Annotated in this window: 45 protein-coding genes and 2 tRNA genes (1 of these 47 running past the window's edge); 22 read left to right on the top strand and 25 right to left on the bottom strand. The window is 73.7% G+C overall.

All coding sequences use genetic code 11. The annotated features are described in order from the left end of the window. The 15 genes from KMZ30_RS20915 to KMZ30_RS20845 all read right to left on the bottom strand — a co-directional run. Positions 1–103: the 5' portion of an Ig-like domain-containing protein gene (locus KMZ30_RS20915; protein ID WP_215520187.1), read on the bottom strand. The gene continues 6065 nt to the left of window position 1, outside the view; only the first 103 of its 6168 coding nucleotides appear in the window; its start codon is at positions 101–103; the stop codon falls past the left edge of the window. 157 nt (positions 104–260) lie between these two features. Next, complete coding sequence (locus KMZ30_RS20910; protein ID WP_215514188.1) at positions 261–1790, bottom strand: serine/threonine-protein kinase; 1530 nt, start codon at positions 1788–1790, stop codon at positions 261–263. Continuing rightward, positions 1787–3181 carry an FHA domain-containing protein gene (locus KMZ30_RS20905; RefSeq protein WP_215514187.1) on the bottom strand — a complete coding sequence of 465 codons (1395 nt, stop codon included), beginning with the start codon at positions 3179–3181 and terminating at the stop codon, positions 1787–1789. Before KMZ30_RS20905 ends, KMZ30_RS20910 begins: the two co-directional genes overlap by 4 nt. Further along, on the bottom strand, positions 3178–3954 hold the full coding sequence (locus KMZ30_RS20900; protein WP_215514186.1) for a PP2C family protein-serine/threonine phosphatase: 777 nt from the start codon (positions 3952–3954) through the stop codon (positions 3178–3180). The genes KMZ30_RS20905 and KMZ30_RS20900 overlap by 4 nt, the downstream gene beginning before the upstream one ends. 2 nt (positions 3955–3956) lie before the next feature. Next, a complete protein-coding gene (locus KMZ30_RS20895; RefSeq protein ID WP_215514185.1) occupies positions 3957–4574 on the bottom strand; it encodes an RDD family protein in 618 nt (205 codons plus the stop codon). A 427-nt stretch (positions 4575–5001) separates the two neighbouring features. Next, positions 5002–7545 (bottom strand): transglutaminase TgpA family protein, encoded by a 2544-nt coding sequence (locus KMZ30_RS20890; RefSeq protein WP_215520186.1) that lies wholly within the window; start codon positions 7543–7545, stop codon positions 5002–5004. Continuing rightward, complete coding sequence (locus KMZ30_RS20885) at positions 7542–9128, bottom strand: DUF58 domain-containing protein (protein ID WP_215514183.1); 1587 nt, start codon at positions 9126–9128, stop codon at positions 7542–7544. The genes KMZ30_RS20890 and KMZ30_RS20885 overlap by 4 nt, the downstream gene beginning before the upstream one ends. Continuing rightward, positions 9125–10096 (bottom strand): AAA family ATPase, encoded by a 972-nt coding sequence (locus KMZ30_RS20880; protein ID WP_215514182.1) that lies wholly within the window; start codon positions 10094–10096, stop codon positions 9125–9127. Before KMZ30_RS20880 ends, KMZ30_RS20885 begins: the two co-directional genes overlap by 4 nt. A gap of 52 nt (positions 10097–10148) precedes the next feature. Beyond that, a complete protein-coding gene (locus tag KMZ30_RS20875; protein WP_215514181.1) occupies positions 10149–16505 on the bottom strand; it encodes an Ig-like domain-containing protein in 6357 nt (2118 codons plus the stop codon). 546 nt (positions 16506–17051) lie between these two features. Beyond that, the gene (locus KMZ30_RS20870; RefSeq protein WP_215514180.1) at positions 17052–17768 is read right to left on the bottom strand and encodes an FHA domain-containing protein; all 717 of its coding nucleotides are present in this window, start codon (positions 17766–17768) and stop codon (positions 17052–17054) included. 46 nt (positions 17769–17814) lie between these two features. Then, the gene (locus KMZ30_RS20865; RefSeq protein WP_215514179.1) at positions 17815–19272 is read right to left on the bottom strand and encodes a serine/threonine-protein kinase; all 1458 of its coding nucleotides are present in this window, start codon (positions 19270–19272) and stop codon (positions 17815–17817) included. Then, positions 19269–20720: an FHA domain-containing protein gene (locus tag KMZ30_RS20860; protein ID WP_215514178.1), complete on the bottom strand. Its 1452-nt coding sequence runs from the start codon at positions 20718–20720 to the stop codon at positions 19269–19271. Before KMZ30_RS20860 ends, KMZ30_RS20865 begins: the two co-directional genes overlap by 4 nt. A gap of 12 nt (positions 20721–20732) precedes the next feature. Beyond that, on the bottom strand, positions 20733–21539 hold the full coding sequence (locus tag KMZ30_RS20855; protein WP_226903223.1) for a PP2C family protein-serine/threonine phosphatase: 807 nt from the start codon (positions 21537–21539) through the stop codon (positions 20733–20735). Beyond that, entirely contained in the window at positions 21536–22012 is a 477-nt protein-coding gene (locus tag KMZ30_RS20850; protein ID WP_215514177.1) for a hypothetical protein, read from the bottom strand. Before KMZ30_RS20850 ends, KMZ30_RS20855 begins: the two co-directional genes overlap by 4 nt. Before the next feature lie 104 nt (positions 22013–22116). Beyond that, entirely contained in the window at positions 22117–23595 is a 1479-nt protein-coding gene (locus KMZ30_RS20845) for a CCA tRNA nucleotidyltransferase (protein ID WP_308279874.1), read from the bottom strand. Between the two features lie 115 nt (positions 23596–23710). Between KMZ30_RS20845 and KMZ30_RS20840 the strand changes: the two genes are divergently transcribed. The 7 genes from KMZ30_RS20840 (at position 23711) to trxA (ending at position 30953) form a co-directional block, all read left to right on the top strand. Continuing rightward, positions 23711–24202 carry an NUDIX hydrolase gene (locus KMZ30_RS20840; RefSeq protein ID WP_207022016.1) on the top strand — a complete coding sequence of 164 codons (492 nt, stop codon included), beginning with the start codon at positions 23711–23713 and terminating at the stop codon, positions 24200–24202. Beyond that, entirely contained in the window at positions 24199–25857 is a 1659-nt protein-coding gene (gene murJ / locus KMZ30_RS20835; RefSeq protein ID WP_215514175.1) for a murein biosynthesis integral membrane protein MurJ, read from the top strand. The genes KMZ30_RS20840 and murJ overlap by 4 nt, the downstream gene beginning before the upstream one ends. Positions 25858–25932: 75 nt before the next feature. Beyond that, positions 25933–27981, top strand: a complete 2049-nt coding sequence (locus KMZ30_RS20830; RefSeq protein ID WP_215514174.1) for a protein kinase family protein — start codon at positions 25933–25935, stop codon at positions 27979–27981. A gap of 10 nt (positions 27982–27991) precedes the next feature. After that, positions 27992–28579 carry an RNA polymerase sigma factor SigM gene (gene sigM, locus KMZ30_RS20825; RefSeq protein WP_215514173.1) on the top strand — a complete coding sequence of 196 codons (588 nt, stop codon included), beginning with the start codon at positions 27992–27994 and terminating at the stop codon, positions 28577–28579. Positions 28580–28661: 82 nt separating this feature from the next. Further along, positions 28662–29486, top strand: a complete 825-nt coding sequence (locus KMZ30_RS20820) for an RsmA family anti-sigma factor (RefSeq protein ID WP_215514172.1) — start codon at positions 28662–28664, stop codon at positions 29484–29486. A 117-nt stretch (positions 29487–29603) separates the two neighbouring features. Then, a complete protein-coding gene (gene trxB / locus KMZ30_RS20815) occupies positions 29604–30542 on the top strand; it encodes a thioredoxin-disulfide reductase (protein ID WP_215514171.1) in 939 nt (312 codons plus the stop codon). Positions 30543–30626: 84 nt separating this feature from the next. Next, the gene (gene trxA, locus KMZ30_RS20810) at positions 30627–30953 is read left to right on the top strand and encodes a thioredoxin (protein ID WP_207022012.1); all 327 of its coding nucleotides are present in this window, start codon (positions 30627–30629) and stop codon (positions 30951–30953) included. Positions 30954–31046: 93 nt separating this feature from the next. Here the strand turns inward: trxA and KMZ30_RS20805 are convergent, their stop codons facing one another. The 8 genes from KMZ30_RS20805 to rpmH all read right to left on the bottom strand — a co-directional run bounded on the left by KMZ30_RS20805 (position 31047) and on the right by rpmH (position 38051). Beyond that, positions 31047–32087 (bottom strand): ParB/RepB/Spo0J family partition protein, encoded by a 1041-nt coding sequence (locus KMZ30_RS20805; protein WP_215514169.1) that lies wholly within the window; start codon positions 32085–32087, stop codon positions 31047–31049. Further along, a complete protein-coding gene (locus tag KMZ30_RS20800) occupies positions 32084–33235 on the bottom strand; it encodes a ParA family protein (RefSeq protein WP_308279872.1) in 1152 nt (383 codons plus the stop codon). Before KMZ30_RS20800 ends, KMZ30_RS20805 begins: the two co-directional genes overlap by 4 nt. 1432 nt (positions 33236–34667) lie before the next feature. Continuing rightward, on the bottom strand, positions 34668–35384 hold the full coding sequence (gene rsmG, locus KMZ30_RS20795) for a 16S rRNA (guanine(527)-N(7))-methyltransferase RsmG (protein ID WP_215514168.1): 717 nt from the start codon (positions 35382–35384) through the stop codon (positions 34668–34670). A 17-nt stretch (positions 35385–35401) separates the two neighbouring features. Continuing rightward, complete coding sequence (locus KMZ30_RS20790) at positions 35402–36127, bottom strand: Jag family protein (protein ID WP_226903219.1); 726 nt, start codon at positions 36125–36127, stop codon at positions 35402–35404. Positions 36128–36201: 74 nt separating this feature from the next. Further along, positions 36202–37164 carry a membrane protein insertase YidC gene (gene yidC / locus KMZ30_RS20785; protein WP_215514167.1) on the bottom strand — a complete coding sequence of 321 codons (963 nt, stop codon included), beginning with the start codon at positions 37162–37164 and terminating at the stop codon, positions 36202–36204. Between the two features lie 57 nt (positions 37165–37221). Then, entirely contained in the window at positions 37222–37542 is a 321-nt protein-coding gene (yidD, locus tag KMZ30_RS20780) for a membrane protein insertion efficiency factor YidD (RefSeq protein ID WP_308279871.1), read from the bottom strand. Beyond that, positions 37539–37904 (bottom strand): ribonuclease P protein component, encoded by a 366-nt coding sequence (rnpA, locus tag KMZ30_RS20775; protein WP_215514166.1) that lies wholly within the window; start codon positions 37902–37904, stop codon positions 37539–37541. The genes yidD and rnpA overlap by 4 nt, the downstream gene beginning before the upstream one ends. A gap of 9 nt (positions 37905–37913) precedes the next feature. Then, on the bottom strand, positions 37914–38051 hold the full coding sequence (rpmH, locus tag KMZ30_RS20770) for a 50S ribosomal protein L34 (protein WP_013885212.1): 138 nt from the start codon (positions 38049–38051) through the stop codon (positions 37914–37916). Between the two features lie 399 nt (positions 38052–38450). On the opposite strand from rpmH, the gene dnaA reads away from it, so the two are divergent. The 3 genes from dnaA (at position 38451) to gnd (ending at position 43164) form a co-directional block, all read left to right on the top strand. Next, on the top strand, positions 38451–39962 hold the full coding sequence (dnaA, locus tag KMZ30_RS20765) for a chromosomal replication initiator protein DnaA (RefSeq protein ID WP_215514200.1): 1512 nt from the start codon (positions 38451–38453) through the stop codon (positions 39960–39962). A gap of 960 nt (positions 39963–40922) precedes the next feature. Further along, positions 40923–42056 carry a DNA polymerase III subunit beta gene (gene dnaN, locus KMZ30_RS20760; protein ID WP_215514165.1) on the top strand — a complete coding sequence of 378 codons (1134 nt, stop codon included), beginning with the start codon at positions 40923–40925 and terminating at the stop codon, positions 42054–42056. Between the two features lie 85 nt (positions 42057–42141). Beyond that, entirely contained in the window at positions 42142–43164 is a 1023-nt protein-coding gene (gnd, locus tag KMZ30_RS20755) for a phosphogluconate dehydrogenase (NAD(+)-dependent, decarboxylating) (RefSeq protein WP_215514164.1), read from the top strand. 24 nt (positions 43165–43188) lie between these two features. Here gnd and KMZ30_RS20750 read toward each other — a convergent pair whose 3' ends face one another. After that, positions 43189–43806, bottom strand: a complete 618-nt coding sequence (locus KMZ30_RS20750) for an Hcp family type VI secretion system effector (RefSeq protein ID WP_215514163.1) — start codon at positions 43804–43806, stop codon at positions 43189–43191. Between the two features lie 105 nt (positions 43807–43911). Here KMZ30_RS20750 and recF point away from each other — a divergent pair, with 105 nt between their 5' ends. Together recF and KMZ30_RS20740 are read left to right on the top strand one after the other, a co-directional pair. Next, on the top strand, positions 43912–45171 hold the full coding sequence (recF, locus tag KMZ30_RS20745) for a DNA replication/repair protein RecF (RefSeq protein ID WP_215514162.1): 1260 nt from the start codon (positions 43912–43914) through the stop codon (positions 45169–45171). 139 nt (positions 45172–45310) lie between these two features. Beyond that, a complete protein-coding gene (locus KMZ30_RS20740) occupies positions 45311–45853 on the top strand; it encodes a DciA family protein (RefSeq protein WP_215514161.1) in 543 nt (180 codons plus the stop codon). A gap of 129 nt (positions 45854–45982) precedes the next feature. Here KMZ30_RS20740 and KMZ30_RS20735 read toward each other — a convergent pair whose 3' ends face one another. Then, entirely contained in the window at positions 45983–46729 is a 747-nt protein-coding gene (locus KMZ30_RS20735; protein ID WP_215514160.1) for a TetR/AcrR family transcriptional regulator, read from the bottom strand. A 113-nt stretch (positions 46730–46842) separates the two neighbouring features. Here KMZ30_RS20735 and KMZ30_RS20730 point away from each other — a divergent pair, with 113 nt between their 5' ends. From KMZ30_RS20730 to KMZ30_RS20685, 10 genes are all read left to right on the top strand, one after another. Then, positions 46843–47310: a nitroreductase family deazaflavin-dependent oxidoreductase gene (locus KMZ30_RS20730; RefSeq protein WP_308284339.1), complete on the top strand. Its 468-nt coding sequence runs from the start codon at positions 46843–46845 to the stop codon at positions 47308–47310. A gap of 31 nt (positions 47311–47341) precedes the next feature. After that, a complete protein-coding gene (locus KMZ30_RS20725; RefSeq protein WP_308279870.1) occupies positions 47342–48094 on the top strand; it encodes an enoyl-CoA hydratase-related protein in 753 nt (250 codons plus the stop codon). 56 nt (positions 48095–48150) lie between these two features. Then, positions 48151–49572, top strand: a complete 1422-nt coding sequence (locus tag KMZ30_RS20720; protein ID WP_215514158.1) for a protealysin inhibitor emfourin — start codon at positions 48151–48153, stop codon at positions 49570–49572. A 179-nt stretch (positions 49573–49751) separates the two neighbouring features. Next, positions 49752–51074 (top strand): HSP90 family protein, encoded by a 1323-nt coding sequence (locus KMZ30_RS20715; protein WP_215514157.1) that lies wholly within the window; start codon positions 49752–49754, stop codon positions 51072–51074. A 196-nt stretch (positions 51075–51270) separates the two neighbouring features. Next, positions 51271–53442, top strand: a complete 2172-nt coding sequence (gene gyrB / locus KMZ30_RS20710; protein WP_215514156.1) for a DNA topoisomerase (ATP-hydrolyzing) subunit B — start codon at positions 51271–51273, stop codon at positions 53440–53442. A 52-nt stretch (positions 53443–53494) separates the two neighbouring features. After that, positions 53495–56134 (top strand): DNA gyrase subunit A, encoded by a 2640-nt coding sequence (gene gyrA / locus KMZ30_RS20705; RefSeq protein ID WP_215514155.1) that lies wholly within the window; start codon positions 53495–53497, stop codon positions 56132–56134. Then, positions 56131–56697 (top strand): DUF3566 domain-containing protein, encoded by a 567-nt coding sequence (locus KMZ30_RS20700; protein ID WP_308279869.1) that lies wholly within the window; start codon positions 56131–56133, stop codon positions 56695–56697. The genes gyrA and KMZ30_RS20700 overlap by 4 nt, the downstream gene beginning before the upstream one ends. Before the next feature lie 103 nt (positions 56698–56800). Further along, a tRNA-Ile gene (locus tag KMZ30_RS20695) sits at positions 56801–56877 on the top strand. A 31-nt stretch (positions 56878–56908) separates the two neighbouring features. Next, on the top strand, positions 56909–57031 hold the full coding sequence (locus KMZ30_RS20690; protein WP_211250970.1) for a DLW-39 family protein: 123 nt from the start codon (positions 56909–56911) through the stop codon (positions 57029–57031). Positions 57032–57062: 31 nt separating this feature from the next. Further along, positions 57063–57135: transfer RNA gene (locus KMZ30_RS20685), tRNA-Ala, on the top strand. Positions 57136–57671: the final 536 nt, after the last annotated feature.

Genomic DNA, 57671 nt, shown 5'->3' with positions numbered 1-57671 from the left:
AGCCGGTGGCGAGCACCGCGTAGGCGACGAACGACCCGACACACAGCAGGGCGACGACGACGCTCGCCACCCGACGCACGCGACCGGCCAGTGCGTTCCTCATCGGTCCCCCTCCCGCGACGACCCGTCCACGGGGTCACCGTAGGAAGCCCGGAGGTCTCGCAGGACGACGGCGCTCCCGGTGTCCCCATAACGACGTACCGGGACGAGCGGGTCTCGGGCGTCGATGACCGAGCACCAGTCGAGAAGTCGGATCATGTTCAGCCGCAGGTGGGTTCGGGAAAATCTCGGGTGGCTCCGCTGCCGTCGGACCGGACGACGATGACGCTGAGGCAGACCGTGCCCCGCGTCGGGGCCGGGACGGTGAGCGTCGGCTCGTCACCCGTCGTCTCCGATCCGCCGGGCCCCCCGACCCGGAGGCGGTAGGTGTCGGTGGAGAGCGCGCCGTCGTACCGCCACGTGAACACGACGTCTCCACCCCGCCGGTCGGACGAGACCTTGACCGGCCCGGCCGGACCCTGCAGCGCGTCGACCTGGCCGGGGGCGTCGACCGTGGCACGGGCCGCGGGGACACCCTCCCCGTCCCCGCCGGAGCCCAGGGCCCAGGCCCCGGCAGCGGCAGCCACCACGAGGAGGACACCGGCCCCGACGAGCAGACGCCGGACGCCACCGGTCGCGACCGGGTCGCCACCCTCGTCGATCACGACCGAGCTGGTCCGCGGACGCAGCCGGGTCGGGTCCCCCGTCCCCTCGTCACCGGTGGCGACCCGGCGCGGCCGCAGCGCCGTGCCCACCGAGTCCGACGGCAGGTCGGGGCGCGTGGGCCGGGGAGGCGGGGCCACCCGACGCGGTCGGCGGACCGTCCCGTCGGTTCCGTCGGCGTCCGGCGGCGGGTCGCCCACCGGTCCGCGGGGGTCCCCGGGCCCGGTCGGCTCCAGGACCACGAGCCGGGTCGGGGCCAGCCCGAGGGACTTCTCGACCTGCAGGAGTCCCCGCGCGAGGTCGCCTGCCGAGCGTGGTCGACGCGCCGGGTCCTTGGCGAGCGCCTCGCGGAGCAGGCGGTCGAGCTCCGGGGGGACGTCACCCCGGCCCGTCTCGGGCGGGGGCACCTCCCGCGCCCTGCGCGCGACCGCCCGGTCCGAGTTGTCGCCCCCGATGACCTCGAACGGCGCGCGACCGACGAGGAGGTGCCACAGCGTCGCACCGAGGGAGTACACGTCGGACTGCACGGAACCGTTGCTCGTGGACCACAGGACCTCCGGTGGCGACCAGGGTGGGGAGACGCCGACCGTCTCGTCGTGCGGGTCGTCTGCGGCCGCCGCGGTCCGGGCCGCCCCGCCGAAGTCGGTCAGACCGATGTCGCCCGCGGCGTCGACGAGGATGTTCGCCGGCTTGACGTCGCGGTGGACCAGGCCGGCCCGGTGCGCCGTCTCGAGCGCCCCGGCGACGCCGATCCCCGCCCGCAGGACCTCGGCGAGCGAGAGGCGCCCGCCTCTGGCCCGGTCCTCCATCGTGCCCGCCCCGTAGACCTTCATCGCGAGGTAGGGGCGCCCGTCGACGCAGTGGCCCATGCCGTACACGGGGACCACGCACGGGTGCTCGAGCCCGGCCATCGCCTTGACCTCGGCGAGGAACTGGGCCACCACCTCCGGGGACAGCTCGGACGCCCGCAGCACCTTGACCGCCTCGGAGCGTCCCAGGGCGCGGTTCTCGTAGAGGTGCACGTCCCCGAAGCCGCCCCCACCGAGGGTCCTGACCCAGACGCGGTCCGCGATCACGGGCCCGGTCACGGCGTCGCCTCCACGCGGATCTCGAGGATGTCCGCGAGGACGATCCGCCCACCCGGGTCGACCGGGAGGGGCTCGCCCGGGACGAGCGGTCGGCGGGCCCCCGCCGGGTCCACGAGCACCGTCCCGTTCGTCGAACCGAGGTCCTGGACGGTGATCCACCAGCCGTCGGTCGCGACGAGCGCGTGCTGGCTCGACACCTCGGCGCGCGGGTCCTCGATCCGGACACGGTGCGGCTCCAGGCCGACGTGCCCCGCGGGGACCCGTGGGTCGCGACCGAGGACGAGGGGGCGGTCCAGGGGGAACGCCTCGCCACCGGGGAGGACGAGCCGCCCGAGCACCGGTGGTGGGACCTCGACCTCCTCCTGCGGCGGCACCGCGCCGCCGCACACGCGGCACCGCTCGGACCGGGTCTGCGTCAGGTGGCCGGCGGTGCATCGCTTCGCGAGGACCGTCGTCATGCGGCGGAGGAGCTCGGCGCGGTTGACGGTCCGCGGCTGCAACGGCGACTCCGGTGCGGTGCGGTGCGGTTCTGCCACGGACGCGCCCGCCGGCGGGGTGGTCACCGTCTCCGGGACGGTGCCCTCGGCGGGGAGGGCCCCGGACCGGGCGGGGGAGACCGGGTCGGGGTCGAAGCCGGGAATGGCGCCGACGTCCACGAAGCCCCCGACCGCATCCCGGTCGCCGAGGGGCGGCTCCCCCTCGGGGTCGGCGTGTCCCGTCGGCACCGGGTGCTCGGACGGGGTCACCGGTGTCACCCGTCCGCCGGTCCCGGGGTCCGGCTCGTCGGACGGCGTCTCGGGGACGTCCGACGGTGGCGGCGGCCCGGCATCACCGGTCACCTCCCCCGAGGGGACCGCGTCGCGCATCAGGTCGACGTAGAAACCGATCGCGTCGGTGGCCACCGGGCGCGGCTCCACCGGCCGGTCCGCCGGTTGCTCCGTCGGCTCCTGCTCGGTCACCACTCCCGCGGACGGCTCACCCACCGTCCACTCGGACGCGGGCACCAGGCCGCCGCCGTACGGCACGGGTGGTCCGTCGGCGACCGGACCGACGGCGAGGACCACACGGCCGACGTCAGGCACCGTGCGGTCGGTCCAGAGTCCTGACCCCTCGACCACCTCGTCGTCGCCCAACCGCACGGTGCCGGTGCCCCGGCACATCATCCGCGCCGTGCCGTCCGCGTGCACGGCGAGCAGGGCGAACGAGGGAGTGCGGGTCAGCCCGCCCGCCGCGAGCACCTCGAGCACGGCGTCGACCCCTCCGCCCATGGTGACCGCCTCGAGGAGGAGGAGGGACTGCTCGTCCCCGGCCGTGAGGTCGGCGAGGACGGTGAGACCGTCGTGGTGGACGCCGCTCAGTCGGCCGGCGCGGTAACGGACCGTGGGGCTCATGGACGGCTCCTCGGGTTGGTCGACCCGACCAGGGGACGGTCGGCGGCGGTCGACGCCTCGTCGACGACGACGACGGTGACGTTGTCGTGGCCGCCCTGCTCGAGGGCGCGGCGGACGAGGAGGTCGGCGGTCATCTGCGCGGGGTGGCCGGCCGCCAGCACCGCGGCGAGGTCGGGGTCCGCCAGCTCGTCGGTGAGACCGTCGGTGCACAGCACCCACCGGGTCCCCGTGTCGGCGGGGACGAGCACCAGGTCGACCTCGGGCGCCGGCTCCTCCCCGACCGCTCGCGTGATGACGTGACGTGCCGGGTGCACCCGCGCCTCCTCCTCGGTGATCGATCCGGCGTCGAGCAGCTCCTGGACCTCCGAGTGGTCGGCCGTCACGCGGTGCAGGACGCCCTCCCGGACGGCGTAGACCCGCGAGTCCCCCACGTGGAAGACCGCCCAGTACGACCTCTCGCCGTCGAGCAGCGCGATCCCCGCGACGGTGGTCCCCAGCCCGGCGGCGGCCGGGTGCTCGCGGGCGTGGGCGCAGACCCGGTCGTTCGCCCGCCGCACCGCCTCGCGGACCGACCGGCCGGAGAGGACCCCCGTCTCCAGCTCCGCGAGGACCTCAACCGTGAGGGCACTGGCGACGTCCCCCGCGGCGTGTCCACCCATCCCGTCCGCAACGACGAAGAGTCGCTCCCCGCAGTGCACCGCATCCTCGTTGAGCCGGCGCACGGCGCCGGTGTCGCTCGCGCGGCCGACAGCCACCACCCTGGTGGGAGCCATCGTCACGACCTCAGCGAGCGCAGGACGTCCCGCACCGCCCGCGCGAACGGCACTCGGGGCACCTCGACGACCACGGTCGCGGCGACGCGGTCGTGCAGCGCCCGGTTCCGGCCCGAGGGGTCGGTGAGGAAGGTCAGGAAGCCGAGGTAGCAAGGGAGCGCCATCGCCGCGAGGGTGAGCGTCCGCAGCACTGCCCGGGCCAGGCCGATGGGCGCCGCGGTCCCGGCGTCGACGACGCGAACGCCGAGCATCCGCTGGCCCGGCGTCTGCCCGATCCGGGCGGTGGCGACGAGGAGCACGGCGACGACGGCGAGGACCAGCACGAGGTGGCCGACGGCGACCACGGCGAGGACCACCTCGGCCATCCCGGCCGGCAGACCGGTAGACACCTGCCCGAGGACCAGCGCGAGGACGGGCCAGCCGAGGGACACTCCACCGCCGGCCAGCCCGTCGACGAGGCGGGCGAGGAGCCGGGTCCCCAGGGCCGCCGGACGCCCCGGCTCGGGGCTGCGTCCGGTCCTCCGGTGCTCCGCGGCCACACCGGGCGAGCGGTCGAGCCGCAGCGACGCGTCGTCGGACGGGTCGGGCCGCGAGGCGGATGCAGCCGGATGCACGGCCACCTGCGCCGGTGGACCGTCGCCCCGCGACGGCACGGCCTCCGTCAAGGCCCCCTCGGCGACCGCGCGGAACCCGGGGCGACCGGCGGGTTCCGGGACCGCCGGGTCGGTGAGCGCGGCGCGTCGTACCGTCGCCCCGGAGGCCAGCGGACCGGAGGCCGAGGTCCGGGTCGCGCCGACTCCGCAGGCCGGACAGGGCGTTTCCCCGTCGACCGGCGCGAAGCCACAGCGACGGCACGACGTCATCACGCGCACCACCCCGTCCCGTCGACCCGCACGCGGCGACCGTAGTGTCGCCCGGCCCGACGGCATCGTCGGCGTGGGCTCCTGTCCACGGAAATGGGGACACGGGTGCCGCGGTCGAGGGCGGAGGTGGCTGCCGCGGCGACCACGTCCGCACTCGACTCCGGGAGAGGGGGGTGAGCGGGGGTCAGGCGGGGGTGGGGTCCTCGCCGCGGCGGCGCGGGAGCGAGGGCAGGCGCAGGCGCCGCCACCAGCGCACCCGCGGACCGGTCCGCTCGCGCTGCACCCACAGCGGGCGCGGGTCGGCGTCGGAGCGCAGCCGCGCCCAGCGGCTCAGCCCCGCGCGCATCGTCGTGCGGGCGGCCTCCGCCTGGGCGTGCAGGGCCGTCGTGGCCTCCGGGTCACCGTCACCCGGCCCGAAGACGACCGCGTCGACCGACGCCGCGACCTCGCTGACCGCCACCGCACCCTCCGGCGCGGCGGCGTACGCGGCCGCCTCCCCCGGCTCTGCCTCCGGCACCGAGCGCAGCGCGACGGCGGCGTCGATGCCGTGCGCCTGCTCGCGGCGGGTCACCCCGCGCGGCACGGCGACCCCGAGCGAGCGCGACTCGGCGACGAGGTCGCGCCACACCCAGGCGGCCCGGCCGGGCACCGGCCCGAGCGAGGCGTGCCGACGCCGGCGCCGCGCCTTGAGCAGGCGCAGCACCACGACGTAGAGGGCGACGAGGAGCAGCAGCGCCGCGACCCCGGCGAGGACCTGCAGCCACAGCGGCCAGGCGGTGACGTCGAACGGGTTCTTCTTGCGCTTGGTGACGTCGGTGGCGTTCTGCGCCTGGTCCGGCCCCTGGAGCACCGACGGCGGGCTGACCCCGGCGGGCGGGGGGACCTGGGCGCCGACCTTCTGCTCCTCGGTCTTCAGCTGCTGCTCGCTCGGCGTCTTGTCGCGGCTCGGCACGAAGGAGCGGTAGTCCATCGGGAACCACGTGCCGTCGTCGAGCTGGACCTCGACCCACGCGTGGACGTCCTTGCCCCGGATCTCGCCGCCGGCCTGCGGGATGCCACCCATGACGACGCGGCTGGGGATGCCGAGGCGCTGACCCACGAGCGCGAGCGTCGCGGCGTACTGCTCGTCGTTGCCGGCGAGCTTGCTCGAGCCGGCGAACCGGGTGAGCCGCGAGACCGCGTGCCCGGGCAGGTAGACCTTCTCGAAGCTGTTCGGGGTGCCGCCGTCGGTGTACGTGCCCTCGGTCCGCATCGCCGTCGCGAAGGCGCGCAGCTTCGACCACGGGCCGCCCTCGGCGCGGCTGGTCAGCGCGTCGATCTTCGCGTCGAGGAAGTCGGTGTCGACGGCGCTCGAGGCGCCGGTGCGGACGTCGAGGTCCTCGGGCAGGGTCGTCGCGGGGGTCGGCGGCACGAGGGCCGTCATCCGGTAGGAGTCGCCGCCGAGGAGGCCGGCCGGCACGACGGCGGTGTCGGTGGCGGTGTTGAGCCAGAGGGCGTCGGCGAGGTCGGTCGCGCGCGGCCCCGCGAACTGGATGCGGGTCGGGTCGCCGACGGTCGGCAGCCAGACGGAGCGGTAGCCGCCGTCGGGCACCGTGACGTCGACGTCGACCTCGCGCCCCTCGGCCCCGGTCGGGGCGATGCGCGAGCCGACCTGCTGGAACGGCGTGCCGTCGGCGGTGCGGTCGGCCGCACCCCAGACGAGGCCGTCGTACCGGTCGAGCGTGGCGAAGCGGACAGGCGTGCCGGCCGGCAGCCCGGTGACCCGCAGGACGACCTGGTCGTAGAGCTTCGCGTCGTTGGGCTCGGTGTACTGCCGGTACCCGGGCAGCGGGCTCGCGAACTGCGAGACGTCGAAGGGCGGCACGAGCCGCTCGCGCACGACCTCACGCGTGGCGGCGGCCGACGTGCCGGGCAGCAGCGGCCCGGCGAAGGCGCCGGCGACGAGGGCGATGACCGCGAGGACGCCGGCGGTCGCGAAGCGCACCCCGCGGCCGGCGCCGTTCTGGACCGGCGGGCGGGTGCGGTGCGCGCGGACGACGAGCCACGCGACGAGCACCGCCGCGAAGCCGACGCCCTGGACGAGGAGGGCCGCGGGCTGCGTCGTCCCGAGGGCGATCGAGCCGGCGAGCAGGGCCAGCGGCGCCACCGCGGTGAGCGGCACGTTGGCCCAGCGGCGCGCGAAGCCGAGGATCGTCGCGCCCCCGAGGAGACCGGCGAGCCACGGCAGCGCGAGGACCGGCCCGCGGGCGTCGACGGGCGGCAGCAGCGTGAGCCACTTCTTCCAACCGGTGACCGCCCAGGTCGCGAGGTCGACGAAGGTCTGCCCCGTCGGGACGAACCCGGCGAGGAGGTTGTCGCGCATCGCGAGCGGCCCGCCGAGGAGGAAGTAGATCGCGACGAGGACGGCGAAGGTCGTCAGCGCCATCCAGCGCAGGGTGCCGGCGACGTGCCCGACGACGAGGCCGAGGACGAGCCCGGACCACGCGGCGACGACCCACTCGACACCGAGGAAGCCGGTGCGCATCCCGAGCAGGGCGATGCTGCCGAGGACGAGCGCGAAGGCGAGGTCGACCGAGGCGTCGCGCCCGGGGACGAGGCTGCGCCACACCGACGGTGCGTCGGCGGCGCGGCGGCGGGGGCGCCGCTTCTCGCCGCCGCGCAGGGCGGTCGCCAGGCTGGGCTGCCGGCCGGTGCGGCCGGTGCGGTCGGTGGACGGCTGGTCGGTCATGCGAGCGCTCCGGAGAAGAGGACACGGCGGACGTCGGTCAGCTCACGGACGTGGAGGATGACGATGGACCCGAGGCGGCGGACGCCGACGGGCACGTCGGGGTCGACGACGAGGGCGACCTTGACGACCTCCGGCTCGAACTGGTCGAGGGTCCGCTGCACCTGGATGAACGGCCGCTCGACCCCGGTGACGAGCACCGCGATGCTCGCGTCCGGCGCGAGGGCGGCGGCCTGGCCGACCGAGCCGTAGAGGTCGAGGGGGCCGACCTCGGCCCGGGCCAGCGCGTCGAGGGTCAGCGGCGCCGTCGTGCGGGACGCGGTCTCGCCGTGACAGACGACGGTCGTGTCCTGCTCGTCGAGGATGGACCGCAGCGCCAGCGACGCCGCGCACGAGATCGCGAGCTCGACGTCGTCCTCGTCGTTCGTGTACACCTCCGGCGTCGTGTCGACGACGATCGCGAGGTGGCTGCGGCGGGTGTCGAGGAACTGCCGCACGAGCAGGCGTCCGTGCTTGGCCGAGGAGCGCCAGTGCACGTAGCGGCGGTCGTCACCGGCCTGGTACTCGCGCAGCGCGTGGAAGGCGAGGTCGGACATCGACAGGTCGGGCGTCACCTCGCCCTCGAGGTCGCGCAGCAGGCCGGCGCCGAGGTTGTCGAGCGAGATCGTCCGCGGGTGGACGTAGAGCTCGGAGCGCTCGGTCCACTGCACGGTGCGGCGCACGAGCCCGAACGGGTCGCCGTGGACGGTCGTCGCCGGGCCGACGGGCACGACGCCGCGGCGCGAGGTCGGGACGACGAAGAGCTCCTCGTGGGTGCGCCCGGCGGACAGGGCCGGCAGCGTGAAGCGCGCGGCGGTGCGGCCGACCGGCAGCTCGACGAGCAGTGGGAGCATCCCCCGCTTCGAGGTGTTGGTGACGGCGATGCGGCCGGTCGCGGGGTCGCCGACGGTGACGCGGGCCGGCTCGACGTCGGCGCGGATGCGGACCTTCGCGCGGTCGAGCGCGAGCAGCACGCAGGCGACGACGAGGACGAGGCACGCGGCGGCGACCATCCCGAGCTCCGCCCACGCGAAGCGCGCCGTCATCCACCAGGCGACCAGCCCGACGGCCAGGACCGTCCACCCGAGCGGTGACACCCAGCGCAGCACCTCGACGACCGGGTGCCAGACGCGCCGGGTCTGGTCGGCGATCGGCTTGATGCGCTCACCGGTGAGGACGAGGATGCGCGCGCCGGTGTCGGTGAGGGCGCTCGGCACCTGGACGCGGGGCAGCGTGATGGTCCGGGTGCTGCCGTCGGCCTTCGTCTGCGTGCGGGTGGCGGCGCGCGCCGCGGGGCGGGAGCGGCCGGCGTCGTCCCGGCCGGGGCCGGTCGTGCGCAGGCGGGGCTGCGAGAGGCGGCGGCCGCTGCGGGGCCGCTTGGACCCGCCGGAGGGCCGGCGGGCGGAGCGCGAGGTGGCGCCCCCGTCGGCGTCGTCCACCGGGCGTGCGGCACCGCCCCCGGCGCCGCGCGGCGCGGGGGGAGGCGTGAGGTCCGAGCGACGGACCGTCGACTCGGCGTCCTCGGGCAGCCCGGTGGGGTCGCTCATGCCGGCACGCGCTCCGTGGGCGGCGCCACCTCGGCGAGGATCTGGTCGATGACCTGCTCGACGGTGATGCCGGCGAACTGCGCCTCGGCGGTCACGAGGAGGCGGTGGTTGAGCACCGGCTGGGCGAGGAGCTTGACGTCGTCCGGCACGACGTGGTCGCGGCCCTGGCTGATCGCCCACGTCTTGGCGCAGCGGACGAAGGCGAGGCAGCCACGGACCGAGAGGCCCAGGCGGATGCTCACGTGGCGCCGGGTCTCCTCGGCCAGCCGCGAGACGTAGTCGAGGATCGCGTCGTCGACGTGCACGCCGTCGGCGAGCTCGGCCATGTCGCTGATCACCTGGGCGGTGACGACCGGCTCGAGCGAGCGCGTCCGGTCACGGGTCGCGGCGTCGCGCAGGACCCGGACGGTCGCGTCGTGGTCGGGGTAGCCGAGCGTCGTCTTCATGAGGAAGCGGTCGAGCTGCGCCTCGGGGAGGCGGTAGGTGCCCGCCTGCTCGATGGGGTTCTGGGTCGCGATGACCATGAACGGCTCGCCGACCGAGTGGCGCGTCTTGTCGACGGTGACGTGGCCCTCCTCCATCACCTCGAGGAGCGCCGACTGGGTCTTCGGCGAGGCGCGGTTGATCTCGTCGGCGAGGACGATCGTCGCGAAGATCGGGCCCTCGTGGAACTCGAAGACCTTGCTGTTGGGGTCGTAGATCGTCACGCCGGTGACGTCGCTCGGCAGCAGGTCGGGGGTGAACTGGATGCGCGAGTTCGTCCCCTTGACGGTGCCCGCCATCGCCCGCGCGAGCTGCGTCTTGCCCGTGCCGGGGAAGTCCTCGAGCAGCAGGTGGCCCTCGGAGAGCATGCAGGTGAGCGCCAGCCGGATGACGTGCTCCTTGCCGAGCACCGCCTTGTCGACGTTGGCGACCATGGCGCCGAAGGTCTGGGAGAACCAGGCGGCCTGGTCGGTCGTGACGGTCATGCGGTGGGTGTCCTTCCGTGGGGGGTCGAGGGGGTCGAGGCGGTGCGGGGGGTCACCAGCCGACGTCCGCCGACTGGTGGCAGGTGCCACCGCGGCAGAGCCGGACGTGGAGGGGGCCCTCGCCGTTGGCGATGACGATGCCGGTGCTGCGCCAGTTGGAGGTGTTGCCGGTCTCGCCGGTCGTGCCGGTGCCGTCGCCGCTGGGGAAGAACTGGACGCTCGAGGTGAACAGCTCCTGGCCGTTGCTCTTGACGACGCTGACGGTCCAGCCGCCACCGCCCCCGGGGAAGTTGCGGACGTCGAACGCCACGCGGGGGCAGTTGCCGCTCGTGCAGCTGCCGACCGCGTTCGGCGGGCGGTAGGGCGGACCCTTGTGGACGTTGTAGACCTCGGGGTCCGGCGGCGGCGGGTTCGGCACGGTCACCTGGCGCGAGACGGGCGCCGACCATCCGGCGTCCGAGTGCGCCTCGACCGTGAGGGTGTAGGTGCCGGGGCCCTTGCTGATCGAGTGCGAGGTCTTGCCGCCGCCGAAGGTGCCCGTGTCGGCGCCCGAGAGCCGGACCTGGTCGACCGGCCGGCCGTTGGTCGGCAGGTTCCAGGTCCACGTCGCGCCGGTCGTGCCGTCGTTGCGGCCGGAGAGACCGGACGGCGAGAGCGTCGGGCCGTAGGGGGTCGCGTTGCTCCCGGCCGGGTTCGAGGAGGCTCCGGCGGAGTTCTCGGTGCGGACGGTCACGGCGTAGGCCTGGGTGGGGCTGGTGTCGAGCGGGCCGATGTCGAAGGTGACCTGCGAGCCGGGCGCGCACCCGCACTGGTGGGTGCCGGAGCTCCCGTTGGCCGACCAGCGGATGACCGAGAAGGACGCCGCGCGCGGCTGGCCGACGGTGACGGTGACCTTGATCTTCTGGTCCGCCGCGGGCGTCGCGGTCGTCACCGACGGGTCGGACGGCACCCCGTTCGAGGTGAAGGACGACGAGTTCGTCTTCGGCCCCTCGAGGTCGGCGCCGTTGGTCAGCGTGACCGTGTAGCGGTACTCGCGACCGTCGTAGCGGACGACGACGCTCGTGCTGCGCACGTCCGGGGCGAGGGTCTCGACCGGGGTCCAGCCGCCGCCGCCGACCTGCTGGTAGAGCGTGTAGCCGGTCGTCGGCGGGCCGTTCGGGCTGCCCTGCTCCCACGAGATGGTGAGGGTCGCCGAGTCCTGCGCGGGGCCGGGGCCGCTCGCGGCGATCTTCGGTGCGGGCAGCGCCGGAGGGGTGCCGGCGGACTGCATCGTCACGGCCGGGCCGAACTGGCCCGCGCCGAGCTCGTTCCACGCCTGGACCTGCACGTCCTGCTCGGCCATGTTGTCGAGGCCGGTGACGGTCGCCCGGCGGGTGCCGGCGGCGACGTCCTGGGTCTTGGTCTGCCCGGTCGAGGAGATGAGCCGGACGACGTACTTGCGCAGCGCGCTGCCCTCGTTGACCGGCTGGTCCCACGCGATCGTCAGGGTGCCGTCGCCGCGGTCGACCATCCGGACGCCGGTGACGGCCTCGGGCAGCCGGTCGGGGCGCACGGCGGCGCTCGGCGCGGAGGGCTCGCCCTCGCCGATGCCGTTCACCGCGGCGACGGTGAAGGTGTAGTCCTGGCCGTTGGTCAGTCCCTGGATGGTGCACGGCGACGCCGAGCAGGTCTCCTCGCCGGACGAGCCGCCGCTCCAGCGCACGACGTAGCCGGTGACGACCGAGCCGCCGTCGTACGTGGGCGGCAGCCAGCGGACCCTCGCCTGGCCGCCGGCGTCGCGGTCGGCGACGGCCTGGACCTGGCGCGGCGGGTCGGGGCGGCCGAGCATCGTCACGGTGACGCGGCCCGGGGTCTCGCGGCGCGGGCCGTCGGTGACGACGAGGCCGATCGACGCGGTCGGGGACGGACGGTCGCCCGCGGTGAGGGTGAGCGAGCACCCCGAGAAGGAGGTGGTGATGCCGGATCCGGACTCGACCGTGGCCCGGACGATCGCGCACGTGGGGTCGAAGAGCGGGGAGTCGAGGTAGCCCGACACGTCGACGGTGCGCGTCTGCCCCTCCTCGAGCCCGGTGACGGAGATGGGGCGCAGCCGGGCCGGACCCTGGGCGTCGGCCCCGACCACCCGGACGGTGAGCGTGGACGGCTGCGTCATCCCGCGCGAGGAGATCTCGACCTTGCCGGTGGAGGTCTGCGCGTCGGCGTCCGCGTGGAGGGTGAGGCGGCGGTTGCCCTCGCCGCCGACCTCGAGGTCGGCGTCGGCGGGGGTCTGCCAGCGGGCCTCGAAGTCGACGTCGTCGAGGGTCATCCCGACCGGCAGCCAGGCGTGGCAGACCGTGGGGATGTCGACCGTGCGGTCCAGGCCGCCCGCGGTGACGGTGACCGCGCCGTCGGGGCAGCGCAGCAGCGGCACCAACGGCCCGACCTGCACCGGCACCGACACGTACGCCGTGCCGAAGTCCTTCTGACCGACCGCGTCCTGGTCTGTCACCTCCAGCATCACCGCCGCCGGGCCCACGTACCCGTTGGAGGAGGTCAGCTGCAGGGTGCGGTTGTCGCTCAGGCTGACCGAGAGGTTCTCCGCCGGGGAGGCCGAGACCGTCGAGGCCGTCGTCACCGACACCACCCGCCCGCGCGGGGAGCGCACGTAGTCGCCCAGGTTGACCGTCTTGGACGAGTCGGGGTCCATGGTGACGAGCGAGCCGGCCACGACGAACGGCTGCCCGTTGGCGCCGGTCGGGACGTGGATCAGCGCCATCGCCTCCTCGCCGTCCTCGTCGACGACCACGTACGGCACCGAGTAGGCGTGGTCGAGGATCTTCACGCTGACCCGCCCGTCCGCGGTGACCTGCGCATCCGTCGAGAGGACCTCCTTGATCCGCAGCGTGGCCGGGTCGGAGTCGACGTCGGTGTCGTTGGCCAGCGCGTCGACCACCGTCGAGGTCTCCCCCGGCTTCGGCGCCGCGACGTCGTCGTTGGCCACCGGCGGGTTGGTGTAGCCGACCACCGGTCGGACCAGCACCGTGGCGCGGGAGGGGTCGAAGAGCCCGTCGCTGATGCCGTAGACGAGCTGGTGGAGGGCCGAGGTGTCGTCCGGGACCTTCGTGCGGACCGTGTGGTCGGCGTCGACCTTCCACTTCTTCAGCTCGCCGGCCGGGTTGAGGCCCTCGGTCTGCACCTCGACGACGTCGCCGCGCGCGATGAGGTCGTTGACCAGCGGCTTGACGGTCACCGTCTTGCCCGGCGCGGCGAAGACCTCGTCCGGGACCGCCACGGGCGGCTGGGGGTCGCCGGGCTGGACCACGCCGACCCGGACGAACGCACGGCTCGTCGCGCCGAAGCGGTCACGCACCTCGTACGTGATGACCTCCGTGCCCGCCGCGAGCGGGAACGCCTCGTAGCGGATCGTCGTCGGGCCGGTGCCGACGACGCGGCCGAGGCGCAGGTCGACCGGCCCGCCGTCGCTGCCGACGACCCCGGTGACCGACACCGAGTCGCCGTCGGGGTCGACGCCGAACGTCGGGATGGTCATCGTCAGGGGGTCGCCGGCGGTGACCGTGGCCGTGAAGCTGCGCGCGACCGGGGCCTGGTTCACCTGCTGCGCGGTCGGGAGAGGGTTGACCTGCACCCGGACCCGCGCGGTCTGGGCGCGTTCCTTGCTGCCCTCGGCGTAGGCGGCGTACTCGATCGTCACGAACTTGGGGGCACGGAGGCCGCGGGCCTCGGGCACGTAGCGCACGACGTTGCCGGAGGCGAAGGCGCGCTGGGCGTCCCCCTTGCTCACGACCTTGACCGAGCCGGGGTCCAGCCGCAGCGGGATGCCGTCGGCCATCGTGTCGTTGTCCAGCACCGGGATGCTCACCGTGTCGCCCTCGCGCACCGTCGCCCGGTCGTCCTCGACGAGCGGCAGCGAGTCGGCGAGCGGCCCCTGCTGGAGCACCTCGACCTGGCCGGTCGTGCGCTGGGTACCGTCGCTCACGGTGTAGCGGACCGTGCCGCGCCGTCCTTCGGTGCCCGCCGGCGCGGGGTCGCGGGCCTCGAGCCGGACCCAGCGACCCTGGTAGATCGAGGGCTGGAGCCACTGCGAGTCGTCGGTCGTCTCGACGGCCGCGGTCACGAGGACGTCACCCCGCGGCGAGTAGTCGTTGGCGAGGACGTCGACGATCGCCGGGGCCTGGTCGTGCAGGGTCGCGTTGTCCGGCACCGAGACCGGCGGCGCCCCCTCCGGCGGGGCGGTGAGGTCGACCCGGATGCGACCCGGCGCGGCGCCTGCCCCGGTGACGGCGGAGTAGCTCAGCTCGAACGTGCCCGGCGCGTTGCCGGTGACCGTGACGGTGCCGGTCGCCAGGTCGGTGTCGACCTGCAGCGGCCCGACCGGACGCACCTCCGAGCGCAGCCGCAGCGAGGCATCCGGCTCCCCCGGGTCGGCCCCGGCGATGTCGTTGCCCAGCGGCTCGACCTGCAGGGGCTTGCCGACGACACCGCGCACGGCATCCGGCTGGGTGCGGGGCGCGACGAACTTGCTGTCACCGTTGGTCGACAGGACCCGGGCGTTGACGCTGCCCTTCGTCACGCCCCCGCGTCCGTCGCTGACGACGTACCCGATGGGCCGGCGGCCCTCCTCGCTCGGCGCGGTGACCGTGACCCGGCCGCCGCCGTCGACGACCGCGCCCTCGACGTCGGCGCGGGCGGCGAGCGTGTCGTTCTCGGGGTCGCGCCAGTCGGCGAGCACCGGCACCGAGAGGCGCTTGCCCGCGATCACCGGGTACGGGCGCTGGGCCAGCTCGGCGCCACCGCGGCGGAGCCGGGGAGGGGAGTTGACGTCGTCACCGACGACGCGGACGGTGACCTTGCCCGCGGTCTTCGAGGTCGCCTTGCCGTTGTTGACCTTGTAGGAGAACTCGAGCGTCTGGCCCTGCGTGCCGGCGGGGACGGACAGGTCGATGGCCTGGCCGTCCGAGGAGACGGTCGCGGTCGCGCCCCGCATCGACGGTGCCGTCACGTCCCGCTGGTCGATGGCGAGCACCGACCCGGCGACGTCGGTGTCGTTGTCGAGGACGTGCAGCTTGCTCGTGCGGCCGGGACGGACCATCTCGGCGTCGTCGACGGCCTTCGGCGGCTGCTGGGCGGCGGCCTCGTCGACGAGGTTCTCGTCCTTCTTCTGGTTCTTGTCGTCCTGTCGGGTCGGCGGCGTGAGCGCGTCCCAGTTGTCGATCTTCGTCGGCTTGTCGTCGAGGTCCCAGACCCCACCGTCGTCGAGCTCGTTGAGCACGACGAGGCCGCGGTTGACCCGGAAGGCGACGCCCTCGCGGATCGGGTCCTCGGAGCCGGTGGGCAGGGTCGCGGTCGGCTCGTCGCCGGTGCGCCCGCAGTTGGCGCCGTAGAACACCTGCGTCTGCTCGGCCCAGGCCGCGTGCACGCAGCCGCCGAGGACGACCGGCCGGGTGACGAGCGTGGCCCCGGGGACACGGTTCACCCGCTCGCCGATGACGACGCCACCGGGCGAGAGGCCGCCGTCGAGAGGAACCTGGACGGCCCGCTGCGCCGACTCGACGACGACCGTGTCGGCGTCCGGGCCGGGCACCTGCAGCGCCGCCAGCCGGGCGCCGTCGGTCGTCACCTGCGCGTCGACGCCGTCCGGCGTCCCGGCGGTGAAGACCCGGTCGGTCTCGGGGTCGTACGCGACCCACTCCGCACCGACGGCGGTGATGTCGGGGTGCGGGCTGCGCAGCGCGGAGCGGGTGGTCGTCGGCTTCGCGAAGCCGGTGGGGGTCGGGGCGATGGTCGTCACCGTGCCGTCCACCCCGGAGACCGCGTGGACGACGCCGTCGAGGCCGACCGCGACCGCGGCGTTCCTGCCGACGGTCGCGACCGGCTTGGCGCCGACCGCGACGCCGGGGAGGTCCGTCGTGCCGGTGCGGACGTCGACGCGCTGGGCGTAGAGCTTGCCGCTCGCGGGGTCGAGCAGGGCGAGCGTGCCGCCCCGGAGGTCGACCGGCTGCGGGGTGAATCGCCCGGCCTGCTCGTCGACGGCGGGGACGGTGGCCGCGGGGTCGCCGGCGGTCGAGGTGCGCGGGTCGAGCGGGAAGAGCTCACCGCTCGCGGTCGACAGACCGAAGACGGCCGCCCCGTCCTGGAGGACGTCGAGCCCGCCGCCGGTTCCGCTGTCGGTCGCGACCCCGGTCTCCAGCTGGCCGATCGGGATGTTGGCCTTGGCGAACTTGGCCTGCTGGGCCGAGCTCACCCACACGCCGGCATCATTGAGGTCGGCCTCGTGCACGGTCGTGCCGTCGCTCGCGACCGCGGCGTACCCGAGCCCGGCCGCGACGAGGGAGACGACGACGGCACCGGCGGTGCGCCGGCGCGCGCGACCGCGGGCGTCACGGACCCGCGCGGCACCCACCCGTGTCACGTGCGGCTCCTCGTCGTGTGGTGGTCTGCTCCCCAGGAGCGGTCCCCGTCCACCACCCCGGCCGGTCCAGAGTAACCAGAGAACGCGGGGCATTTGGGTCGGTCCGGAGGGGAGCTCTCCCCGGGCGCTGCGGGCGCATCCGGGCGAGGGTGAGCCGCCGACACCTGCGCGGGTGCCGGTCGACGACGAGTCCGCAGGTCAACCCCCGCGCCGGCCCGTCACTCGCTACACCGCAGTAACCGTCGTCCTGGCGACACGTACTGCGGTGTAGCCCGGTACGCGGGGGCGGCGATCCGGTCGGACGGCCATCCACGCCGGCGCCCCACCCGGACCCCGCACGTGCGGGGTTATCGCTGTCCGAACCCGATCCCGACCACGAAAAGCCCGCACGTGCGGGGTTATCGCTGTCCCAACCCGATCCCGACCACGGAAAGCCCGCACGTGCGGGGTTCGCCCCGACACAGGGGTTCGTCCACGAGACCCCGGCTCGGAGGTCTTGTCCCGTCGACACTTCGGGGTGACCCCGAAAAGGGGAGGCGCGTGGGGTCAGGGGGTGGAGGCGCCTCCGGGCTCGGGGAGGAGGCGCAGGTCGACCTCGGTGACCATCCGGGTCGAGAGCGCGTGCTCGACGAGCCGCGACTTGCGGTTGCTCGCGAGCTTGCCCGGACCCCCGTGCAGGCCGCGCGTCCCGGCGTCGGCCAGCTTCTGGCAGACGTTGTCGAGCTTGCGGTTGAACTTCGTCGTCGTCCAGCCCAGGCGCGCGGCGGCGTCGGCGGACGAGGGGATCTGTCCCCCACCGGCGTACGTCGTCCGCAGGAAGCTCTCGCAGAGCGCGACGACGAGCAGCTTCTGGTCCGGGGTCATCGAGACCCGGCCGACGGTCGTCTGCGCGCCCGAGTCCTCCGGCTCGGGCTCGGCGGCCGTCTCGACCGACACGAACGGGGTGTCGTCGACGAGCACGTCGAAGTCGTAGGTCGTCGGGCCGGCCGTGAACCACACGGTGAACGCCTCGAGCGCCAGCGGGATGCGCGCCCCCGGGCTCAGCCAGGCCTGGAACAGGCCCTTCTTGTCGGCGACCGTCGCGGTGAGCGTGGACCCGACGTTGGTCAGCCACCAGAGCCCGTGCTCGTGGTGCACCTGGAGGAAGACCCGGTGCAGATACGGGTTGTCGTCGACCTCGACGTCGGCGACCCGGCCGATCGTCATCGGGCGGTCCTCAGGCGCCACGTACAGCTCGCCGCAGTAGTCGACGGTCACCCCCATCGGGTCGTCCTCTCTCGCAGGGAGGTCGGCATCGACAGGCTAGGCGTCACGGCGCGGTCTCGCAGCGCACGGGCGAGAGCGGGGACGTCACGCCGGAGCTCCGCGACACCTGCACCTGCGCGCACACCGTCTGGCCGGAGCCCGCCTTCGCGGTGTAGCGCGGACCGTCCTTGACCGTGATGATCTCGGCGTCCGCCACCCCACCTTCGGTGTCCGCCAACCGAATCCGGAAGAAGTCACCAGTCTCGGCGCCGACGTAGTTCCACGTGAAGGTGACGCCGGAGCCGGAGCCCCGGGCGTCGATGGCGGGCTGCTCGGGGTAGTCGACGGCCCGGCTCGGGGCGGCGGTGCGCGTCAGGGTGCCGGCGGCGGTCGGGGTCGGCGCGACCTCGTCGTCACCGCGGCCGAGGGCCCACACCACGACACCGACGGTGACGGCGACGAGCACCGCGAGCACGCCGAGCACCACGCCGCCGCTGACCGTCGCCGGGGCGTCGTCGTCCTCGTCGTCGTCCGGGTGGGCCGCCGTGGGCGCCGGGGCCGCCGGCGCCGGGACGGACACCGCGCGGATGCTCGTGCGGTCGTGGTCGTCGCCGCCGCGGGCGGCCGGCGACTCGGCGACGGTCGTGTTGCCCTGCTCGTCGAGGACGACGACCGCGGTCGGCGCGAGGCGCTGCTCGCGCTCGACGGCCTGCAACCCGCGGGCGAGCTCGATCGCGCTCTGCGGGCGGCCGTCCGGGCTCTTGGCCATCGCGTGCGCGAGCAGCCGCTCGAGCGAGACGGGCACGTCGGCCCGGCCCGTGGCGGGCACCGGCGTCGCACGGATGCGGGGCATCAGTGCGTAGGCGGAGTTGTCGCCGCCCGGCTGCTCGAACGGCGAGCGCCCCACGAGCAGGTGCCACAGGGTCGCGGCCAGCGAGTAGACGTCGCTGCGGGCGTCACCGTTCGACATCCCGTAGAGCACCTCGGGCGCGGACCACGGGACGGAGACTCCCACGTCCTCGTCGACGTCCTCGGCGTGGCCGCCGCGGCCCGCGATGCCGAAGTCGGTGAGCCCCGGCTGCCCGTACTGGCTGACGAGCACGTTGGCCGGCTTGATGTCGCGGTGGACGATGCCGGCGCGGTGCGCGGTCTCGACGGCGCTGGCCAGCTGGATGCCGGTGCGCAGCACCTCCTCGACCGTGAGCCGCTCCGCCTTGGCTCGCTGCGCGAGGTTCGGCGGCGGGTAGTACTTCATGACGAGGTACGCGCCGCCGTCGGCCGTCTGCTCGGACCGGAAGACCTGGACGATGTACGGGTGGTCGGCGAGCTGGGCCATCGTGTTCGCCTCGTCGACGAACTGCCGACGGATGCTCGCCGTCAGGCCCTGGCGCTTGAGCACCTTGACCGCGACGTTCATCCGCGGCGACTGCTGCTCGTAGAGGTAGACGTCGGCGTAGCCGCCCGAGCCGAGCGGGCGCACGAAGGTCAGGCCCGGGATGACCGGGGCGTCGGCTGGGGTCATCCCTCGACCTCGTAGGTCAGCGAGACCTCGTCGGCGAGGGTGATGACGGCCCCGGGCTCGATGCCCTGGTCCTCGGTCGGGCGCAGGCGCACCGGCTCCTCGCCGGGCAGGGCCACGGTCGTGCCGTTGGTCGACCCGAGGTCGCGGACGAGCACGTGCCACCCCTCGAGGACGACCTCGGCGTGGTTGCGGCTGATGTCGCGGTCGACACCGCCGACGCGCACGAGGTGGGGGCGCTGGGCCGCGGGCAGCTCCTCGTTGACGCGCGGCGAGCGACCGAGGAGGACGCCGCGGTCCAGCGGCACCGAGCCGCCGGTCGAGATGCGCAGGACCCCGAGGGTCGGACGCGGGATGGGGGTCGGCTGCTGCGGGGGGATCTCGCGCTGGCAGGTGCGGCACCGGCCGGCGTGCGGCGGCGAGTGGTGACCGGCGGGGCAGAGGACCGCGAGGACGACCGGGCGGTCGAGGTCGTCGTCGTGCCGAGGCAGCGCGGCGCGGGCGGTCGTCACCTCGGGGGCGGCGTCGGGGACGGGGGTCGCGACCGGTGCGGGGACGGGCTCGGGGGTCGGCTCGGGCTCCGGTTCGGGCTCGGCGTGCGGCTCGGGTTCCGGCTCGGGGGCGACGCTGCGCTCGACCGGCGGGGGCGGCGGCACCGCGAGCGGCGGCGGGGCGGCCGCAGCGGCGGCCGCCTCGGTCGGCGCCCCACCCGCGCGGCGCCAGGGCACCGAGTCGATGATCGTCCGGTCCGGCGGCGGGGAGGCGGGCACCCGCTCGGCCGGGGTGCGGCCCGCAGAGTCCTCCGGCGGGGGCAGCGTCAGGTCGGCCGGCGGCACGACGGGCTCGGGTTCCGGCTCCGGCTCGGGCTCGGGCTGGTCAGAAATCGACACATTCGACGATTCCTGCACACCCTCGACCCCGGACCCGACCTCCGGCTCCGGCTCGGGGTGGTCAGAAATCGACACATTCGACGATTCCTGCACGCCCTCGACCTCGCGCGCGACCTCGGACGCCGGCTCCGGCTCGGGGACCGGGACGGCAGCCGCCGCCGCGGCGCCGGCGCGCAGCCGGGCCGGACGGCGCCATCCGCGCGCCACCTCCGGCTCGGGCAGCACCGCGGAGAGCACGACGTCGGACGGAGGCGCCTCGAGCACCACCTCGCGCCACGGCAGCCGGTCCTCGGCACCGACGACGGACCCGTCGGGCAGCGCCGCCGTGGCCGCGCCGCGCAGCAGCACCCGCACCCCCTCGCCGTGCGCGGTGGCCAGCGCGAACGCCGGCATGACGAGCAGCCCGCGCGAGCAGAGCAGGTCCAGCAGGTGGAGCATCCCCTCGGAGGCCGCGTTCTCCAGCGCCTCGCGGTGCCGGTCGGCCACCTCGACGACGGCGACGACGTCGGCACCCCGCACCTCGACGAAGCCGTCCGGCACCGAGGTTCGCACGTCGGTCACGGTCGGCTCCTGTCAGGGTCGGTGCAGGCCGGCCCGCGGTGCGGTGTCCGCGTCGTCGTCGTCCTCTCCGGGGTCGACGGCCACGACCACGACGGACACGTTGTCGCGTCCCCCGGCCCGCACGGCGGCACCGACGAGCTCGTCGGCTGCTGTCTGGGGGTCAGCGTACTGGCGCGCCAGCACCATGATGTCCCGGTCGTCGAGCTCGTTGCTCAACCCGTCGCTGCAGATGACGAACCGCTCACCCGGCGTGGGCGCGAGCACCCAGGTGTCCACGCGGGGCCCGGGATCGGTGCCGAGCGAGCGGGTGATGACGTTGCGCAGCGGATGGGTGGGGATCTCCGACGGGTCGAGGAGCCCGGCGTCGACGAGCTCGCGCACCTCCGAGTGGTCACGCGTCACCTGGTGCATCCGGTGGTCGGCGAGCCGGTAGACCCGCGAGTCGCCGACGTTGAAGACGACCCACTGCTCGCGCCCGCCGGTGTCGACGACGACGACCCCGGTGGCGGTCGTCCCCATGCCGCGCTTGCCCTGGTCGGCGTTCACCGTGTCGAGGATGCGCCGGTTCGCCTCGCGCAGCGCGGCGGTCACGTCGTCGGGGCTCGTCGGGGGGTGCTCCTCGAGCTCGGCGAGCGTCTCGACGACGATGCGGGAGGCGACCTCGCCGGCGGCGTGCCCGCCCATCCCGTCCGCGACCGCGAACACCCGGCTGGCGGCGATGAGGCTGTCCTCGTTGTGCTCGCGCACCCGACCGACGTCGGTCGCCCGCCCGGAGCGCACGAGCATCGAGCTGCCGCGCAGGACGCGCCCGGCCCTCATGCGCCGGCCTGCTCGACGACGACGGTCTCGAGCACCTGCTGGAGCTGGTCGTAGTCGGCGTCGAGGCCGTCACCGGCGACCCGGCCGCGCACGTGGACGGCCGTGACGACGTCGTCGCCGGCACCGACGACCGAGACGAGGTGCACCTCGACGACGTCACCGTCGGCGCCGTCGCGCGCGACGTTGTGGGCGGTCCACTCCCGACCGCCGACCTCGACGACGAAGGCCTCCTCGACCTCGCCGGACGCACCGGCGGCCTCGGCCGCGAGCGCCGCGACGAGGACGTCGGCCGTCGTGCCCGGGGCCTCGACGCGCGGCCGGACCTCGACGACGACCTCGCCGCCGCTGCTGCCCGGACCGACGAGGCGCAGCAACGCGTCACCCGCGGGCGCGACGGCCCAGGCGTCGGGGACCTCGAGCCGCAGCGCGGGCGGCGCCGGCGAGCGCGGGCCGGGGTGCGCGACGACGGGCATGGACGGGTTCCCCCTCCGGGAGACGACGGGTGGTCGACCGAGCCTAGACCGCGCGACCGACCCCCACGATGGGGAGCGCTCCCCACGCGCCGGTCACACCCGCCTCAGGCGTCCCGCCCGGCTTGCGCCTCCGGCTGCTCCGCCCACCAGGCGAGCAGCCGCTCGCGGGCGACCTCCGGACCGACCGGCCCCTCGTCGAGCCGCAGCGCGAGGAGGAACTGGTAGGCCCGCCCGAGCACCGGGCCGGGCCGGATGCCGAGGGTCTGCGCGATCTCGTGGCCGTCGAGCTCGGGCCGGACGGCCTTGAGCTCCTCCTCCTCGAGCAGCCGGGCGATGCGCTCCTCGAGCTCGTCGTAGGCCCGCGACAGGCGCCGCGCCTTCTTGACGTTGCGGGTCGTGCAGTCCGCGCGGGTGAGGCGGTGCAGGCGGGGCAGCAGGTCGCCGGAGTCCGTGACGTAGCGGCGCACCGCCGAGTCGGTCCACGCGCCGTCCCCGTACCCGTGGAAGCGCAGGTGGAGCTCGACGAGCCGGGCCACGGCCTTCGTCGTCTCCTTGTCGAAGCGCAGCGCCCGCATCCGCTTGGCGCTCATCTTCGCGCCGACGACCTCGTGGTGGTGGAAGGAGACCCCGCCGCCGTCCTCGAAGCGCCGGGTCGCCGGCTTGCCGATGTCGTGCAGGAGCGCGGCCAGGCGCAGGACGAGGTCCGGCCCCGGCACCGACTCGGGCGGACCGTCGGCCGGCCCCTCGAGGTCGATGGCCTGCTCGAGCACGGTCATCGAGTGCTCGTAGACGTCCTTGTGCCGGTGGTGCTCGTCGACCTCGAGCTGCAGGGCCGGCAGCTCCGGCAGGACGATCGCCGCGATGCCGCTGCGGACGAGGAGCTCCAGGCCCGCCCGGGGGTGCGCCCCCAGGAGCAGCTTGACGAGCTCGTCGCGCACCCGCTCCGCCGACACGATGTCGATGGAGGAGGCCATGTCGCGCATCGCGGTCAGCACCTCGGGCGCCGGGACGAAGCCCAGCTGTGCGACGAACCGGGCGGCGCGCATCATCCGCAGCGGGTCGTCGCCGAACGAGACCTCGGGGGTGGTCGGGGTCCGCAGCACGCGGGCCTGCAGGTCCTCGAGGCCACCGTGCGGGTCGACGAAGGCGAGGTCGGGCAGCCGCAGGGCCATCGCGTTGCACGCGAAGTCGCGGCGGACGAGGTCGTCCTCGAGGGTGTCGCCGAAGGCCACGACCGGCTTGCGGGTCACGCCGTCGTAGGCGTCGGCGCGGTAGGTCGTCACCTCGACGACGACGTCGCCCCGGCGGGCGCCGATGGTCCCGAACGCGCGACCCATGTCCCACGTGGCGCTGCCCCAGGCCGCGAGGATCGCCTCGGTGTCGTCGGGGCGCGCCGAGGTCGTGAGGTCGAGGTCGTTCGAGGTCCGGCCGAGGAAGGCATCGCGGACCGGGCCGCCGACGAGCGCGAGGTCGTGCCCGGCCGCGGCGAAGCGCTGCCCGAGGTCGGTGAGCACGGGCAGCGCGGGGGCGAGGTGGGCGACGGCCTCGCGGAGCAGCGCGGCCGGGGGCTGGCGGTCGGACACGAGGGTCAAGCCTAGGGGCGCCTCGCCCGCGGGCCGTCCGGAGGACCCTCGGCGGGCACGGCACGGACGCCCCGACGACCCGGCCGCGCGTGGTCCCAGTGGTTACAGTGACCAGATGAGCCACGCAGCAGCCGACCCCGCCGGGTCACCGCCGCGCCGGCTCCCGGCGGTCGAGGAGCGCAGCGCGGGCGGCGTCGTCGTCGACGTCCACGAGGGCCGCGCCCGGATCGCCGTCATCGCCCGCCGCAACCGCGCCGGCCGGGTCGAGTGGTGCCTCCCGAAGGGTCACATCGAGGGCCAGGAGACGCTGCCCGAGACCGCCGTGCGCGAGGTCGAGGAGGAGACCGGCATCGAGGGCCGCGTCCTCATCGAGCTCGGCACCATCGACTACTGGTTCGCGGCCGGCGACCGGCGCATTCACAAGTACGTGCACCACTACCTCCTCGAGGCGACCGGCGGCTACCTCACCATCGAGAAGGACCCCGACCACGAGGCCATCGACGTCGCGTGGCTGCCCCTCGAGGACGCCCACCGGCACCTGACCTTCCCCAACGAGCGGCGGATCGCCCGGCTCGCGTGGCAGCGCCTCGCCGGGGACGCCGGGTGAGCACGACGAACGCGACGGCCCCCAGCGTGGGCCGCTCCGGAGCCGTCATGGCCGCGGGAACCCTCGCGAGCCGCCTGGCGGGGATGCTCCGCGCCCTCCTGCTCACCTCGGTCATCGGCGGCACCGGCCTCGCGGCGGAGGCCTTCACCGTCGCCAACACCCTGCCGAACAGCCTCTACCTCCTGCTCGCGGGCGGGACGCTCAACGCCGTCCTCGTGCCGCAGATCATCCGGGCCCGCACCCGGCCCGACGCGGGCGAGGACTTCGTCAACCGGCTCATCACGGCCGCCATCGCGCTCTTCGTCGTCGCGACCGTCGTCCTCACGGTCGCCTCGCCGTTGCTCGTGCGCCTGTACTTCCGCACGAGCGACGCCCAGGCCCTCCAGCTCGGCACGGTCTTCGCGTTCGTCTGCGTGCCGCAGATCCTCTTCTACGGGCTCTACACGATCTTCGGCCAGGTCCTCAACGCCAACGGCCGCTTCGCCGCCTTCACCTGGGCGCCGCTCGTCGCGAACGTCGTCGCCATCGGCGGCCTCGGCTGGTTCGTCCTCGCCGGACTGCCGGTGCGCGCGGAGCCGGGTGCCTGGACACCCCAGATGATCGCGATCCTCGCCGGCACCTCGACCCTCTCCATCGCCCTGCAGGCCGCCGCCCTCGTGCCGCCGCTGCGGCGGATGGGCTTCCGCTACCGGCCCCGCTGGGGGTTCAGGGGCCACGGCTTCGCGGGCGTCTCGGACGTCGCGAAGTGGAGCTTCGCCTCGATCGTCGTCGTCCAGCTCGGGTTCTGGGTCACGACCCAAGTCCTCACCGACGCCGCTGACAAGGGCAAGGAGCTCGGGCTCCCCGCGGCCGGCATCGCGGCGTTCAGCCCGGCGCAGCTGCTCATGATGCTGCCGCACGGCATCGTCACCGTCTCGCTCGTCACCGCGCTGTACACGCAGCTGTCGGAGGCCGCGAGCCGCGGCGACCACGAGACGGTCATGCGCCACCACGAGCAGGGCCTGCGGATGCCGGCGCCGCTGCTGCTGCCGGTCGTCGCCCTCGTGCTGACGACCGTCCCCGTGGTCACCGCCACCCTGTTCTTCCGCAACCCGCTCTCCGACACGCAGGCCATCGCGGCGGTGCTCGTCGGCCTCTTCGGCGGGATCCTGCCGCTCGGCTGGGTCTACCTCAACGACCGTGTCTTCTACGCGCAGCAGCAGACCTTCTGGTCCTTCCGGACGCAGTGCGTCGTCACCGGCATCTCGATGGCCGTCGCCTGGTTCGCCTCCACGCTGCCGCCGCAGCGGACCGCCACCGTGCTCGCCCTGGGCCAGACCTCGGCCTACGTCGTCGGCGCGGTCGTCGGGTGGCTCGTCCTGCGCCGCCAGCACGGGCGCGTCGGCCTGCGCGGCGCCGCGCGCGTCTACGTCCGGGTCGGCGTCCCCGCGGTCGTCACCGCCGTGCTGCTCGGCCTGGCCATCCGCGCGCTCTTCCCGGACTTCGGCACCGAGCGGGGGCTGTCGACGTTCCTCCTCGGGGCGCTCGTCCTCGGCGTCGCCGGCGTCGTCGAGCTCGCCGTCACGTGGGGTGTCGCGCACGCGCTCGGGGTCGAGGAGGTCGGGCGCCTGCTCGACCCGGTCGCCCGACGGTTGCGGGGCCTGCGCCGTCGCTGAGCCGACCCCCTACGATGGACGGACCCGCCGCACGCCGCGGCGGGCCGCCGTGACCGACGACGGAAGGAGCCCGCGGTGAAGGGTGTGGGACCCGGCACCGTGCTCGGGGGCAGGTACACGGCCAACCGGCGGGTGGCGCAGGAGCGCGGCACCGAGCGCTGGCTCGCCGACGACACCACCCTCGGCCGACGGGTGTCCGTCCTCGTCGTCGCGGCCGACGACCACCGCGCCGCCGCCTTCCTCGACGCCGCCCGGCGGGCCGGGTCGGTGACCCACCCCGTGCTCCTGCGCGTGCTCGACGTCGGGCGCGACGACGAGGTCGCCTGGCTCGTCGAGGAGGAGCTCCCCGACGCCCGTACCCTCGCCGAGCTCGTCGCCGACGGCGGGGTCCCCGGTGACGAGGTCCGCCGGATCACCGGTGAGGTCGCCGCCGCCCTCGAGTCCGCACGCGGGCGCGGGATGCACCACCTCGACCTCACCCCCGACGACGTCCTGCGAACCTCCGATGGCGAGGTCCGCCTGCGGGGGCTCGAGGTCGCCGCCGTGCGGGCCGGCGAGGACGGCCTGGAGCCGGACGACGCCGCCCGCCGTGACGCCGTCGGGGTCGTCGCCCTCGCCTACGCCGGGCTGACCGGGCTCTGGCCGCTCGGGGCCGGCGCGGCCGGCCTCTCGGCCGCCCCCCGGGTGCCCGGCGGCGTCGCCGCACCCTCCGAGATCGCCGCGGGCGTGCCGCGCGACCTCGACGCCATCTGCCGCCTCACCCTCTCCGACGACCAGGGACCGACCTCCCCCGGTGACTACGCCACGCAGGTCGCCCCGTGGCCCTCCCGGCAGGTCGTCGGGCGCCCCGTGCAGCCCGTCCGTCCGGTCCTCGCGCCGGAGCCGACGGGCCCGGAGCCGGTCGACACCGACGACGAGGTCGACGACGGGACGCCGCTCCCCGCGGACGACGTCCGCCGCGACGACGACACGGCCCGGCTACCGGTCGTGCCCGCCGCGGCCGGTGCCGCCGCTGCCGCTGTCGCGGGCGGCCTCCCGGACGACGACACCCCGACGCGCGAGCACCCGGCCGTCACCCCGGCGGCCGAGGCCGGCGACACCGAGCCCGCGGACGAGCCCGCGGACGAGCTCGACGCCGCCCCGGAGGACGACACCGAGGTGACCCGGGTCGTCGAGCGGCCGACCCCGCCCGCGTGGGCCACCGACGAGACCCCGACGTCCGACGCCACCGACGTCGCCCCCGTCCCGTCCGACGACGAGCGCCCGGACGACCCCGACGGCCCAGACGACCCCGACGCCCCCGCCCGTGCGTCCGCCTCCGGCGCCGCCGTGACCGCCGCGATGGCGTCCGTCGGCACCAGCGTGTCCTCCTTCGCCCGCCGCGCCGTCGACAAGGTCACCGAGCTCTCGCCCGACACCCGTCGCGACACCGACGACGAGGACGACCTCCTCGCCCCGCTGGTTCCCGCCGAGCCGCTGACCCGGGACCAGTCCAAGCTGGCCATCGGCATCATCATCACCTTCCTCGTCGTCGCCCTCGTCATCGGGATCGCCGGCATCCGGCGGATCGGCGCGAACACCGACCTCGGGCTCGACGGGCCGATCGCCACGAGCCCCACGGGTGGGGCCTCGCGCAGCCCGTCGGCGAGCGCGAGCACCGACGAGGGCGACACCGAGGACAGCGGCCGGCCGGAGCCGCTCGCCATCCTCAAGGTGCAGGCGTACGACCCGGAGGGCGACGGCGCCGAGAACGACAACCTCACGCCGAAGACCTACGACGGCGACACCTCGACCGGCTGGAACTCCGAGAACTACCGCACCGACGCCTTCGGCGGCCTCAAGAAGGGCCTCGGGCTCGTCGTCGACCTCGGACCCAACAAGAAGCCGCAGAACGTCGAGCTCGTCATCCCGGAGTCCGTCGACTTCGAGGTGTGGGTCGGCCCGGACGCCTCGCTCGACGGCGCGACGAAGATCGGCGAGAAGACGAACGCGAAGGGGACGCTCGAGTTCCCCGTGCCCGAGAAGGTCAACGGGCAGTACATCGTCGTCTGGTACACCGGCCTCCACCCGGACGCCGACGGCAAGCGTCGGGCCTGGCTCGACGAGGTCGTCGTCACCGGGTGAGGGTCCGGACGTGAGCACGCCGGAGACGGCCGACCTCGACGACGCCACGCTGCTCGCGCGGCACGTCGCCGGGGACGGTGAGGCGTTCGGCGAGCTGTTCCGTCGGCACCGCGACCGGATGTACGCCGTCGCCCTGCGCACCACGGGGCAGCGCGAGCTCGCCGCGGACGCGGTGCAGGAGGCGTTCATCTCCGCCTTCCGCCGCGCCGACGCGTACCGGGGTGACGCCGCCGTGACGACCTGGTTGCACCGCATCGTCGTCAACGCCTGCCTCGACCGGCTGCGGCGCGAGAAGGTGGCCGTGCGGCGCGCCGGGGACCTGGGCGAGCTCGACCTCCCGGACCGCCACGACCACCACGCCTCCACCGAGACCGCCCTCGTCGTCCGCGAGGCCCTCGCCCGGCTGCCCGAGGGGCAGCGCAGTGCGCTCGTCCTCGTCGACATGCACGGGATGCCGGTGGCGGAGGCCGCCGTGGTCCTCGGTGTCGCCGAGGGCACCGTCAAGTCCCGCTGCTTCCGGGGCCGCGAGGCGCTGGCCGCGATGTTGCGCCCGTCCTCGGGAAGTGCGGGCACGACGGAACCGCAGGGGGCCACGTGACGTCACAACCCTGGCCCGCATCCTGCGCGCCGTCCCCCCGCCCCACGCGCCGCGTCCCGCACGCCATCGACCGGAGGAGCTCGTGAGCCACCCCCACGACGAGACCGACCCGGTCGAGCACGACCCCACGGGGATGCGTGCGCTCCTCGGTTCCCTGCCCGACCCCGGGCCGATGCCCGCCGACCTCGTGGCCCGGATCGAGGCCGCCCTCGCCGCCGAGGCCCGGGCGCTCGAGGCACCCGGTGCGGACCGGCCGGGCCGTCGCACCCCGGTGCCCACCGACGTCGTCGTCCCGCTGCGCCGGCGGCGCCGCTGGCAGCTCGTCGCCGTCGCGGCGTCGGCCGTCGCCGTCCTCGGCCTCGGCGGGGTGGTCCTGCAGACGATGAACGACGGTGGCGTCAGCGCGAGCCTCGGCCTGGCCGGGGGCTCCTCCGACAGCGCCGGTGCGGAGGCCGATCCCCAGCAGGCCCCCGCGGGCGGCGTGGACCTCCTCGCCGAGGACGACACCCTCGGGGTCGTCGTCCTCGAGAGCGGTCGCTCCTACTCCACCGCGGCCCTGCCGTCCCAGGTCGTCCGCGGCCTCCCGTGGGACCGCACGGGCCGCGACACCTCCGCCGGGCCGTCGGGCTCACCCACCGGCAAGGCGCAGGTCGAGGCCCAGGACGGCGGAGGTGCGGCCTCGACGCTCGGGGTGCTCGCCACCGCGGCCGGGGCACGGGCCTGCGCCGAGGGCCTCGACGTCCCCGACGCCGACACCGTCGTCGTCGACCTGGCCACCGTCGACGGCGCCCCCGCGGCGGTCCTCGTCGCGACGGCCGAGTCCGGCCGACGGACGGTGTGGGCGGTCCAGCGCGACTGCACCCGCTCCGCCGCGCACGTCGTGAGCGGCCCCGTCGTCGTGGACTGACGCCCCGCCCGCTGCCGACCGGCGGGGCGCGGGCGTGTCGGGAACAGCGCGGCCCTAGGATCGGTTCAACGAATCGCACCGCATGTTGCGGTGTCCACCCGCTCGCACCACAAGGGGATGTGTCCCGTGACCTCCGACGTCCGCAACGTCATCATTATCGGCTCCGGCCCGGCCGGCTGGACCGCCGCCGTGTACGCGGCCCGCGCCAACCTCCAGCCGCTCGTCATCGAGGGCTCGGTCACCGCCGGCGGCGCGCTGATGAACACGACCGAGGTCGAGAACTTCCCCGGCTTCCGCGACGGCATCATGGGCCCGGACCTCATGGAGAACATGCGCGCCCAGGCCGAGCGCTTCGGGGCCGAGATCATCACCGACGACGTCGAGCACGTCGAGCTCGAGGGTGACGTCAAGCTCGTCCGCGACGGCATGGGCAACGAGTACCGCGCGAAGGCCGTCATCCTCGCGATGGGCTCGGCCTACCGCGAGCTCGGGCTGCCCGACGAGAAGCGCCTCTCCGGCCACGGCGTCTCGTGGTGCGCCACCTGCGACGGGTTCTTCTTCCGCGACCAGGACATCGCCGTCGTCGGCGGTGGCGACTCGGCGATGGAGGAGGCCACCTTCCTCACGAAGTTCGCCCGCTCGGTCACCGTCGTCGTCCGCCGCGACGAGCTGCGCGCCAGCCGCATCATGGCCGAGCGCGCGACCGCCAACGAGAAGATCCACTTCGCGTGGAACAGCGCGGTCGACGCCATTCACGGCGAGGACAAGGTCAGCGCGATCACCCTGCGCGACACCGTCACCGGCGACACGCGCGAGCTGCCCGTCACGGGCCTGTTCGTCGCCATCGGTCACGACCCGCGCAACGAGCTCGTCAAGGGTCTCGTCGACCTCGACACCGAGGGCTACGTCCTCACCGAGGGCCGCACCTCCAAGACCAACGTCCCCGGCGTCTTCGCCTGCGGCGACCTCGTCGACCACACCTACCGCCAGGCCATCACCGCCGCGGGCTCCGGCTGCGCCGCCGCCCTCGACGCCGAGCGCTTCCTCGCCCACTGACACACGGGTGTCGGACCCGACCGGCACCCTCGAGTCACCACCTCGTCCCGCAGACCCCACCCGCACCACCCGGAAGGAACTCCCATGGGAGCCGTGAGCAGCACCACCGACGCCACCTTCGAGGCCGACGTCCTCAAGAGCGACAAGCCCGTCCTCGTCGACTTCTGGGCCGAGTGGTGCGGGCCGTGCCGCGCCGTCGCCCCGGTCCTCGAGGAGATCGCGCGCGACCACGGCGACAAGGTCGCCGTCGTCAAGCTCAACACCGACGAGAACCCCGGCATCACGGGCCAGCTCGGCATCACGAGCATCCCGACGATGCACGTGTACCAGGGTGGCGAGATCGTCAAGACGATCATCGGCGCCCGCCCGAAGCCCGTCCTGCTCCGCGAGCTGGAGCAGTTCCTCGGCTGACGCGTCCACACCCACGGAGCGGCCCCGGACCATCAGGTCCGGGGCCGCTCCGTCATTCTGAGCAGGGTTCTGGCAGAACCCGATTCGCTGGGCTCAGGCCGGGATCTCACCGCGCAGACGCATCAGCTCGAGGATGCGGTTGAGGTCGTCGACCGACGCGAACTCGACGGTCAGCCGGCCCTTCTTCTGGCCGAGCGCGATACGAACGCGGGTGTCGAGGCGGTCGGAGAGGTCGGCGGCCAGGTCGTCGAGCTGCGGACGCCGGGAGCCGGCCCGAGGCGCGCTGCGCCGGGTCGGGGCCTCCCCCTCGCCGAGCGCGACGAGCTCCTCGACCGTGCGGACCGACAGGCCCTCGGCGACGATGCGCTGGGCGAGGCGCTCCATGGCGGCGGCGTCGGGGAGGCCGAGCAGGGCCCGGGCGTGGCCGGCGCTCAGCACCCCGGCCGCCACCCGACGGGCGACGAGCGGGGGCAGGCGCAGGAGGCGGAGCGTGTTGCTGATCTGCGGGCGCGAGCGGCCGATGCGGGTGGCGAGCTCCTCCTGCGTGCAGCCGAAGTCGTCGAGCAGCTGCTGGTAGGCGGCCGCCTCCTCGAGCGCGTTGAGCTGGCTGCGGTGGAGGTTCTCCAGGAGCGCGTCGCGCAGGAGGTCGTCCTCGTCGGTGCTGCGCACGATGGCCGGGACGACGTCCTTGCCGGCCTCGCGCGAGGCGCGCCAGCGCCGCTCACCCATGATGAGCTCGAAGCGGATGTCGTCATCGGGCCCGGCGTCCGGGACGGGGCGGACGACGACGGGCTGGAGGACGCCGATCTCACTGATCGAGTGGACCAGCTCGGCGAGCTCGTCCTCGTCGAACACGGTGCGCGGCTGCCGGGGGTTGGGGCGGATGGCGTCGAGCGGGATCTCCGCGAAGCGCGCACCGGGGACGGGGGCCAGGCCGTCGGTCTCGGCGGCGGGGGCCGCCGCGTCGTCCGGGGTGGGCGGCGTCGGCGACGGGTCCGTCGCCTCCGGACGTTCGGCGGTGGTCACGCCACCGTCGCGGTCCTTGAAGAACACGTCGACCGGGCGGTCGGTGGCCGGCTGCGCGGGGATGAGGGCGCCCAGACCTCGCCCGAGGGCGCGACGCTTCTCGCTCATGCGGATTCCTCCGTCGTCGGGGCGGGGGCGCCGCGCTCGGCGAGCTCCACGGCCGCCTCGAGGTAGGACAGCGCACCGCTGCTGTTGGGGTCGTAGGTGATGACGGTCTGGCCGTGGCTCGGCGCCTCGCTGATCCGGACCGACCGCGGCACGGTGGCGCGCAGGGTCTGTTCGCCGAAGTGGGCGCGCACCTCGTCGGCGACCTGCGCCGACAGCCGGGTCCGCCCGTCGTACATCGTCAGGAGGATCGTCGACACGTGGAGAGCCGGGTTGAGGTGGTTGCGGATCAGCTCGATGTTCTTGAGCAGCTGGCTCAGCCCCTCGAGTGCGTAGTACTCGCACTGGATCGGGATGAACACCTCGTTGGCCGCCACGAAGGCGTTGACCGTCAGCAGGCCCAGGCTCGGCGGGCAGTCGACGAGCACGTAGTCGAGGCGGTCCCCTGCGGCCTCGCGCTCCTCGACGTAGGCGGCGACGGCCTTCTGCAGGCGCGTCTCGCGCGCCACGAGCGAGACGAGCTCGATCTCGGCGCCCGCGAGGTCGATCGTCGCCGGCGCGCAGGTGAGCCCCTCGATGTCCGGGCAGTGCTGCACGACCCCGCTGATCGGGGCGCCGTCGACGAGCACGTCGTAGATGCTCGGGACCTCCGAGTGGTGGTCGATCCCGAGCGCCGTGCTCGCGTTGCCCTGCGGGTCCAGGTCGATGACGAGCACGGTGCTCCCGGCCTGCGCGAGGGCGGCAGCGATGTTGACGGTCGTCGTCGTCTTGCCCACGCCACCCTTCTGGTTGGCGACGGTCAGGACCCGGGTCTGCGCCGGGCGCGGGACGGGGCGGCCACTGAGAGTGACCCGCTTGCGCTCGTCCGCGGCGACGGCCTGGGCGAGCGGCGTGTTTCCGTCGGCGTCCGGGATGGATGCGGCGATGGCGGCTCGCTCCTCGTGGTCGGGGCTGGCGGGCTCCGCGTCGACGACCGGGGCGGTCGGTTCGGCGGGGTCCGTAGGACTGGGCGGCTGCTCCTGCGGCGGCAACGCCGTTTCACGTGAAACGGCGGGCCACCCGACGCCGACGGACGAGGCGAGGTCCCCGAGGGGGAAGCCCAGTCCGTCGACGACGCGGGATGCGTCCGTGGGGTTGAGCACAGAGCTCACCGGTACCTCCTGCGACATGATCAGCCCCCATCCAACCCCACTCGGGGTCGACACGCCAAAGCGAGCGGGGGCTGTGGACAACACGGTGGAGAACCACCCCATTCAGTGCGTGAAGGGGTGTCCGACCACTCCGAAAAGCCTGTCGTGACGCGGCATAGTGCTCGGAGCCCATCCGGACGACCGTCGTCGACATCGGTGGATAACTTGTGGACAGGATCAAGACTGCCGGCCGGCCGGTGGGATTCCGACGCTGGGTCGGCGCACCCCGCGTGGACGGCCCGTTCTGACGAGCGCACCCCGTGATCCGCGTCGCCGGCGTGTGCTTTGACCGGTGAGCCCAGAACCACGGCACTGGCTATTGCCGCGGCCACGCTGTGTTTCACGTGAAACCACCGACGTCGTACTGCGGGCCTCACCCACCCCATCAACGAGGCGCCGCCCAACCTGCTGCGCCTCCGCGCCACCCGCGCCGGTCATGCCAGTCCGCCGACCATCCCTGGCGACGACCGACGCCCCGCGCCGTTTCACGTGAAACCACACGCGTGTCCCTGTGCAGCTGCTGTCCGGGGGACAGCCCGTACCTGACGCGGGGTCCGGCCAATGCTGCGAGGCCGTCCGCACCCAAGGCGCGGCTGGCGAGGCCTTAGTCATACGATCGGTCGAATCGCTCCGTCTCCTTCGTTTCACGTGAAACACCGTGACCCCCGACAGAGGTGCGGTGACTGGGATGTCGTGCGTGTGCGTCGCCCTCGGACCCCTCGGGCCGACCACGCGCCATCGTCCATCGACGAGCCGCCAACGCACCGGGTCGGTGACTCCCCGACAAGCCACCGCGCGGTGGCCAGGCGCCCATCCTGAGAACCGCTCGACCACTCCGTGGTGGGCCGCCGCGGCCACCGGCATCGCGATGCGGCTGAACATGTCCGTCGAGTTTCACGTGAAACAGAGTGGGCCCGGTGTGGGTGGGCGCACGTAGCCCCGCCCCGTTCGGCTGGGTGACACACGCCGTCGATGGTGAGCGACCCGACGGATCCTCGCCCCTGACGTGCGCACCCGCCACGATGAGGGTCCCCTGCTCCAGGCGAATCCCTCGGCCGCGGCGACGCCGGATGCAGTCCCTGATGTCGGCGGTCGAACCCCATCTCCCGCGACGTGAGGTGTCACCCTGTCCGGCCGCGGTCCTCTTGCCGGCCGCAGACTCCTGTCGCCATCGAGGTTCACGGAGGACGTCGACGCCCGGGAGTCGACGTCGCGTCCGCGGGACGGCGGGTGGCTCAGCTCTGCGGGCTCGGACCGGTGCAGGTCCGGCTGCGCCGTGGTGCCGACCGATCAGTGGCGTCGAGTCGCGCGTCGCCCACCGCTGCAGGGTATAGAGGTTTCACGTGAAACACCGCAGCCGAGCGACACGGGCACGCGGGGGCGCGCCTCTCGGTCAGGCGCGGGGGCGCTTGGCGTTCCGACGACGGGACGCGGCCGTGGGTCGCGCCGTCTTCACGGGCCTCGGCCGGAACTGCAGGTCGACGGTGAGCACCGGCTCGTCGAACACGGCACCCCCGTGCTCGCTCACGCGTGCCGACTCCAGTCCCAGGCGTTGCAGGGCGCGGCGGTCCTCCTCCAGCTCCTCGCCGGCGCTGCGCCCCTTCATCGCGACGAGTGTCCCGCCGTCCGCCAGCAACGGCACGCACCACCGCGCGAGCTTGTCGAGGCGTGCGACCGCCCGCGCCGTCACCCACGGCGCCGAGACGGAGCCGGCCAGCTCCTCCGCACGCCCTCGGTGGACGGTGACGTTCTCCAGCCCGAGCTCCTCGACGACCCCGGCGAGCCAGGTGGTGCGCCGCAGCATCGGCTCGACGAGGTGGACGTCGAGGTCAGGACGCGCCACCGCGAGTGTGACGCCGGGAAGGCCAGCGCCGGAGCCGACGTCGACGAGTGACGCCCCGTGCGGGAACGCGTCCTCGATGACGGCGCAGTTGAGCACGTGCCGCTCCCAGAGCCGCGGCACCTCGCGCGGACCGATCAGCCCGTGGCTGACCCCCGTGTCGGCGAGGATCGCGGTGAACCGCTCGGCGAGGGCGACCCGGTCACCGAACACCGCGGCCGCACCCGTGGGTGCGGCCGGTGGCGTGAGAGGACGCTCGTCCTGCTCCATGGTGGGGTCCTCGTCGGTCAGGACGCCGTGATGACGACGTAGCGGCGGGGCTCGCTGCCCTCGGACTCGCTGTGCAACCCGGCGCTGAGCACCTCGTCGTGGACGACCTTGCGCTCGAAGGCCGACATCGGCTCGAGGGAGGCGGACTCCCCGGAGCTCTGGACCGTCGCGATGGCCTCCTTCGCGATGCGGACGAGCTCCGCGCGGCGCCCGGCGCGGTGACCGGCGACGTCGAGCATGAGGCGGCTGCGCTCACCGGTCTCGGACTGGACGGCGAGGCGGGTCAGCTCCTGGAGGGCCTCGAGCACCTGCCCGTCCTGGCCGACGAGACGGCGCGGCACGCGGCCCTCCTCGCTGTCGACAATGGCCACCGCGGCGCGGTCGCCGTCGATGTCGACGTCGAGGTCACCGTCGAGGTCGCAGATGTCGAGCAGGGTCTCGAGGAAGTCGGCCGCGACCTCGCCCTCGCGCTCGAGCTGCTGACGTCGCGCCGGGCGGCGCTGGCCGGCCGCCGGGGCCGCAGTCCCCTCGCCCGCCTCATCGGCGTCGGCGTCTGCGTCGGCGTCCTCGGCGTCATCCGCCGCGGCGCCCGCGGAGGTCTCCTGCTGGACACCCCCGGGGGTGTCCGTCGTGGCCTCACCCGGCGTCACCGCGCCGGCGGTCTCGGCGGCGCCGAGCTCCGCCGCCAGGGGCGTGCTCTCGTCGGCGGTGGGGGCGGTGCCCTCGGTCGTGTTCTCGCTCATGTGTGTGCCCTCCGTGTGGGACGTCGTACCGGTGCTGTGGGGCGTCGGCGGCACCGAGGTGCCCGACGCGGTGCTCACTTCTTGCCCTTGGACCGCTTCTTGGACTTTGGCTGGACCCGCTGACCGATCGTCGTCTGGTCCTCGACCTCGGCCTCGGCGGCCACCGCCGGGGCGCCGGGGACCGGCTTGCCCTTGCGCGCGAGCCGCGCGTGGTACGCCCGCTCGGCGGCCGAGCCGGGCGCCGGCATCCGGCGGATCACGTAGAACTGCTGGGTCATCGACCAGACGTTGGTCGTGAACCAGTAGACGAGGACACCGATCGGGAAGTTGATGCCGGAGACGGCGAAGATGATCGGGAAGATGTAGAGCAGCATCTTCTGCTGCTTCGCGAACGGGCTGTCCAGCGCGGACTGCGGCATGTTCTTCGTCATCAGCTGGCGCTGGGTGAGGAACGTCGTCGCCGACATGAGGATGATGAGGACGACGGTGACGATCTGCGTCGACAGGTTGTTCGCCCCGAGGAAGGTGTCGGACAGCTGGGCGCCGAAGATGGACGCCTTCTCGGCCTGGGCGGCGACGTCCTTGGTGATCGGGCCGATGCTGGCGGCGCTGCCGGTACCGGCGGCCAGCTCGTCGAGGCCGTTGAGGACGCGGAAGAGACCGAAGAAGAACGGCGACTGGACGAGGATCGGGAGGCACGAGCTGAAGGGGTTGGTCCCCTCCTTCTTGTACAGCTCCATCGTCTCCTGGGTCATCGCCTGGCGGGACTCCGGGTCGGACTTGCCCTTGTACTTCTTCTGGATCTTCTGCAGCTCGGGCTGGATGAGCTGCATCTTGCGCGATGCCTTGATCTGCTTGACGAACAGCGGGATCATCGCGGCGCGCATGACGAGCACGAGCCCGACGATCGACAGGGCCCACGTCCAGCCGGAGGCCGCGGGCAGCCCGATCGCCGTGAGGGCCTCGTGGAAGCCGTACATGATCCAGGCCACGAGCCACTCGATCGGGGCCAGGATGCTGTTGAACAGGTCGCCCATGATGTCCTTCGCTGGGCCGGCCTCAGCCGGCGTGTGGGGTCACGGTCGTGACGGGGGTCAGGGGTGCGACGGGCTCGCCGGGCCCGTGCTCGGTCGGTACGGCTTGGGTCCGGTCGTGCCGGCCACCGGACGGCCCGTCACCGGGTCGCGGTCCGGCACGTGGTCGACCCCGCCCGGGGTCCACGGGTGGCAGCGACCGATCCGGCGCACGGCCATCCACGACCCGCGCAGCGGGCCGAACCGCTGGAGCGCGGTCACGGCGTACTCCGAGCACGAGGGGTAGTACCGGCAGGTCGGCGGACGCAGCGGGCTGATGAACCGCTGGTAGCCGCGGATCATCCAGACCAGGGGCGTGGCGAGGAGGCGTCCGACGCTCACGAGGCACCTCCGACCCGACCGACCACCTTGTGCACCAACGTGTCGAGCGCACCCCCCAGTTCCGCGGAGGAGGCCCCGGCGGCGGCGGGGTTGGCCCGGACGACGAGGTCGACGCCGGCCGGCACCCCCGCGAGGCGGGCCGCGACGAGGTGGCGCAGGCGCCGCTTGGTGCGGTTGCGCACCACCGCGTTGCCGACGGCCCGTGACACGACGAAACCGACCCGCGGCGGGCATCCCGCGCGCGCGTCGGTCCGGGTGGCGTGCACCACGATCAGCCTCGAGCCGGCCCGGGTGGTCCCCCGGCCGCGGACCGCCGACGCGAAGTCCGCCCGCTCACGCAGACGGTTCGGCGCCGGCAGCACCGGTCGGCCTCAGGCCGAGAGCTCGGAGCGACCCTTGCGACGCCGGGCGGCGAGGATGGCGCGACCCGCACGGGTGCGCATCCGCAGACGGAAGCCGTGCGTCTTGGCGCGACGGCGGTTGTTCGGCTGGAAGGTCCGCTTGCTCACGATGTATCTCTTTCGCGGTGTCGGGCCGGACGGCCCGGGGGCTGGGAAGACGGCCTGGTCGGCCGCAGTCGGAGACCCACGACGTGCTGGGGAGCAGCGTTCGCGGGCATGCGAAAACGGCCGGAACAGGCCCCCCCAAGGTACCCGAGGCGCCGCTCACCGACCAAACCCACGGCCGGGTACCGCCGGACCCGCACCACGCTCTACCATCGCACGGAGCATCGGGCGGGCGCGGCACGACACACGCGGAGGACGACTCCGGCGGCGTCGACCGCACCATGATGTCCCCACAGGCTGTGGACAATCGTGTGGACGACCATCCCTCCCTCGCAGTGCCGACCGGCGCGGCGACCACCACCAGGGCATCGGAAGGACGGGAACCACGTGCCGGACGCGACGATGACCCAGGTGTGGCAGGCCACGCTGGAGGCGCTCGACGAGGACGGGATCCCGGTCCAGCAGCGCGCCTTTCTCTCCCTCGCCCGCCTCGTCGGCCTGCTCGACGACACCGCCCTCATCGCCGTCCCGAACGACTTCACGAAGGACATCGTCGAGACCCGGCTGCGCGAGCGGGTCACGCAGAGCCTCGGCGAGCGCCTCGGGCGCGACGTCCGCCTCGCGGTGACCGTCGACCCGACCCTCGGCGAGGTCGGCGAACCGACATCCACCGGCGTCGGCGACGACGGGCACGAGGCGCGGGCCGCGGACCGCCGCCAGCAGATCGACGACCTCGAGCTCGACGACGACGGCGACGGCACCGACCACTCCGCCGGCCTGGCCACGGCCCACGCCGACCACGACGGCGCCGGCCCCGACCTCGTCGCTGTCCCCGGGATGCGCCGGCCGCGGCCGGGCGCGCAGGTGCCGGAGCAGATCGAGCTGACGCGCCTGAACCCCAAGTACACCTTCGACACCTTCGTCATCGGCGCGAGCAACCGGTTCGCGCACGCCGCGGCCGTCGCGGTCGCCGAGGCGCCGGCCAAGGCGTACAACCCGCTCTTCGTCTACGGCGACTCGGGGCTGGGCAAGACCCACCTGCTGCACGCCATCGGGCACTACGCCCGCAACCTCTTCCCGCACGTCAAGGTGCGGTACGTGAACTCGGAGGAGTTCACGAACGACTTCATCAACAGCATCCGCGACGACAAGGCGGCCAACTTCCAGCGCCGCTACCGCGACGTCGACGTGCTGCTCATCGACGACATCCAGTTCCTCCAGGGCAAGGTGCAGACGCAGGAGGAGTTCTTCCACACGTTCAACACCCTGCACAACGCCGGCAAGCAGGTCGTCATCACCAGCGACGTGCCGCCGAAGCTGCTCACCGGCTTCGAGGCGCGGATGCGCAGCCGCTTCGAGATGGGCCTGCTCACCGACGTGCAGCCGCCCGACCTCGAGACGCGCATCGCCATCCTGCGCAAGAAGGCCATCCAGGAGCGCCTGTCGGTGCCCGAGGACGTGCACGAGTTCATCGCCTCACGGATCTCGACGAACATCCGCGAGCTCGAGGGCGCGCTGATCCGCGTCACGGCCTTCGCGAGCCTCAACCGCCAGCCGGTCGACATGAGCCTCGCCGAGATCGTCCTGCGCGACCTCATCCCCGACGACTCGACGAGCCAGGTCACGCCGGCGACGATCATCGCCCAGACCGCGGCGTACTTCGGGCTGACGATCGAGGACCTCCAGGGCCAGTCGCGTTCGCGCGTGCTCGTGACGGCCCGGCAGATCGCGATGTACCTGTGCCGCGAGCTGACCGAGATGTCGCTGCCGAAGATCGGGCAGCAGTTCGGCGGCCGCGACCACACGACGGTCATGCACGCCGAGAAGAAGATCCGCCAGCTGATGGCCGAGCGCCGCGCCATCTACAACCAGGTCACCGAGCTGACCAACCGGATCAAGCAGCAGTCCCGCTGACGCCCGGCCTCGGGCCTCTCCGACGCCTCCGGGGCCCGGTCGCTCCGTCGCGCCCTGGTGACCCCGCACGTGCGGGCTTATCGCTGTCCGGAACCACTCCCGACCTGCCCAACCCCGCACGTGCGGGCTTATCGCTGTCAGATTCCGGTCCCGACCTGCCCAACCCCGCACGTGCGGGCTTATCGCTGTCCGGAACCACTCCCGACCTCCCCAACCCCGCACGTGCGGGCTTATCGCTGTCCGCCGGCGGTCATCGGGAGCCGGTCGGCCGTCCCCACCCGGTCCACACCTCGTCCCCCGGTCGTCCGCAGGGTTCTCCACAGGTTGTGCACAACCGGTGTACAACCTTCGTCCAAGGCTGGCAGGACGCTGACCCGCAGCGCGCCGCGGAACCCGTCGTTCACCCCCTGTTCGCCCGACCCGGCCCTCCGTCATCCACCGCTGGGTACAAGCCTGTGGACAACTCGGCCCCATCCCCGCCCGCACGCCCCGCACGCCACGGTTTGTCCACAAGGCCTGTGGACGACTGTGGACGACGGCCTCACCTCCGTGGACGACGGATGACGCCTCCGTGGACGCCCTGTGGACGCGATCTCGTCGTCAACACGACGGTTGATCTTCTCCACGGTTGGTCCACGGTCCGTCCACACCACGCGCCGGACGGATGACCTGCGCCGACGCCCCGCCGTCCACAGGATCCACACCTCCGACCACGACGACGAGATCCCTCAATCACCCTGTCCGCCCCGACCAGGTGCTGAGGACGGCGACCCCCGGCCCGACCTCTCGATGATCGGGTCGAGCACCCGTCCGGAGCGGATGGTGCGCTCCGAGGACGTGCACTAGTGTCAGGGACCCCGCCCGCGTGAGGGAGGCGCCGTCGCGCGTCCCGAGCCGGTGCGGTGTGGTCTCCGATGCACGACAGGGGCGGCTGGTCCGCGCCGGACAAGGGTGGTAGCCGTGAAGTTCCGCGTCGAGCGCGACGTCCTCGCCGAGGCGGTCACCTGGGTGGCCCGTGGCCTGCCCGCGCGCCCGCCGGTCCCGGTGCTCGCCGGCATCCTCCTCGAGGCCTCCGACGACGGCACCCTGACCCTCTCGGCGTTCGACTACGAGGTCTCGGCCCGGGTCACCGTCGCGGCCGAGGTCTCCGAGGCCGGCACCGTCCTCGTGCTCGGCCGCCTCCTCGCCGACATCTCGCGCCAGCTGCCGGACCGCCCGATCGACGTCGTCGCCGAGGGCAGCAAGGTCCAGGTCACGTGCGGGGCCTCCCGCTTCAGCCTGCTGATGATGCCCGCCGACGACTACCCGACCCTCCCCAGCTCGCCCGAGCCCACGGGGTCGGTCGACGGCCACCTCTTCACCCAGGCCGTGGCCCAGGTGTCGGTCGCGGCCGACCGCGGCGACACCCTCCCGATCCTCACCGGCGTCCGGGTCGAGGTCGAGGGCGACAAGATGACGCTGCTCGCCACCGACCGCTACCGCCTCGCGATGCGCGAGCTGACCTGGAACCCGACGGCGACCGACGCGAGCCACGTCGTCCTCGTCCCGGCCCGCACCCTGAGCGATACCGCGCGCAGCCTCGGCGCCGCCGGCTCCATCGACGTCGCTCTCGGCGCCACCGCGGGCGGCGACGGCCTCGCCGGCTTCGAGGCCGGCCGGCGCCGCACGACGACGCGCCTGCTCGACGGTGAGTACCCCAAGGTCTCCTCGATCTTCCCGACGAGCTCCGAGACCGACGCGGTCGTCCGCACCGCCGAGCTCGTCGAGGCCGTCAAGCGCGTCGCGCTCGTCGCCGAGCGCAACACCCCTGTGCGCCTGCGCTTCTCGGGCGACCAGGTGGCCATCGAGGCCGGCACCGGTGACGACGCCCAGGCGTCCGAGGCCGTCGAGTGCGCCCTGACCGGCCCCGACATCGAGATCGCCTTCAACCCCCAGTACCTGCTCGACGGCCTCGGCGTCGTCGGCACCGACTGGTCGCGGATCTCCTTCACGCAGGCCTCGCGCCCGGCCGTGCTCAGCGGCCAGGAGAGCGCCGACGGCGAGGCCGACACCTCGTACCGGTACGTCCTCATGCCGGTCCGCTTCGCGTCCTGACCCGCAGCCGCCCCCACCGGGCCGGTGGCGGGCGGCGTAGCCTTCGGGACGGACACCTGCGACACCTCGACGAAGGAGCCTTCGGATGCAGCTCGGACTGGTCGGCCTCGGCAAGATGGGCGGCAACATGCGCGAGCGTCTGCGCCGCGCGGGCCACGAGGTCGTCGGGTACGACCGCAACCGTCAGGTCTCGGACGCCCGCTCGCTCGCCGACATGGTCAAGCAGCTCGAGGGCCCGCGCGTCGTCTGGGTGATGGTCCCCCACGGCGCCCCGACGACCGAGACGATCGAGAAGCTCGCCGACCTCCTCGACAAGGGCGACCTCGTCATCGACGGCGGCAACAGCAAGTTCACCGACGACGCCGTCCACGAGAAGCTGCTCAGGGCCCAGGGCATCGGCTACCTCGACTGCGGCGTCTCCGGCGGCATCTGGGGCCTCGAGAACGGCTACGGCCTCATGGTCGGCGGCACCGCGGCCAACGTGAAGAAGGCGATGCCCGTCTTCGACGCGCTGCGCCCCGAGGGCCCGCGCGACGAGGGCTTCGTCCACGCCGGCAAGGTCGGCGCCGGGCACTACACGAAGATGGTCCACAACGGCATCGAGTACGGACTCATGCAGGCCTACGCCGAGGGCTACGAGCTGCTCGAGAAGAAGGACATCGTCGAGAACGTCCCCGGTGCCTTCAAGGCCTGGAGCCGCGGCACGGTCGTCCGCTCCTGGCTGCTCGACCTCATGGTCGCCGCGCTCGAGGACAACCCGAGCCTCGAGGACGTCTCGGACTACACGGTCGACTCCGGCGAGGGTCGCTGGACGGTCGAGGAGGCCATCGAGCTCGGGGTGCCGATGCCCGTCATCTCGGCCTCGCTCTTCGCCCGGTTCGCCTCGCGCCAGCACACCTCCCCCTCGATGCAGGCCGTCGCGGCGCTGCGCGGCCAGTTCGGCGGCCACCAGGTGATGACCGTCGCCGAGGGCGAGGCCCTGCGCGGTGGCGAGGACGGCTCGAGCTCGCGGGCCAAGCGCGCCGCGGACGCCAAGAAGGCCACGACGAAGGGCACCGCCCGCAAGGCCGCCGCGAAGAAGTCGGCGGCCAAGCGCACCGACCTCTGACGCCTGCCGCCGCCGGGCGCGGGCTCAGGCCACCCGGCCGGAGCGCAGGTCCCAGCTCACGGTCACCGGCGTGCCGGGCGTGCCGTCGGGGTTCTGCGGCGTCCACGTCTCGGTGACCCCGCCCATCGCGAACGACACGACGTCGACCGGCAGGCCGGCGCTCGACATCACCTCGTAGCCGGTGAGCACGACGTCGGTGAAGGCGAGGGTCATCGTCTCGACCGGGCTCTCGCCGGCCCGCACGACGTGGACGACGGCGCTGCGCACCGTCCGGCCGGTCACGAGCCGGCGGAGGAGCTGGGGCGAGGCCGACGACGAGAACGCCGCGAGCCGCACGTCGCCGGCGACCGGCCGGCCGGCGGAGGAGCCGGCGCCGGTGGTGGTGCGCGTGGCCTTGACGCCCCAGTCGAGGGCGAGCAGCTCGACGGCGCCGGGGAAGCGCTCGGCCTGCGAGTCGCCCGTGATGCCGTCCGCGACGAGGTACAGGTCGCAGCCGCCGGAGGCGAGGGCGTCCGGCGGGACGACGAGCCCGGCCGGGGCGGCGGCCTGCGCCGCGGTCGCGAGGCCGAGGGTGCCGAGGGTGCCGAGCCCGAGGGCCCCGACGAGGGTGCGGCGGCTGCTGCCGAGCGAGGGGTGGGTCATCCGGGCCTCCTGGGTGCGGGCACCGGGGCATCCGGTGCGCTCGGCGGGAGGAGGCACGGCACCGGCCCCCTGATACCGCGGCGGGCCGCGCACTAGTCTCGGGGAGTGTTCGTCCGGCACCTCTCCCTCGGGGACTTCCGCAGCTACGAGCGGGCCGAGCTCCCGCTCGGGCCGGGCGTGACGACCCTCGTCGGGCTCAACGGGCAGGGCAAGACCAACCTCGTCGAGGCCGTCGGGTACCTCGCCTCGCTCTCCAGCCACCGCGTGGCGACGGACGCGCCGCTCGTCCGGTTCGGCGCCGAGCGGGCGGTCGTGCGCGGCGCGGTGGTGCGCGACGGGCGCGAGACCATGGTCGAGCTCGAGATCACGCCCGGGCGCGCCAACCGGGCCCGGCTCAACCGCTCGCCGGTCCGTCCGCGCGAGGTGCTCGGCACGCTGCGCACGGTGCTCTTCGCCCCGGAGGACCTCGCACTGGTCAAGGGCGACCCCGGCGAGCGCCGGCGCTTCCTCGACGACCTTCTCGTCGCGCGCCAGCCGCGGTGGGCCGGGGTGCGCCAGGAGTACGACCGCATCGTCAAGCAGCGCTCGGCCCTCCTCAAGTCCGCGCAGCCCTACCTCTCGCGCCGGGCGCGCGGGCGGCGGCCGCGCCCGGGGGCCGAGGCGCTCGACCCGGCGTCGGAGGCGGCGAGCGCGCTGCACACCCTGTCGGTGTGGGACCAGCAGCTCGCCGGGGTCGGCTCGCAGCTGCTCTACGCGCGGTTGCGCCTCCTGCGCGACCTCGGGCCGTACCTGACCAAGGCCTACGACGAGGTGAGCAACGGGCAGTCGGACGCCCGGGTCGCCTACCGCTCCTCGCTGCGCGAGGCGACGGCGGGGCGCATCGCCTCCGGTGAGGTGCCCGAGGTCGCCGAGCTGCACGAGGAGGTGGTCGCGAGCCTGGCCGAGGTGCGCGACCAGGAGGTCGAGCGGGGCGTCTGCCTCGTCGGGCCGCACCGCGACGACGTGCTCCTCACCCTCGGGGAGCTGCCGGCCAAGGGGTACGCGAGCCACGGGGAGTCGTGGTCGTTCGCGCTCGGGCTGCGGCTCGCGGCCTTCCAGCTGCTGCGCACCGACCTCGGCGACGACCCGGTGCTCGTCCTCGACGACGTCTTCGCCGAGCTCGACGCCGGCCGCCGCGAGCGACTCGCCGCGATGGTCGCCGACGCCGAGCAGGTGCTCGTGACGGCCGCGGTCCCCGCCGACGTCCCGGCCTCGCTCGCCGGCGCGACGCGCAGGGTGACGCTCGGCAGTGTCGAGACCGACGAGGAACGAGCGGCACCCGAGGACGACCAGGGCTCGGAGGCTGACGGTGCCGACCCCTCCTGACCCACGCGTATCGGGTGACCCGATACGGCCGCGCTCTCCCCGGGAACCGTTCCCCGGGGAAGCGGCAGGTTCTCGCGCAGAGCCCACCGACCAGGGACCGGATGCCTCGCCGTCCGGTGCGCCGGCGCCGCAGCTCCCGGTGGAGGACGGTGACGACACCACTTCCGGGTTCGCCGCCGACGGGGCGCCCGAGGTCGAGGAGGGGCTCGCGGCGGCCGAGGCGCTGGCCCGCGCCCGCGCCGCCGCCCGCGCAAAGGGCCTGCGCCCGGGTCTCAAGCCGCGCCGACGCGCGAAGGACGTCCCCGGCGGCCGCAAGCGCTCGGGCCGAGACCCGCAGCTGCTGTCGGACCAGATCGACCGGTTCGTCAACGACCGGGGCTGGGGCGCCGACGTCGCCGTCGGCTCGGTCATCGGCCGTTGGCCCGGCATCGTCGGGCCCGACATCTCGGCGCACTGCCAGCCGACGGACTTCGTCGACGGCGTCCTCACCATCCGGGCCGACTCGACCGCCTGGGCCACCCAGCTGCGGCTGCTCGAGAACACGCTGATGACCCGGCTCACCGACGAGGTCGGCGAGGGGACGGTCACCGAGCTGCGCGTCGTCGGCCCGAGCGCGCCGACCTGGTCGCGTGGCCGGCACCGGGTGCAGGACGGCCGCGGCCCCCGCGACACCTACGGCTGACCGACCGGGCGCCCTCACCCCCAGCACCCATCGACTTCTTGCGAGTTCCGCCGCTCGACACGCCTGTGAGCGGCGTGTCGAGCGGCTCAACTCGCAAGAAGTCGGAAAGAACCCGGGGTGGGAGGGGCGTCAGGCGGGGGTGCGCAGGAGGGCGAGGGTGAGGCGCAGCTGGTGCTCGAGGAGGGCGCCGGGGTCGGTCAGGGTGTCGCGCCCGTACTGGCCGAAGACCTCGAGGCTCGTGCCGCCGACGAGAACCGCCCAGAGGAGCAGCGCGCGCCCCATGACGTCCGGGCCACCCGGCAGACCGGTCTCGTCGCAGAGCCGGCGCAGGTCCGCAACCAGCCCACTCGCTCGATCCGGCCCGGCCGTTCCGCCGGATGCCTCCAGCAGCGGCGCGTCGACCGGCACCGCGCCGACCGGCGACACCGCACCCACCTCGACGCCCTCCGCGAGCAGCCGGAGCAGGGCGAACGTCACGCGTGTCCCCGGCTCGACGGTCCGCTCGGCCGGCGCCTCGTACCCGGGCACCGGGCTGCCGTAGAGCAGCGCGTACCGCGAGGGGTCGCCGACCGCCCACGCGCGGAACGCCGCGCCGGCGACGACGACCCGCTCGTCCCACGGGCGGTTATCGGCCGCGGCGACCGCCGCGTCGACGGCGTCGGCCAGCTCGGTGTAGGCGTCGACGACGAGGAGCGTCAGCAGCTCGTCCCGGTTGGCCACGTACCTGTACACGGCCGACGAGACCATCCCCAGCTCGCGCGTCACTGCCCGCAGCGAGAGGCCCGCCGCGCCCTCCGTCGCCAGGTGCCGCCGGCCGACCTCGACGATGCGCGTCTCGAGGTCGCGACGGCGCTCGGCGCGGGAGGTGGGAGGCACGGAACCATCCAACCACAAGAACGAGAGCACTGCTCTTGACAGCGCCCAGGACCTGGGCGCAGACTCCACACATAACGAGAGCACCGCTCTCACTTCCTGAGGAGCCGATGACCGTGACCGCCCACCACCCCTCCGCCGACCGTTACGTCCGCCCCGACACCCGGATGGACGCCGCCTTCAACGCCGCCGTGCGCTGGCTGACCGCCCGCGGCATCAGCCTGCTCGGCTCCCGCGTCCTCACCGTCACCGGCCGGCGCTCCGGCCTGCCCCGCAGCACGCCGGTCAACCTCATGCCGCTGGAGGGCGAGCGCTACCTCGTCGCCCCGCGCGGCGTCACCGAGTGGGTGCGCAACGTGCGCGCGAACCCCGAGGCTGAGCTGCGGCTCGGGCGCCGGACCGAGCGGGTGCACCTGGTCGAGGTCCCGGTCGAGGAGCGCCCCGCCGTCCTGCGCGTCTACCTGCGGCGCTGGGGCTGGGAGGTCGGCCGCTTCGTCGAGGGCCTCTCGAAGGACTCGACCGACGCCGAGCTCGCCGCGGCCGCCCCCGGCTTCCCCGTCTTCCGGGTGACGACCGCCCCCTGAGGCACGGCGTCCGGCGGCTAGGGTCGGCCCCGTGGATGCCGACGTCGCCCCCCTGGTCCGCCGTGACGACGAGGACCGGGTCGCGGTCCTCACCCTGGACTCGCCGGCCAACCGCAACGCCCTCTCGCGCCGACTGCTCGCCGACCTGCGCGACCGGCTGGCCGAGGTCGCGCAGGACGAGTCGGTCCACGCCGTCCTCCTGCGCTCGAGCCATCGCGTCTTCTGCGCCGGCGCCGACCTCAAGGAGGCGGCGACCGTCGACATGACCGAGCAGGCCCGCGCCATCGTCGACGTCCAGCGCCGCATCGCCGCGCTGCCGGTGCCGGTCGTCGCCCGGCTCGACGGCCCGGTGCGCGCCGGCGGCATAGGGCTCGTCGCCTCCGCCGACGTCGTGGTCTGCCGCGACGACGTGGGCTTCGCCCTCACCGAGGTCCGCCTCGGGCTCGCGGCCGCCACCATCTCCATCCCGCTGCGCCACCGCCTCACCCCGCGCTCGGCCGCCGACTGGTTCCTCACCGGCCGCGTCTTCACCGCCACCGAGGCCCGCGACCAGGGCCTCGTCACCCACGTCGCCGACGAGGCCGGGATGGACGCGACGGTCGGCGCCGTGCTCGACGACCTGCGGGCCGGCGCCCGGCAGGGGCTGACCGCCGCCAAGCAGATCCTCAACGCCGACCTCCTCGCCTCCTTCGAGCGCGACGGGGAGGCGATGGCGCGGATGTCGGGCGAGCTGTTCCACTCCGACCTCGCGCAGGAGCGGATGGCCGCGGCGCTGCGCCGCTGACCCACGCCGCCGGCCGTCGGGTCGCGGCTGTCGGTGGGCGGGTCCATCGTGGAGGGATGACGCACTCGCCCGCCCGCTGCTCGATCGTCCCGCCGTACCTGCTCGCCGCGCTCGCGGCCTCCGGCGACGACCACGTCGCGCAGCGCGCCGACGCCACGCTGCGCAGCGACGCCGAGCTCCGGCGTGGTCGGGTCACCGCCGAGGCGCGTCCCGGCGGGACGACGCTGCCCGGCGGGGCGGCCGGAACCGACGCCGGGCCGCAGCGCACCGTCCACGACGCCCAGCAGGGCACGACCCTGCCCGGGGTCAAGGTGCGCGGCGAGGGCGACCCGGCCACCGCCGACACCGCCGTCACCGAGGCCTACGACGGCCTCGGCGCCACGTGGCAGCTGTGGCAGGAGGCGTACGGGCGCAACTCCCTCGACGGCAAGGGCCTGCCGCTCGTCGCCACCGTCCACTACGGGCGCGACTACGACAACGCGTTCTGGGACGGCGCCCAGATGGTCTTCGGCGACGGTGACGGCGAGGTGTTCCTCGGGTTCACCCGCAGCCTCGACGTCATCGGCCACGAGCTCGCGCACGGCGTCACCCAGTACACGGCGGGCCTGAACTACCAGGGCCAGTCCGGCGCGCTCAACGAGTCGGTGTCCGACGTCTTCGGCGTGCTGGTCAAGCAGCACTCGCTCGGCCAGGACGCCGCGGCGGCCGACTGGCTCATCGGTGCCGACCTGCTCGCGCCGGGTGTCAAGGGCGTGGCGCTGCGCTCGATGGCGGCGCCCGGGACCGCCTACGACGACCCGCGCCTGGGCAAGGACCCGCAGCCCGCGCACCTGCGCGACTACGTCGAGACCTCCGAGGACAACGGCGGCGTCCACATCAACTCCGGCATCCCCAACAAGGCCTTCCACGACCTCGCCGTCGCGCTCGGCGGCAACGCCTGGGAGGTCGCCGGGCAGGTCTGGTTCGACACGATCGTCGGCGAGATCCGCGCCGACTGCGACTTCGCGACGTTCGCCGGCTTGACCCTCGCCGCCGCCACCGCGCGCCACGGCGAGGGCTCGCGGGAGGCGGAGGCCGTGCGCGCCGCCTGGAGCGGTGTCGGGGTCGAGATCGGTGCGGATGCCCCCGCGCCCGGCTCCCCCGCCCCGCAGACGCCCGGCACGCCGGTCCCCGACGCGCCGGCGCCCGGCACCGAGCTCGAGGTCCGGCGCACCGGCGGGTTCGCCGGCCGCACCCGCACCCGGACGGTCGTGCTCGGCGAGCTGCCCGAGCCCGACAACCGCGCCTGGCAAGACCTCATCGCCACCGACCGCCTGCGCACGCTGGCCGCCGGCGTCGAGCGCGAGTACCCGGACGCCTACTGCTACGGCGTGCGCTGCGCGGTGCCGGAGGTCGACGTCGTCGTGCCCGAGCCGGTGCTGACCGACGACGTCCGCGACCTGTTCGAGCGCACCCTGCGCCCCCACACGGACGGCTGACCTGCGGGGGGACCGCCGCAGGAGCGGCGGGTCGTTCGTTCGGCCGGACTCCCGGGACGTCGGGGGGAGCCGGGCCGCGAGCGGCAGCGGGTGTCGACGGCGCGCGGGCACCGTGGGAGAAACCTTCGCCCACGGTGACCACCATCCCCCGGTCGCCGCCCATCGGAACGGACTCCGACGTGAACGACCACCCCTCCGGCCGCGACCCCGGCCACCCCGCGCGCGACCCCCACGACCCCGAGGGTGCCCGCTCCGGTGACGGTGGGCCCGGCGGCCGCGGCCCGATGCGCGACCTGCTCGCCAGCGCGCTCGTCGGCATCGAGGCGCGGCGCCGGGTCGACCCCTCGCACGTCGGCCGGGTGCGCGTCACCTCGGCCACCGGCGGTGGGCCGCTCGTCGTCCACGACGACGGGGTGGGCTTCACGCCGCAGGAGGTGCGCTGGCTGAGCGCTGCGCCCGCCACGGCCGAGCACGGCCAGGTCCGCGAGGGCCTGCGCCGGTACGAGACCTCGCTCCTGACGGCCTTCGGCGTCGCCGACGTCGTCGAGCTCGTGACCCGCTCGGCGCTGGTCCCGATGGCCCCGACGATGCGCTGGGTCGGCCTGCCCGACGGCACCGTCCTCGTCACCCTCGCCGACGAGCCGCTCGAGCGGCCCGGCACCCAGATCCGCCTGCACCCGCGGCGCGCCACCCGCACCTGGTGCACCCCCGAGACCGTCCTCGAGCAGGTGCTCGACATCATCGACCAGCTGCCGGTCGCGGTCGAGGTCGACGGCGTCCTCGTCTCCGGCGGCACAACTCTGTGGGAGCGCCCCGCCGCGCAGCAGGCCGAGTGGTGCCGCCAGCGCCTGGGCGTCGACCCGCTCGCGGTGCTGCCGCTGCGCACGACGGTCTCGGGCGTGCGCGCCGTCGCCGCCGTCCTGCCGGTCGAGACCGGGCCCGACCACCACGAGGGCCACCGCCGCTACGTCGGCGGGATGCTCGCCGAGGAGGGCCCGTCCGCCCTCGTCCCGGACTGGCTGACCTTCTGCACCGTGCTCGTCGATGACCGGCGCGACGCCCTGACCGACCCCGCGCACGACGACGCCGCCGTTGCGGAGCGCGTCGGGCGCGCGGTCCTCGCGCAGCTCATCCTCCTGGGAGCGGCCGACCCCGCGCTGTACCGGCAGGTCATCGACCTCCACGGCAGCGCCCTGGCCCGGCACGCCCTCGAGCACCGCGACCTGCTCGACCTCGTCCGCTCGACGGTGCCGCTGCCGACGACGCTCGGCCCCCGCACCCTCGACGAGCTGACCGGCCTCGGCGAGGTGCTCTACACCGACGACCCCGCCGTGCTCGCCGCCGTCACCGCGGCGGCGACCCGCGACGGCCTCGCCGTCGTCGACGCGACCCGGCCGCACCTGGCCACGCTCCTCGACGGGCTGGCCGCGGCGCGGGTCACCGGACCGGCCGTCGTGCGGGTCCGGCCGAGCGTCGCGGACGTGCACGGCGCCGCGTCCTGACCCCCGGCGCGGACGAGCCCGAGGAAGGCCGCTCAGCGCCGCTGGGAGCCCGGGTTGCGTGTGGGGAGTCGTGGACACCCTCGACAATCGGTGAGAACCGGCGCCACGGGCCTCCCAGCGGGTCATCTGTCGGCCCCGAGCGGTAGGATGGGCGGCAACAGCGCGCCCGTGGGTGACCAGCCCGTGGGCGCGCGCCATGAGCACCGGTCGGGCGTGCACGCCCCCCGGAGCCAGCCGACGAAGGAGCCCCGTGGCCGACCAGCCCGACACCCCCGACGTGCCCGCCGAGGACCCCGTGGTCCCGCCGCAGGAGGACCAGGCCACCCCGGTCGCCGGCCCGGCCTACGACGCCTCCGCGATCACCGTGCTCGAGGGGCTCGAGGCCGTCCGCAAGCGCCCGGGCATGTACATCGGCTCCACCGGCGAGCGCGGCCTGCACCACCTCGTCTGGGAGATCGTCGACAACGCGGTCGACGAGGCCCTCGCCGGCTACGCCGACACCATCGACGTCATCCTCATGGAGGACGGCGCGGTCCGGGTCAAGGACAACGGCCGTGGCATCCCCACCGACATGCACCCGACCGAGGGCGTGAGCGCGGTCGAGCTCGTCCTCACCCAGCTGCACGCGGGCGGCAAGTTCGGCGGCGGCGGCTACAAGGTCTCCGGCGGTCTGCACGGCGTCGGCTCCTCGGTCGTCAACGCGCTCTCCACGCGCCTCGACGTCTGCGTGCGCCAGAAGGGCCACGCGCACCGGATGTCCTTCGACCACGGCGTGCCCACCGGCCCCCTCACGCAGATGGAGGAGACCGACCGCACCGGCACCACCATCACGTTCTGGGCGAGCCCCGAGATCTTCGAGACGACCGAGTACGACTGGGAGACGATCCGCTCGCGCTTCCAGCAGTACGCGTTCCTCAACAAGGGCCTGACGATCAACCTCGTCGACGAGCGCGTCACCGAGGCCGCGGGCGAGGGCGAGCCCGACCTCGATGGCGTCGACTCCGACATCACGGTCGTCGAGGACAGCGAGGACGCCGGCGCCGACGGCACGGCCCGCACGACCACGGCCCGCTCGGTCTCCTACCGCTACGACAACGGCCTCGTCGACTACGTCGACCACCTCGTCGCCTCCAAGCGCAGCGAGCCGGTGCACCCCGACGTCATCGCGATCGAGGTCGAGGACGAGGCGCGCAGCCTCTCCCTCGAGCTCGCGATGCAGTGGACGACCGCGTACTCCGAGTCCGTCCACACCTACGCCAACACCATCAACACCCACGAGGGCGGCACCCACGAGGAGGGCTTCCGCGCGGCGCTGACCAAGCTCGTCAACGACTTCGCGCGCAAGCAGAACCAGCTCAAGGAGAAGGACGACAACCTCACCGGTGACGACGTCCGCGAGGGCCTGACCGCCGTCATCAGCGTCAAGCTCGGCGAGCCGCAGTTCGAGGGCCAGACGAAGACCAAGCTCGGCAACTCCGAGGTCAAGGGCTTCGTCCAGCGCGCGATGACCGAGGAGTTCGGCGACTGGCTCGAGCGCCACCCGAACGAGGGCAAGGAGATCGTCCGCAAGGCGATCCAGGCGGCGACGGCCCGGATGGCCGCGCGCAAGGCCCGCGAGGCCACCCGCAAGCGGGTGCTGGAGTCCGGCGGGCTGCCCGGCAAGCTGCGCGACTGCCAGGCCAAGGACCCGGCCGTCTCCGAGGTCTTCATCGTCGAGGGCGACTCCGCCGGCGGCTCGGCGGTGCGCGGGCGCAACCCGCACACCCAGGCGATCCTCCCGATCCGCGGCAAGATCCTCAACGTCGAGCGTGCGCGCCTCGACAAGGCCCTCGCCAACCAGGAGGTGCAGGCGCTCATCTCGGCGTTCGGCACCGGCATCGGCGAGGACTTCGACATCGAGAAGGCCCGGTACCACAAGATCGTGCTGATGGCCGACGCCGACGTCGACGGCATGCACATCCGGACGCTGCTTCTCACGCTGCTCTTCCGGTTCATGAAGCCGCTCATCGAGGCCGGGTACGTCTACCTCGCGCAGCCCCCGCTGTACCGCCTCAAGTGGAGCAACGCGGCGCACGAGTTCGCCTTCACCGACCGCGAGCGCGACGCGCTCATCGCCGAGGGCCAGGCCAAGGGCCGGCGCCTGCCGAAGGACAACCCGGTGCAGCGCTACAAGGGTCTCGGCGAGATGGACTACCAGGAGCTGTGGGAGACCACGATGGACCCCGACCAGCGGGTGCTCCTCCAGGTGACGCTCGACGACGCCGCCGCGGCCGACGAGATCTTCTCGATCCTCATGGGCGAGGACGTCGAGAGCCGGCGCTCGTTCATCCAGCGCAACGCGCGCGACGTGCGGTTCCTCGACATCTGACGCCGCGCGTCACCCACGACCTCCCCTGACGACCCGCTAGGCAAGGACCTCCATGACCGACCAGCCCGTCGAGACCGACCGCACGGAGCCGATCGACCTCAACACCGAGATGCAGCGCTCGTACATCGAGTACGCGATGTCGGTGATCGTCTCCCGCGCACTGCCCGACGTGCGCGACGGCCTCAAGCCGGTGCACCGCCGCGTGCTCTACGCGATGTACGACGGCGGCTACCGCCCCGACCGCGGCTTCAACAAGTGCAGCCGCGTCGTCGGCGACGTCATGGGCCAGTACCACCCGCACGGCGACAGCGCGATCTACGACGCCCTCGTCCGGCTCGTCCAGGACTGGTCGCTGCGCTACCCGCTCGTCCAGGGCCAGGGCAACTTCGGCTCCCCCGGTGACGACCCGGCCGCCGCGCCGCGGTACACCGAGTGCCGGATGGCGCCGCTGTCGATGGAGATGGTCCGCGACATCGAGCAGGAGACCGTCGACTTCAAGCCGAACTACGACGGCAAGACGCTCGAGCCGGAGGTCCTGCCCTCCCGCTTCCCGAACCTGCTCGTCAACGGCAGCGCCGGCATCGCGGTCGGGATGGCGACGCAGATCCCGCCGCACAACCTGCGCGAGGTCGCCGCGGCCGCCGAGTGGATGCTCCGCCACCCCGACGCCAGCCGCGAGGAGGCGCTCGAGGCGGTCATGAAGGCCATCCCGGGGCCGGACTTCCCGACCGGGGCGCTCATCATGGGCCACCGCGGCATCGACGACGCCTACCGCACGGGCCGCGGCTCGATCATCATGCGGGCGGTCGTCGAGGTCGAGGAGATCCACAACCGGCAGTGCCTCGTCGTCACCGAGCTGCCCTACCAGGTCAACCCGGACAGCCTCGCGCAGAAGATCGCCGAGCACGTCAAGGACGGCCGGCTCGCGGGCATCGCCGACATCCGCGACGAGACCTCGGGCCGCACCGGCCAGCGCCTCGTCATCGTGCTCAAGCGCGACGCGGTGGCCAAGGTCGTGCTCAACAACCTCTACAAGCACACCCAGCTGCAGACGACGTTCGGCGCGAACATGCTCGCCCTCGTCGACGGCGTGCCGCGCACGCTGCCGATCGACGCGTTCATCCGCTACTGGTGCGAGCACCAGATCGACGTCATCCAGCGGCGCACGGCCTACCGGCTGCGCAAGGCCGAGGAGGAGATCCACATCCTCCGCGGCTACCTCAAGGCGCTCGACATGCTCGACGAGGTCATCGCGCTCATCCGCCGCAGCCCGACCGTCGAGGAGGCGCGCAACGGCCTCATCGAGCTCCTCGAGATCGACGAGATCCAGGCGCGGGCCATCCTCGACCTGCAGCTGCGGCGCCTCGCGGCCCTCGAGCGGCAGAAGATCATCGACGACCACGACAAGCTGCAGGCGCAGATCGAGGACTACAAGGACATCCTCGCGACGCCCGGCCGCCAGCGCGACATCGTCTCCGACGAGCTGCGCGCCATCGTCGACAAGTTCGGCGACGACCGCCGCACGACGATCATGCCGACCGACGGCGACATGTCGATGGAGGACCTCATCCCCGAGGAGGACGTGGTCGTCACCATCACCCGCGGCGGCTACGCCAAGCGGACCCGGGTGGACGCGTACCGCTCGCAGCGGCGCGGCGGCAAGGGCGTGCGCGGGGCGGCCCTGCGCGGCGAGGACATGGTCGACCACTTCTTCACGACGACCTCCCACCACTGGCTGCTGTTCTTCACCAACCTCGGCCGGGTCTACCGCGCCAAGGCGTACGAGCTGCCGGACGCCGGGCGTGACGGCAAGGGCCAGCACGTCGCGAACCTCATGGCCTTCCAGCCGGGCGAGGAGATCGCCCAGGTGCTGGCCATCCGCTCCTACGAGGACGCGCCGTACCTGCTCCTCGCGACGCGGGCCGGCCTGGTCAAGAAGACGCGCCTCTCGGAGTACGACAGCCCGCGGGCCGGCGGCCTCATCGCCGTCAACCTGCGCGACGGCGACGAGCTCGTCGGCGTCGGGCTGGTCGAGGCCGAGGACGACCTCATGCTCGTCTCGCGCAAGGGGCAGTCGGTGCGCTTCCACGCCGACGACGCGACGCTGCGCCCGATGGGCCGCGCGACCTCCGGCGTCACCGGCATGAAGTTCCGTGACGGCGACGAGCTGCTCTCGATGTCGGTCGTCGCCGACGGCGAGGACCCGGACGTCTTCGTCGTCTTCGAGTCGGGCCTGGCCAAGCGGTCCAAGGCGTCGGAGTGGAACGTCAAGGGGCGCGCCATCCTCGGTGTTGCCGTCGCGAAGCTGTCCGAGAAGGGCGGCGACCTCGTCGGGGCGCTGACCGTCGACGAGGGCGACGAGGTGCTCGTCGTCTTCGAGAAGGGCAACATCGTCCGCTCGCGCGTCGACGAGGTGCGCCTGACCGGCCGCAACACGATGGGCGTGCAGTTCGCCAAGCCGGGCCGCAACGACGCGATCGTCGCCGTCACGCGCAACCCCGAGAAGGAGGTCGAGGAGGCCGTCGAGGCGGCCGAGGAGGCCGCCGGCGAGGGCGCGGGTGACGAGGTGGTCACGACTGTCGAGACCCCGGGTGGCGAGGTCGCAGCCCCGGCGGAGGATGCCGTACCGTCGGACCCGACGTCGACCGACGACTCGTCGGGCGGCGACGCAGACCGAGGAGGCCGTGAGTGAGCACCGCAGACAGCGCCGGGCGTCCCGCCCGTCCGTCGGGTGCCGCGCGCCCGGCCCGCCAGGAGGCTGCCACGATGCAGCGTGACGCCACCCGTCCGGTCCCGACCGGCCGCGAGGCCGTGCCGGCCGCCGGTCGCGAGGCCGGCGCGTCCGGGTCCACGGCCGCTACGGCGACGAAGCCGGCTCCCCGGCCTGCGTCGTCGCGCCGGGTCAAGCTGACCGTCTCCCGCATCGACCCGTGGTCGGCGATGAAGATGTCGTTCCTCCTCTCGGTGGCGCTCGGCATCGCCCTCGTCGTGGCCACGGTGGTCCTGTGGACCGTCCTCGACGCGATGGGCGTCTTCGACAAGGTCAACGGCGTCATCGGCTCGGTGATCCAGGACGGCGGCACCCGTTTCGACATCCTCGACTTCGTCGGCTTCACCCGCGTGGTGTCGCTGTCGATCGTCATCGCGGTCGTCGACGTCATCCTCATCACCGCGATCGCCACGCTCGGGGCGTTCCTCTACAACCTCTCGTCCGCCCTCGTCGGCGGCGTGCACCTCACCCTCACCGACGACTGAGGTGCAGGTCGGAGCCGCCCCGACCCCCGTTTTGGGGAGCGGGGCGGGCATCGGGTAATCTCGTGCACCGCGCCTCCTGAGAGGTGCGACGCCGGTCGGTGACGGGCCTATAGCTCAGACGGTTAGAGCGCTTCCCTGATAAGGAAGAGGCCACAGGTTCAAGTCCTGTTAGGCCCACCACCCGACCTCCCCGGCTCCCAGGTGGTGTTCCGTGAAGAAGCTCCTCGTCCTCCTCGCCTCTGCGGCAGGTGCGTTCGCCCTGAGCAAGCAGATCAAGGACAAGCAGGCCGAGAACCGGCTCTGGGCCGAGGCCACGGACACCCCGCAGAGCTGACGCTCACCCCGCCGCCCATGCGCGGCACCCGGGGGCCATGGCGCAATTGGTAGCGCACCTGCTTTGCAAGCAGGGGGTTAGGGGTTCGAGTCCCCTTGGCTCCACAGAGGCCCTTTCCGCTCGTCGGTCAGGGCCTCTTGCGCGTCCGTACCCCAGAGAAGTACTGCAACGCACCCTTGGCTAGCCGGCCGTGCGGCGGTCGCCGCAGTCAGCCGAATGCTCCTGGGTTGGCCAAATGCACCTCGTCATGTTCGGGAGTTCGGCTGGACACTAAGTCCGGCCCTTTTTGAGGTGGGTTCAGGGGCGACGTCGTGCACGAGCCGGATGCGCTGAGGGTTCAGGGGCAACGCAGCGCACTTGACGCCATCGGAGACTCGGAAGCTGATCATTGGGCGCGAGTGGCCAACGCTGCAGGCGGGGGTCGCCCGCTGGTAGTGGGGCGGGAGCGTCGGCCGGCGTTCTCAGACGTGCAGGGGGTGGACAAGACGCGTCTGAAGCAGAGGAACGTCGCTGGGAGCCTGACCCGCTTTTCCGGACACCTGAGCTGAGGCGATGATCGTCTCGGAGAGGAGTCTGGGATGCCTGCTGCCAAGCCACCGGAGTTCCGTCGTCGAGCGGTGGAGCTGACCCGGGTGCCGGG

Source organism: Phycicoccus mangrovi (assembly GCF_018729305.1).
Lineage (GTDB): Bacteria > Actinomycetota > Actinomycetes > Actinomycetales > Dermatophilaceae > Phycicoccus > Phycicoccus jejuensis.
Note: the sequence above shows the minus strand (reverse complement) of the source record. Positions and strands in the feature narration are given on the sequence as shown.

What these genes read in the sequence shown, in the direction of transcription:
- KMZ30_RS20885 (WP_215514183.1), bottom strand. Translation starts at nt 9,128, where the DNA reads ATGAGCGACCCCACCGGGCTGCCCGAGGACGCCGAGTCGACGGTCCGT.
- rsmG (WP_215514168.1), bottom strand. Translation starts at nt 35,384, where the DNA reads ATGGAGCAGGACGAGCGTCCTCTCACGCCACCGGCCGCACCCACGGGT.
- KMZ30_RS20890 (WP_215520186.1), bottom strand. Translation starts at nt 7,545, where the DNA reads ATGACCGACCAGCCGTCCACCGACCGCACCGGCCGCACCGGCCGGCAG.
- KMZ30_RS20905 (WP_215514187.1), bottom strand. Translation starts at nt 3,181, where the DNA reads ATGAGCCCCACGGTCCGTTACCGCGCCGGCCGACTGAGCGGCGTCCAC.
- KMZ30_RS20855 (WP_226903223.1), bottom strand. Translation starts at nt 21,539, where the DNA reads ATGAGGGCCGGGCGCGTCCTGCGCGGCAGCTCGATGCTCGTGCGCTCC.
- yidC (WP_215514167.1), bottom strand. Translation starts at nt 37,164, where the DNA reads ATGGGCGACCTGTTCAACAGCATCCTGGCCCCGATCGAGTGGCTCGTG.
- KMZ30_RS20750 (WP_215514163.1), bottom strand. Translation starts at nt 43,806, where the DNA reads ATGACCCACCCCTCGCTCGGCAGCAGCCGCCGCACCCTCGTCGGGGCC.
- KMZ30_RS20865 (WP_215514179.1), bottom strand. Translation starts at nt 19,272, where the DNA reads ATGACCCCAGCCGACGCCCCGGTCATCCCGGGCCTGACCTTCGTGCGC.
- dnaA (WP_215514200.1), top strand. Translation starts at nt 38,451, where the DNA reads ATGACCCAGGTGTGGCAGGCCACGCTGGAGGCGCTCGACGAGGACGGG.
- KMZ30_RS20880 (WP_215514182.1), bottom strand. Translation starts at nt 10,096, where the DNA reads ATGACCGTCACGACCGACCAGGCCGCCTGGTTCTCCCAGACCTTCGGC.
- trxB (WP_215514171.1), top strand. Translation starts at nt 29,604, where the DNA reads ATGTGTCCCGTGACCTCCGACGTCCGCAACGTCATCATTATCGGCTCC.
- trxA (WP_207022012.1), top strand. Translation starts at nt 30,627, where the DNA reads ATGGGAGCCGTGAGCAGCACCACCGACGCCACCTTCGAGGCCGACGTC.
- gyrB (WP_215514156.1), top strand. Translation starts at nt 51,271, where the DNA reads ATGAGCACCGGTCGGGCGTGCACGCCCCCCGGAGCCAGCCGACGAAGG.
- KMZ30_RS20805 (WP_215514169.1), bottom strand. Translation starts at nt 32,087, where the DNA reads ATGAGCGAGAAGCGTCGCGCCCTCGGGCGAGGTCTGGGCGCCCTCATC.
- KMZ30_RS20870 (WP_215514180.1), bottom strand. Translation starts at nt 17,768, where the DNA reads ATGGGGGTGACCGTCGACTACTGCGGCGAGCTGTACGTGGCGCCTGAG.
- KMZ30_RS20720 (WP_215514158.1), top strand. Translation starts at nt 48,151, where the DNA reads ATGACGCACTCGCCCGCCCGCTGCTCGATCGTCCCGCCGTACCTGCTC.
- KMZ30_RS20840 (WP_207022016.1), top strand. Translation starts at nt 23,711, where the DNA reads ATGAGCCACGCAGCAGCCGACCCCGCCGGGTCACCGCCGCGCCGGCTC.
- KMZ30_RS20850 (WP_215514177.1), bottom strand. Translation starts at nt 22,012, where the DNA reads ATGCCCGTCGTCGCGCACCCCGGCCCGCGCTCGCCGGCGCCGCCCGCG.
- KMZ30_RS20900 (WP_215514186.1), bottom strand. Translation starts at nt 3,954, where the DNA reads ATGGCTCCCACCAGGGTGGTGGCTGTCGGCCGCGCGAGCGACACCGGC.
- gnd (WP_215514164.1), top strand. Translation starts at nt 42,142, where the DNA reads ATGCAGCTCGGACTGGTCGGCCTCGGCAAGATGGGCGGCAACATGCGC.
- gyrA (WP_215514155.1), top strand. Translation starts at nt 53,495, where the DNA reads ATGACCGACCAGCCCGTCGAGACCGACCGCACGGAGCCGATCGACCTC.
- KMZ30_RS20790 (WP_226903219.1), bottom strand. Translation starts at nt 36,127, where the DNA reads ATGAGCGAGAACACGACCGAGGGCACCGCCCCCACCGCCGACGAGAGC.